Consider the following 56,007-nt stretch of genomic DNA (forward strand, 5'->3'; position numbering starts at 1 on the left):
GCTGGGGGATTTTCGAGTACTTTTCAGCTTGACTCAATATTCTTGACTTGGGCACGGTGAACTTCAAGAGCTCAGCCTTGGCGGCCTCCGCAGACGCTACTCTGGTCTGCAACTCCTTGATCTCCAGCAAAGCCTGTTCCCGCTGCCTCTTGTCCTTCTCGATACGAATACCAGTCGCCATCGTGTTCAGTTCGGCGGCTGTCTTGCCGTTCAAACTTGCATTGATGTCCTTCTGCATTGCATCAGCCGACTTGTTCCTGAGATCCACGTTGCTCAATGCAATAAGCATCAGGTCGGCAGCGAACTGCTTTTTTTCCTCGGGAGAAAGCTTTTCGGCTACTTTTTTCGTGGACTCCTGCAAGGTTGCCTCTGTGGTGGCATCGAGTTTGGGGTCCCCACAGCCGGCCAACAATGCAGCAACAAGTCCAACAAGCAACATCCGTTTCATCTGATTCCATCCATAAAAAAACGGACTCTAGCAAAAGGCCATCACCTCGTCGCCTTCAACAGATGCTCTCATGATGGTCAGGGAGGCCCAGCGGCAGAAAGAGCTGAAAAAGCTCACAGGACGGGGCTTTCTCCAGCCCAAAGAAAAAGCCCCGTAGACGCTAATCTACGGGGCTTTCGAAGAGTGGAGGCCGAGGTCGGAATCGAACCGGCGTAGATGGATTTGCAATCCACTGCATAACCATTTTGCTACTCGGCCTCAGGTCGAATCGAGCGCTCTTGCAAGCCAGGCTTGCCGCAACTCCTTGATTCTTCAGCGTTCGCGACGTTGCCGTCCGAGCTGATGGCGCGCATTATGTCCTAGTTGAATGACACTGGCAACCCCCTGAATTCTAATAATTTTTAGGTCAGCCCAGGTCTTTCTGCGCAACCTCCAGGTGCACCAGGCGCGCCGCCAATGCCTTGGCCTGGCTCGCCACATCGGTGACCGCCGTGCTCTCCCACCACTGGCCCCGCAGCGGCGGCCCCATGGCAAACAAACGCGTGGACGTATCGCCCCCGGCATCCACCACCGCGCCGCCCGGATCAGCCGCGATGCCCAAGGCCAACGGCCCCGGGCGGATCAATCCGCGTGCCAGCAGTTGCTGGGGCAACGGGCGATCCACCCGGCGCCAGTCATATTCAATGCCCGTGGAGTTGATCAAGGCCGCGCCGCTGATCGTCAGCGTCTGCGACTCGCCCCGGGGCCGGATGGCGATACTCACCTGGCCGTCCCGGGGCTCGCCCAGGCCCTTGAGGGAAGCGGCCTCGATGGTCAGTCGCCCTTCCCTGTGCAGGCGCTCCACCAGTTCGGCGCTCAGGGGCGGCGAACGGTGGTGATGGCTCTCCCACCACGGACGGACGTGACGGACGAACTGTCGGCGCTGGACATCGCTGGCCTGGCTCCACAACCGACCGATGTGCGCCCGCACGGTGTCCAGCGGCGCCTGCCAGTCGATCCCGGCCTCCACCGCCAAGGTGCATTGGCGACGCACCTCGCGCAGCAATTGCCGGGGGCTGCGGATACCGTGATCCGCGGCGAGGAAATCCACCCAGGCCGGTGGCTGGCGACGGACATGGGGCAGCAGCCCGTGCCGGGAAATGACCCGGATCGGTCCGCGATGCCCGGCCTGCTCCAGGGACACCACGGCATCGACCATGGTCAGGCCGGAACCGATGATCAGCACCGTGCCTTGCGGATCAATCCGCGACATGGTCGCCACATCCCAGGGGTCCACCGCCGCCGCGTTCAAGCCACTGGATTGCTTCTGGCGGGTGCGCGCCGCCGGGAACATGCCGGTGGCCAGCACGGCACGGGTGCCTTGCAGTTGCTGGCCGTCGGCGAGGGTCAGGCGTACGCCGTCGCTGTCGCTTTGCAGATCAACCACCTCGCCGTGCACATGCTCGGCCGTCGAACCCCGGGTCGCGCCCTGCTCCCGGGCTTCGGCCAGACGCTGCTGCACGTACACGCCAAAAAGCCCGCGAGGCGGAAACAGCTCGCTGACCGGCACATGCTGCCGGTCCGACTCGGGCCAGCCTCCGGCGGCGATATGGGCCTGCAACCACTGGGTCAGGTCATCGGGATTGTCCGGGTCGACGCTCATCCGCGCCGCATTGCCGTTCAGCGTATGGCCCAGTTCCGTGGCGCTGTAGGCCTCACCCCGCCCCAACTCGGCACGCGGCTCGACGATCAGGATCCGCCGCCGGCCCGGCAGGCGCAGCAACTGCACCGCCAGCATCGCACCGCTCAGGCCACCACCGACAATCAACACATCGGCCGCCGGGATGGCGTGTGTCGCCTGTCCGCTCAGGGTTTCACTCATCATTCGCTCTCTTGTTCAGTGCTTGCCCAGGTAGAAATCGTGCAGGTCGCCCCGGGCCAGCAATTCATCCGCCGTACCGCTGAGCACCACCCGGCCGGTGTCGAGCACATGGGCCTGGGTCGCATACTTCAACGCTACGTTAATGTTTTGTTCGGCAATCAGGAAGCTGACCTGCTGTTCGCGATTGAGCTGGGCGACGATTTCGTAGATTTCCTGGACGATAATAGGCGCCAGGCCCATGGAAGGTTCGTCGAGCAAGACCAAAGCAGGCCGGGTCATCAGCGCCCGGCCGATGGCGACCATCTGCTGCTCGCCGCCGGAGGTCAGCCCGGCCTGGGTCTTGCGCTTGGTTTTCAGGCGCGGGAACCAGGCATACACCCGCTCCAGGTCCTCCTGCATCTGCCGCCGCCCGATGCCGCGGACAAAACCGCCGCTGCGCAGGTTGTCCTCCACCGTCAGTTGGCCGAACACATGGCGACCTTCCAGTACATGCACCAGGCCGTCACGCACGCGCTGGCTGGGGTCGACCGCCAGGCTGTCCCGCCCCTGGAAGTGGATGCCGCCGCGCGTGACCTGCGCCCGCTCGGCCCGCACCAGCCCGGAGATGGCCTTGAGTGTCGTGCTTTTGCCGGCGCCGTTGGCCCCGAGCAAGGCGACGATGCCGCCCTTGGGCACGCTCAGGGAGACGCCGGACACCGCGAGGATCGTCCGGTCGTAGATCACCTCGATGTCCGTCACCTGCAACAGCGGCGCAGCGCCCGCCTCGACCGCCGGCTGGCCCATGGCTTATTCGCCTGCCGCGCAGGTGCGCGGGGTCAGGTGTTTTTCTGCCGCGAAGGCCGCCGATTTCTCGTCGATCAACGGCCGCAACAGCGCCCGGTCCGCCGCGATCCAGTCGCTGACCAGGCTCCAGTGCGCGCCGTCCCACTGCTGGACCCGCGCCGAGCCGCCGCCTTCATGGTCGCTGCAGGACAGTTTCAGGTTCTGCATGAGGCCGTAGAAGCCCATGGCCTTGAGTCGCGCATCGTCGATATCCAGGTGCTCCAGGCCCCAGCGCCCTTCCTCGCCATGCAGCGGCCGCTTGCCGAACTTGCCCTGGCCGGTACGAATCGCCTCCACGGCAATCGCCGCGTTCACCAGCCCGGAGTTGTAGTAGACGCTGCCGAAGTTGTTCAGGTCCTTGAGGTCGCTCTTGCCCTTGTCGAGGATGTACTGCTTGAGGCGCTTGTGGATCTCGAAATCAGCGCCCGCCGGATACGGTGTCAACGCCAGGTAGCCCTTGGCCGCGGCGCCCGCCGGCAGGACGTCTTCGCTGGAGCTGGCCCAGATATCGCCGACGATATGGTCCACCGGGAAGCCGAAGCGCGCAGCGGTCTTGACCGCGACCGGCGTCGACACGCCCCAGGTGCGCAGGAACACCCAGTCCGGGTTGAGCTGGCGAATCTGCCGCCATTGTGCCGACTGTTCGTTGCCCGGGTCGGCTACCGGAATCTGGATATTCTCGAAGCCGTATTTTTCCGCCAGCAGTTTCAGCGGGCCGAGGGTTTCGCGGCCATAGGCCGAGTCGTGGTAGACGGTGGCGATCTTCTTGCCCTTGAGCTTGTCGAAGCCGCCTTCGCGCTGGGCGATGTAGTTCACCAGGGTCGAGGCTTCGCTGTAGAAGGTCAGCATCACCGGGAAGTTGTAGGGGAACACCTTGCCGTCGGTGGCCTCGGTGCGTCCGTAGCCCAGGGTGATCAGCGGGATCTTGTCGACTTCCGCGCGTTCGCTCAGGGCATAGGCCGCCGGCGCGCCGTTAGGCTGGTAGACCGCCACCGGCGCGCCATCGAGGCCGTTCTTGAAGCGCTCGTAGCACTCGATGCCCTTCTCCGCCGTCCATTCGGTCTCGCACTCCTGCCACACCAGCTTGACGCCGTTGATGCCGCCTTCCACTTCGTTGATGTAGTTGAGGTAGTCGATCATCCCGGCCCACACCTGCACGCCGCTGGAGGCGTAGGCGCCAACCCGGTAGGTGGCCAGGGGAAAGAACTGCTGGTCGGGCGAGGCCTGGACCATCGGCGCGGTACTGCCGAGCACCGTCAGGGCCAGGGCCGCGACGGTCAGTGAACGTTTGAAAAGTGCACGCATGGTGGAATCGTTCTCCAGGGATGGGAAGTCGGGAAGTCAGAAGCGCAACGGCCAGTGCCGCAGGCGGTCGCGGGTATTGCCCAGCAGGCGGATCAGTCCCTCCGGTTCCTTGATCAGGAACAGGATGATCAGCACGCCGAAGATGATTTTCTGCAGGTTCTGCAACTGCCCGGCATCCACCGCACCGCCCAGCAGGGCCTGGCCGAGGTGGCTGAGCAGGATCGGCAACAGGCAGATAAAGGCCGCGCCGACGAAGTTGCCGGCGATGCTGCCCATGCCGCCGATAATGATGATGAAGAGGATCTGGAACGAGCGGTTGATATCGAAGCTGCCGGCGCTCGCCGTGCCCAGGTAGGCGAATGCCCACAGCGCCCCGGCGATGCCCAGGTAGAACGAACTGATGGCAAAGGCCAGGTGCTTGTAGCGGGCCACCGGAATACCGATCACCGCGGCGGCGGTGTCCATGTCGCGGATCGCCATCCAGTTGCGCCCGGTCTGGCTGTTCACCAGGTTGCGCGCGACCCAGGTCAGCAGCAGCACCGTGACCAGGGTCAGCAGGTAGCGCCCCAGCGGCGTGTTCAAGTCATGCCCGAACAGCGACAGGCTCGGCGCGGAAATGGTCCCGGACGATCCGTAGTTGTAGAACCAGGGAAACTTGACGAACAGCCACTCCAGGAAGAACTGCGCGGCCAGGGTGGTGACCATCAGGTAGAAGCCCTTGATCCGCGAACTGGGCAGGCCGAACAGCAGGCCCACCAGGCCGCTGATGATACCGCCGCCAAGCAGAGCCAGCGGCAGGCCCAGTTCCGGCAGGCGTAGCAGGAAGCCGTAGGTGGCAAAGGCCCCTACCGCCATGAAGCCGGCCGCGCCGACCGAGGTCTGCCCGGTGTAGCCGGTCAGCAGGTTGAGCCCGAGGCCGGCCAGGGACAGCACCAGGAACGGGATCAGGATTGCGCTGAGCCAATAATCGTTGCCCACCAGCGGCACCACGCCGAAGGCCAGCACCAGCATGCCGAGCAGCGACCACGGCAGGCGCCGTTCGATCAGCACCCAGGGCGCCGTTTCATTCATCACGGGAACAGACATGCTTCAGACTCGCTCGATGGCCCGCTCGCCGAACAGGCCGGCCGGGCGGATATACAGGAAGGCCAACGCCAGGACATAGGCGAACCAGGGAGTGATGCCGCCGCCGATCAGCGGGCCGATATAGACCTCGGCGAGGTTCTCGGCGGCGCCGACGATCAACCCGCCGACAATCGCCCCGCCAATCGAGGTGAAGCCGCCTATGATCAGCACCGGCAAGGCCTTGAGCACCACCAGCGACAGGGAAAACTGCACCCCTTGCCGTGCGCCCCAGAGCAGCCCCGCCACCAGGCCGACGCAGCCGGCCACGGCCCAGACGATCTGCCAGATGCGATTGAGGTTGATGCCGATGGACAACGCCGCGGTGGTGTCATCGGCCACCGCCCGCAGCGACACGCCGATGCGGGTCTTGTTGAACAGCAGCGCCAGGACCACCACCAGCACCACGGCGGTGGCGGCGGCAATCAGGTCGAACTGGCTGAGCATCACCCCGTGGATAAACAGCGGCACGTCGTCGATGCCCAGGTCCAGCGCGCGGACCTGCGAGCCCATCAGCCCCTGGGCCAGGCCTTCGATAATGAACGACAGGCCGAGGGTCGCCATGAACAGGGTGATCTGCGAACGGTTGACCAGCGGCCGCAGCACCAGGCGCTCGATCAGCAGCGCGCCGATCACCATCACCCCCACCGCCAGCAGCAATGCCAGGGCAAAGGGCACGCCCTGATCGTGCAGGCTGACAAAGGTCAGCGCGGCGAACAGCAGCATCGAGCCCTGGGCGAAATTGAACACGCCGCTGGCCTTGTAGATCAGCACGAAGCCGATGGCGACCAGCGAATAGAGGGTGCCTGCGAGCAGCCCGCCGATCAGGGTTTCGAGGAAAAAGCCCATCAGTGCACCGCTCCCAGGTAGGCCGCGATCACCTCGGGATTACCCTGCACTTCAGCCGGCGTCCCGTCGCCGACCTTGCGCCCGTAATCGAGCACCACCACATGATCGGACAAGCCCATCACCACCCCCATGTCATGTTCGATCAGCACCACGGTGGTGCCGAGGTCGCGATTGACGTCGGCGATAAACCGCGCCATTTCCTGTTTTTCTTCGGCGTTCATGCCGGCCATGGGCTCGTCCAGCAGCAACAGCGTGGGCCCGGCGATCAGCGCCCGGCCCAGTTCCACGCGTTTTTGCAGGCCGTAGGACAAGGTGCCCACCGGCACATCGCGCAGGGCCTGCAATTCAAGCAGTTGGAGAATGTGCTGGGCCTTGCGGCGAAAGGCCTCGGCCTCGCGGCGGGCGCGGGGCAGTCCCAGGGCCTGTTCGAGAAAATGGCTGCGCATATGCCGCGACAGCCCGGTCAGCAGGTTGTCGATCACGCTCATCTTCTTGAACAGCGCGTTGTTCTGGAAGGTCCGACCAATGCCCTGGCGGGCCGCGTCCAGGGGATCGATACGGCGCAAACGGCGCTGCTCGAAGACGATCTCGCCGCTGTCGAAGCGATAGACCCCGTTCAACAGGTTGAGCAACGAACTCTTGCCCGCCCCGTTGGGCCCGATCAGGGCGCAGATCTCGCCGCGACGCACGTCGAACGACAGTTCATTGATGGCCTTGACCCCCTTGAACGACAGCGACACACCACGCACCTGCAGAATCGGCTCGACCACACTCATGCGCTTTTCCGTCCGGGGGCATCCACCCGCCATTGATTGAAGGTCGCCGGCACCTGTGACGGGCTCGACGGTTGCCAGATGTATTGCAAACGCTGGAAGCCCAGCAGGCGCCGCACCCGTTGCTTGAACAGGCGGGCCACGAGCCGCTCGGGATGGGCCAGCGCCCATTCGCACAGGCGTCGACGCCAGCTGTCCCGGGGAGCCAGGCGTTGTTCGATCTCGTCCGCCAGGGCCTGCAGGCGCTCGGCCGACAGCAACAGGCCGGAGGGAGCCACTTCGCGCCGATCACGGCTGGCGCTGTCGCGGCTTTCCGGAAAAGCCAGGCTGTGACCGGTGTTCAGCCATTGCTCCAGCAGCACGCTCAGGCCGCTCTGCCAGCGGGTGTCCTCCTCGCTCCACAGCTGCGGTTGGGTGCCTGCTGTGCGCCACAGCACCAGTGGGCGGGGCTTCTGGCTGTCGCCCGACAGCGTGGCGAAGGCCAGTACGGTTTGCCGTGGCGAACCCGGCAGGCGCCCCGGCAACTGATTGCCGATCAGCACCCCTGGAGCAGCGCCGGAATCGCCGACAGCCAGCCAGTCGAGCAGTTGCTGGCGGCTGTCGACAAATCCGTGGCTCGGTTGCAGACGCCAGAACGCCTGGCCGAGGGCTTCGGCGCCCAGCTCCGGAGCGAGGACCAGCACCTGACCGCCGATGGAATAGGCCGCCAGCGCCAGCAACAACAGGTTGGGCTCCAGCGCACCGCTGACCGCCAGGCGCGAATCGGCCGTGAAATCCTGCTGGCGCAGACCATCGGCCAGGCGCTCGACCTCGCGCAAGGCATCGATCCAGCGCCAGCTGTGCCATTGCCCGTGGCGCTTGTGGCGCAAGGCGCCCTGCAACGGACTGACCTGGGCCCAGTGGCGCAATTGCTCAAGGGCACCGGGAAAGATCGGGACCGTTTCGCCGTGGGGCGGATGGATAAGCGGCGGACGCTTCAGTTCGTGCACGCTCATGGGCTCACCTCGTTCAGTCGTTTGGCGTGCGGTGGTCCGCTGGCGGATATGGATACATCTGTAAAGTTGTCAGTGCGCTCGCCATCAGGCCGAACGCAAGCCTTTCTCCCGCAGCGCCGCCAGATCCCGGTACCCCGCTCCCGGATGGATATCCGCCAGCTTCGGCCCGGCGCCGAACAGCTTCTCGCGCAAGGTGCCCGGGGCGTACTCGGTCTTGTACACACCGCGCTTCTGCAACTCCGGCACCAGCAGCTCGACCGCGTCGACAAAGGTCTCGTGGGTCAGTGCATAAGCCAGGTTGAAGCCGTCGACATCGGTGTCCTCGACCCACTCCTGCAACAGGTCGGCGACAGTTTCCGGGCTGCCGACAAACAGCGGGCCGAAACCGCCGATGCCGACCCAGTCGGCCAGTTCGTTGGGGGTCCAGATCCGATTCGGGTCCGCCGTGGAAAAGGTCTCCACCGCCGACTGGATGGCGTTGGTGTGCACATGCCGCAGCGGTTCGTCCGGCTTGAACTGGCTGAAGTCGATCCCGGTCCAGCCGGAGATCAGCGCCATGGCGCCCTCGTAACTGACGTAGGATTTGTATTCCTCGAACTTGGCCTTGGCCTTGGCGTCGGTTTCGCCGAGGATCACGGTCTGCAGGTTGAAAATCAGGATGCTGTGGGGATCCCGCCCCGCCTCGGCCGCGCGCCGACGGATATCGGCCACGACCTTCTTCAGCAGCACCTTGGACGGCGCGGCGACGAATACGCATTCGGCATGCTCGGCGGCGAACTGCTTGCCCCGGCTCGACGCACCGGCCTGGTAGAGCACCGGTGTACGCTGCGGCGACGGCTCGCACAGGTGAATGCCGGGCACCTGGAAGTGTTTGCCCAAGTGCTGGATCTCGTGGATCTTGCTCGGATCGCTGAACAGCTTGCGCTCGCGATCGCGCAGGATCGCGCCGTCTTCCCAACTGCCTTCCCAGAGCTTGTAGCAGACCTCCAGGTACTCTTCGGCATAGTCATAACGCGCGTCATGTTCGGTCTGGGCGCGCTGGCCGAGGTTCTTCGCCCCGCTCTCCAGGTAGGAGGTGACGATATTCCAGCCGGCACGGCCCTTGGTCAGGTGGTCGAGGGTCGACAGGCGACGGGCGAACGGATACGGGTGCTCGAACGACAACGAAGCGGTCAGGCCGAACCCCAGGTGCTCGGTCACCAGCGCCATCGGCGGGATCAGTTGCAGCGGGTCGTTGACCGGCACCTGTGCGGCCTGGCGGATCGCCGCGTCACCGTTGCCGTTGTAGACGTCGTAGATACCCAGCACATCGGCGATGAACAGGCCGTCGAACTTGCCGCGCTCGAGGATTTTCGCCAGGTCGGTCCAGTACTCCAGGTCCTTGTACTGCCAGGAACGATCCCGTGGATGGGCCCACAACCCCGGGGACTGGTGTCCCACGCAGTTCATGTCGAAGGCATTGAGACGGATTTCACGGGACATCGACAGCACTCCTGGAACGGTCAGGCACCACGCCGTTGAGGCGGAAGTTGCCAATCAGCGTGTATTTCAGATGCAGGGGGTCTTGCAGCGGATCATGGCCGGACGTCAGTTGCGCCCGCTGCCCGGTCAGCGCCCATTCGACATTGCCGACCTGTTGCAGGGCATCGGCACTGGCAATCGCCGCTTCGGTGGCGGCAATGATCTTCTCGGCGTCGTCCTGCGGGCCGACGGCAAAGCGCTCGGCGCGCTCGATCAGCGCGGCGGCCACCTCGATGCGAATCTGCAGGTCGCCGAACTGGCCGATCACCTGCGGGTCTTGTGCCTGCCGCGGCTGGGCACGCACGGCGGCGAGGGTACGCTCGAGCCCGGCGCGGGCCGCCAGCAGGTCATCGCCGGCACGGGTCAGCGAGGCATCATGGGCAATCGAATGATTCAATGCGTTCATCACGAACTCCTAGTTCCAGGCATGCCGGGCCGGCTTGACGCCGTTGAGCAGGTAGTTGCCGATCAGGTGGTACTTCCAGCGCGCCGGATCATGCAGGGTGTGGGTCCGGGCGTTGCGCCAGTGGCGATCGAGGTTGTGCTTGCCGAGCACCGAGCGGGTCCCGGCCAGTTCGAACAGCTTGCTGCTGGCGAGCAACGCGGTTTCGGCCGACAGCACCTTGGCCTGGGCCACCACCACGGAAGCCTGCGCCACACTGTCCGCACTCGGCTGTGCGAGCGCGTGGTCCACCGCCCGCCCGGCCTTTTCCAGGATCGCTTCGGTGCCGTGCACCCGCCATTCCAGGTCGCCGATGGCCGCGAGGCTGAACGGATCCTGCCAGCCATGCTCCTGCTGGCTGTCGATCCAGGGTCGGGCCTGGCGGGCGTGACGCTTGGTTTCTTCGAGGGCACCGAGGGCGATGCCGGTGTCGACGGCAGCCTGGATGATCTGCGAGATCGGGCCGTTGGCGGTCGGCTGGTCAAAGGCCTGATGGGCCGGGATGACGCTGCTGCGCGGCACCCTGACGTTGACGAACAAGGCATTGCCGCTGGCGGTGGTGCGTTGGCCAAAACCGTCCCAGTTGTCGACGATGGTCAGGCCCGGGGCATTGCGTTCGACAAAGGCGATCTGTGCGTTGCCCGCTTCGTCCAGGCCGACCACCGGGACGATATGGGCGAACAAGGCGCCGGTGCAGTAGAACTTCTCGCCGTCGATATAGGCCGTGTCGCCCTCGAAGCGGATACGGGTATCGAAGGTCCCGGCATTCTTGCTCTTGGCTTCGGAGAAGGCATTGCCGAAGCGGTAGCCCTCCAGCACCTTGGCGAAGTAGTGACGCTTCTGCTCCTCGCTGGCGGTCTGCAACAGGATATCGAGTACGCCGAGGTGGTTCTGCGGGATCTGGCCGAGGGACGAGTCGGCTGCCGAAATGATCTTGATCACTTCGGCCACCGTTACATAGGACACCCCGGCACCACCGTAGGCCTTGGGCACGGTGATGGCCCACAGGCCGCTGGCGGCGAATTCATCGAGTTCGGCAGCGGGCAGGCGTCGTTCACGGTCGCGTACGCCCGCCTCGACGGCGAAACGCGCGGCGAGGGTCCTGGCGGCGGCAATCGCCTCTTCATCCGAACGGATGACATGGGCGGTGTAGGTGGGTTTGGCGGCAGTTGTCATAGACCGACTCCAGAGTCCTGGTGAGTGCGAAAAACGCATGCACAGGACATAGCAGGAGCCATGCCATAACAAATAATCAATAAAAATCAGCTAGTTACAATTAAAACCTAGAAATCACTACAAGCAAAAAACAGCAAACTGTCCATCAACTGTTGCTGGGCCAACAGCACCCGCGGTCTAGATCACCACATTGCGCACAAACCGCGCTGCCACCTCGCCATCGTTGCGATAGCCATGGGGTTGGTTGCTGGCGAACATGAAGAACTCGCCGGCATGGATCTGCTGCTCCTGTTCGCCGAGCAACAGTGTCAGGCATCCCTCGAAAACGTACAGTTGCTCGCTCCAGCCATCGCCGTCGGGCTCGGAGTGGTAGCGTTCGCCCGGTTCCAGGCGCCATTCCCAGAGTTCCACCTCGCGGCTGGCCACCGCCTTCGCCAGCAGTACCGCCTTGCTCCCGGGAATCAGTCCGGCCCACGCCAGCTCGTTGATACGGCTCGGGTCACGGGCCTCCGGGGCCTGGATCAGGTCGCTGAAGGCCACGTCGAGGGCTTCGGCCACCCGGTCGAGGGTGGTCAGGCTGACGTTCTTTTCCCCGGCCTCGATGGCCACCAGCATCCGCCGGCTGACCCCGGATTTCTCCGACAGCGCGGTCTGGCTCAACTGGGCCTCATGCCGCAGGCGTCGCACATTCTGACTGACGTGCTGCAGGACCGAGGCGCGTTGCGAAGTTTCTTTGTGCACTATATTGCTCACTTAGTGGGTTTGCGCAGTATACTGCCCAGCTCCGGCGCATTGTGCGTCTCACCCAGGTAGCGCGCAAGGCCATGACTCCGGTGAAATCCAACAGCTTGTTACCTTCGACCCTGCGGTTCAGCAAAGCCGAGTGCGTGCTGATCCTGATCACCATGATCTGGGGCGGCACTTTCCTGCTGGTGCAGAACGCCATGACCGTCAGCGGGCCGATGTTTTTCGTCGGCCTGCGATTTGCCGCGGCGGCCTGCATCGTCGCCCTGTTTTCGGCGCGCAGCCTGCGGGGCATGACCGCTTTCGAGATGAAGGCCGGGATCTTTATCGGCACCGCGATCATGCTCGGCTATGGCTTGCAAACCGTGGGCCTGCAGAGCATTCCCAGCAGCCAGTCGGCGTTTATCACCGCGCTCTATGTGCCTTTCGTGCCGCTGCTGCAATGGCTGGTGCTGGGCAAGCGACCGGGGCTGATGCCGAGCATCGGCATCATGCTGGCCTTTACCGGGCTGATGTTGCTGTCCGGGCCGAACGGCGCCCAGCTGAAGTTCAGCCCAGGGGAAATCGCCACCATCATCAGCGCCATCGCCATTGCCGCCGAGATCATCCTGATCAGCAACTATGCGGGCAAGGTCGATGTGCGTCGCGTCACCGTGGTGCAACTGGGCACCGCCTCGGTGCTGGCGTTCCTGATGATCGTCCCGACCCAGGAGCAGCTGCCGCAGTTTTCCTGGCTGCTGCTGGTCAGCGCGGTCGGCCTGGGCGCGGCCAGCGCGGCGATCCAGGTGGCGATGAACTGGGCACAGAAGAGTGTTTCGCCGACCCGCGCGACCTTGATCTATGCCGGCGAGCCGGTCTGGGCCGGGATCGCCGGGCGCCTGGCGGGTGAGCGCCTGCCGGGGCTGGCGCTGGTCGGGGCGGCCCTGATCGTCGCGGCGGTGATTGTCAGCGAGCTGAAGACCAAGGGCAAAGCGGCCGAGCCAGCCGAGGACGAGGTCGAGAGCGAGGCGCTGGACTCGAACAACCCCTAGCCTTTGATCGTTCCCACGTCGAGGCGTTGGCGTGGGAATGCCTCACTGGACGCTCCGCGTCCGCCCTTGAGGTGACGCAGAGCGTCACAGGCTGCATTCCCCCGCAGAGCGTGGGAACGATCAGTTGCATGTAAGTGATTTCAACCATGCATATCAGGCATTTACCGCCTACCTTGTAGGATTCTGCGACAGCTTGTGGGTTGGTGATCCGGAGCCAGCCACGTATGATCCTTCGCAAACTCCTGCAGATTAGAAGCCTATGTCCCTGATAGTTCTACTGCTTCTGCCTTTTGTCGGCAGCTGTCTGGCGGCCTTGCTGCCGCATAACGCACGCAACAGTGAATCGATCCTGGCCGGTGTGGTTGCCCTGGTCGGCACGATTCAGATGGCCTTGTACTACCCGCAGATCGCCCATGGCGGCGTGATCCACGAGACCGTCACCTGGCTGCCCAGCCTGGGCCTGAACCTGGTCCTGCGCCTGGACGGTTTCGCCTGGCTGTTCTCCATGCTGGTGCTGGGCATCGGCACGCTGGTGTCGCTGTACGCCCGCTACTACATGTCGCCGGAAGACCCGGTGCCGCGCTTCTTCGCGTTTTTCCTGGCGTTCATGGGCGCGATGCTCGGCCTGGTGCTCTCGGGCAACCTGATCCAGATCGTGTTTTTCTGGGAACTGACCAGCCTGTTCTCGTTCCTGCTGATCGGCTACTGGCACCACCGCTCCGACGCCCGCCGCGGCGCCTACATGGCGCTGACGGTCACCGGTGCTGGCGGCTTGTGCCTGCTGGCGGGGGTACTGATCCTCGGCCATGTGGTCGGCAGCTATGATCTGGACGCCGTGCTGGCAGCGGGCGACCTGATCCGTGCCCACGCCCTGTACCCGGTCCTGCTGCCCCTGATCCTGATCGGCGCCCTGAGCAAGAGCGCGCAGTTCCCCTTCCACTTCTGGCTGCCCCATGCCATGGCGGCGCCCACCCCGGTTTCGGCGTACCTGCACTCGGCGACCATGGTCAAGGCCGGGGTGTTTCTCCTGGCCCGGCTGTGGCCGTCGCTGTCCGGCAGCGAAGAGTGGTTCTGGATCGTCGGCGGCGCCGGTGCTGCGACCCTGTTGCTCGGCGCCTACTGCGCCATGTTCCAGAACGACCTCAAGGGCCTGCTGGCCTATTCGACCATCAGCCACCTGGGCCTGATCACCCTGCTGCTGGGCCTGAACAGCCCCCTGGCCGCCGTCGCCGCGGTGTTCCATATCCTCAACCACGCGACCTTCAAGGCCTCGCTGTTCATGGCCGCCGGCATCATCGACCATGAAAGCGGCACCCGCGATATCCGCAAGCTCAGCGGCCTGATCAGGCTGATCCCGTTCACCGCTACCCTGGCGATGGTCGCCAGCGCCTCGATGGCCGGTGTGCCGCTGCTCAACGGTTTCCTGTCCAAGGAAATGTTCTTCGCCGAAACCGTGTTCATCAATTCCACCGCCTGGGTCGAGATGGCCCTGCCGATCATCGCCACCATCGCCGGGACCTTCAGCGTCGCCTACTCCCTGCGCTTCACCGTCGATGTGTTCTTCGGGCCGCCGGCCACCGACCTGCCCCACACACCCCACGAACCGCCGCGCTGGATGCGCGCGCCGGTGGAGCTGCTGGTGTTCACCTGCCTGCTGGTGGGGATCTTCCCTGCCCAGGTGGTCGGCTCGATCCTAGCCAGCGCCGCCCTGCCGGTGGTGGGCGGAACCCTGCCGGAGTACAGCCTGGCGATCTGGCACGGCCTGAACGCGCCGATGATCATGAGCCTGATCGCCATGTCCGGCGGCGTGCTGCTCTACCTGCTGCTGCGCAACCAGCTCAAGCGCGGCCGCTTCAGTCGCCCGCCGCTGATCGGCCGCTTCAACGGCAAGCGCCTGTTCGAACGCAGCCTGGTGATCATGATGCGTTGTGCCCGGCGCCTGGAGCGCCGCATCAGCACCCAGCGCCTGCAACCGCAGCTGTTCCTGCTGGTGCTGGCGGCCGTGGTGGCCGGGATGATTCCGATGCTGCACAGCAGCCTGAGCTGGGGCGACCGGCCGAAGATCCCCGGCTCCATCGTCTTCGTCACTCTCTGGCTGCTGGCGATCGCCTGCGCCCTGGGCGCCGCCTGGCAAGCCAAGTACCACCGGCTGGCGGCCCTGACCATGGTCAGCGTCTGCGGCCTGATGACCTGCATCACCTTCGTCTGGTTCTCCGCGCCGGACCTGGCCCTGACGCAACTGGTGGTCGAAGTGGTGACCACCGTGCTGATCCTGCTCGGCCTGCGCTGGCTGCCCCGGCGGATCGAAGAGGTCTCGCCGCTGCCCAACAGCCTGCGCAAGGCACGCATCCGCCGCCTGCGCGACCTGTTGCTGTCGGTCCTGGTCGGTGGCGGCATGGCATTGCTGTCCTACGCCATGCTGACGCGCCAGACGCCCAACGACATTTCCTCGTTCTACCTCAGCCGCGCCCTGCCCGAGGGTGGCGGCAGCAACGTGGTGAACGTGATGCTGGTGGACTTCCGCGGCTTCGACACCCTCGGCGAAATCACCGTGCTGGTAGCCACGGCGCTGGCGATCTTCGCCCTGCTGCGTCGCTTCCGCCCACCCAAGGAAAGCCTGCAGTTGCCCAACCAGCAGCGCCAACTGGCCAGCGACGTGGTCACCGACCTGGTCAACCCGCGCAGCGCCAGCGACACCGCGCTGGGCTTCATGATGGTTCCGGCGGTCCTGGTGCGGCTGTTGCTGCCGATCGCCTTCATGGTCTCGATGTACCTGTTCATGCGCGGCCATAACCAGCCCGGCGGCGGCTTTGTCGCCGGCCTGGTGATGTCGGTGGCGTTCATCCTGCAATACATGGTCGCCGGCACCCAGTGGGTCGAGGCCCAGATGAGCCTGCGACCGCTGCGCTGGATGGGCACCGGCCTGCTGTTCGCCACGGTCACGGGACTTGGGGCCATGGCTTTCGGTTATCCGTTCCTGACCACCCACACCGCGCACCTGCACCTGCCGCTGCTGGGCGATATCCATGTCGCCAGCGCGCTGTTCTTCGATATCGGCGTGTACGCGGTGGTGGTCGGTTCGACCCTGCTGATCCTCACGGCCCTGGCGCACCAGTCGGTCCGCGCCCATCGGCCAAGCCAGCTGGCCCTGCCGCACGCCAGGCCACAGCCGCAACCCACGCCAGGAGCCGCCTGATGGAAGAAGTCATTGCAATTGCCATCGGCGTGCTCGCCGCCTCCGGTGTCTGGCTGATCCTGCGGCCACGGACCTTCCAGGTGGTGATGGGCCTGTGCCTGCTGTCCTATGGGGTCAACCTGTTCATCTTCAGCATGGGCAGCCTGTTTATCGGCAAGGAGCCGATCATCAAGGACGGCGTGCCCCAGGACCTGCTCAACTACACCGACCCGCTGCCCCAGGCCCTGGTGCTGACGGCGATTGTCATCAGCTTCGCCATGACCGCGCTGTTCCTCGTGGTGCTGCTGGCCTCGCGCGGTTTGACCGGTACCGACCATGTCGACGGCCGGGAGCCCAAGGAATGAACCTGATGCCGCACCTGATCGTCGCCCCCATCCTGCTGCCGCTGCTGACGGCGGCCGTGATGTTGATGCTCGGCGAGAAACACCGCCCGCTCAAGGCCCGCATCAACCTGGTGTCGAGCCTGCTCGGCCTGGGTATTTCCGTGCTGTTGCTGATCGGCGCGCAACAAACCTCGGAGCCGGCCTCCATCGGCGTGTACCTGCCGGGCAACTGGCAGGCACCGTTCGGCATCGTGCTGGTGGCCGACCGCCTGTCAGCATTGATGCTGGTGCTCACCGGGATCATCGGCGTCAGCGCCCTGCTGTTCGCCATGGCCCGCTGGGACCGCGCCGGCGCCAGCTTCCACGCGCTGTTCCAGATCCAGCTGATGGGCCTCTACGGCGCCTTCCTGACCGCCGACCTGTTCAACCTGTTCGTGTTCTTCGAAGTGCTGCTGGCGGCTTCCTATGGCTTGATCCTGCACGGTTCCGGCCGGGCACGGGTGTCTTCGGGCCTGCACTACATCGCGATCAACCTGCTGGCCTCGTCGCTGTTCCTGATCGGCGCGGCGATGGTCTATGGCGTCACCGGCACCCTGAACATGGCCGACCTGGCCCTGAAGATCCCGCTGGTGCCGGAAGCCGATCGCGGCCTGCTGCATGCCGGCGCGGCGATTCTTGCCGTGGCGTTCCTGGCCAAGGCCGGAATGTGGCCGCTGAACTTCTGGCTGGTGCCGGCCTATTCCTCGGCCAGCGCGCCAGTGGCGGCGATGTTCGCGATCATGACCAAGGTTGGCGTCTATACCCTGCTGCGCCTGTGGACCCTGCTGTTCTCCGGCCAGGCCGGGGCTTCGGCGTATTTCGGCGGCGACTGGCTGATCTACGGAGGCATGGCGACCATCGCCTGCGCCGCCGTGGCGATCCTCGCCGCCCAGCGCCTGGAACGCATGGCCAGCCTGAGCATCCTGGTATCGGCGGGAATCCTGCTGTCGGCGGTCGGTTTCGCCCAGCCGAGCCTGACCGCGGGCGCGCTGTTCTACCTGGTCAGCTCGACCCTGGCGCTGAGCGCGCTGTTCCTCCTGGCCGAACTGATCGAGCGCTCGCGTTCGGCCAACGAGCTACCGCTGGACGAGGATATCGACCCGCTGCCGCGGCCACTGGAGTCCCTGCATCCACGCCCCGGCACCAACCTCGACGACGAACAGAATGTGGTGGTCGGCCAGGTGATTCCGTGGACCATGGCCTTTCTCGGCTTGAGTTTCATCGCCTGCGCGCTGCTGATCATCGGCATGCCGCCGCTGTCCGGCTTCATCGCCAAGCTGAGCCTGCTCAGCGCCCTGCTCAACCCGCTGGGCCTGGGTCATGAGGCGCCGATCTCGCCGGCGGCCTGGGGCCTGCTGGCGCTGCTGGTGTTGTCCGGCCTGGCCTCGCTGGTGGCCTTCTCGCGCATGGGCGTGCAACGTTTCTGGACCCCGGCGGATCGTCCGTCGCCGACGCTGCGACGCTTCGAGTGCCTGCCCATCGTCGCCCTGCTCGGCCTGTGCATCCTGCTGACGGTCAAGGCTGAACCCCTGTTGCGCTACACCCAGGCCGCCGCCGACAGCCTGAACAACCCCGAGCAGTATGTCATGGCGGTACTGGCGACCCGTGCGGTGCCCAGTCCGCAAAGCCAGGTCGCGGCGCTGGAGGTGCAGCCATGAAACGCCTGTTCCCCGCGCCCTGGCTGTCCCTGGCGCTGTGGCTGCTGTGGCTGGTGCTGAACCTGTCGGTCAGCCCCGGCAACCTGCTGCTCGGCGCCGCCCTGGGCTTCTGTGCGCCACTGATGATGGCGCCGCTGCGACCGCTGCCGATCCGTATTCGCCGGCCCTGGGTGATCCTGCGCCTGTTCCTGCGGGTGGGAGTCGATGTGATCGCCTCCAACCTGGCCGTCGGCTGGGGCGTGCTGAATGCCGGACGGCGTCCGCCACGCTCGGCCTTCATCAAGGTGCCGCTGGACCTGCGCGATGCCAACGGCCTGGCCGCGCTGTCGATGATCTGCACGGTGATTCCCGGCACGGTGTGGTCCGAACTGGCGCTGGACCGCAGCGTCCTGCTGCTGCATGTGTTCGACCTGGACGAAGAGACGGCGTTTATCCGGCACTTCAAGGCCACCTACGAACGCCCCCTGATGGAGATCTTCGAATGAGTGACTTGCTCGCCAACGCGATCCTGTTCAGCCTGTTCATCTTCAGCGTGGCCCTGGTCCTGACCGTGGTCCGGCTGTTCAAGGGGCCCTCGGCGCAAGACCGGGTCCTGGCCCTCGACTACCTGTACCTCATCGCCATGCTGATGATGCTGGTGCTGGGCATCCGCTATGCCAGTGACACCTACTTCGAGGCGGCGCTGCTGATTGCCCTGTTCGGCTTTGTCGGCTCCTTTGCCCTGGCCAAATTCCTCCTGCGCGGCGAGGTGATCGAATGAACGAATTGTCCCTGTGGATCGAGATTCCGGTGGCCGTGCTGCTGGTGCTCAGCAGCCTGTTCGCCCTGTGCGGGGCCATCGGCCTGCTGCGCATGAAGGACTTCTTCCAGCGCATGCATCCGCCGGCCCTGGCCTCGACCATCGGCGCCTGGTGCGTGGCCCTGGCCTCGATCCTGTACTTTTCGGCGCTCAAGTCGGAACCGGTGATCCACGCCTGGTTGATCCCGATCCTGCTGTCGATCACGGTGCCGGTGACCACCTTGCTGCTGGCCCGTACCGGACTGTTCCGCAAGCGCATGGCCGGCGACGATGTGCCAGCGGAAGTCAGCAGCGGCCGTACCGAAGGCGGCAGCTGATTTGTCGACTCCCCCCCTCTTCCCTGCGGCACCTGGGTTATCGATGCAACACCTGCCCCTGTGGGAGCGGGCTTGTCTCCCACAATAAGGTCGATGCAAAGAACCATCGACCTTCGAACTTTACTCCGCAGAGCCGTAGATATTTACCGCGCAGTTCTCGCAATGCTCTACCGCACGGGCGCCGGCGGGATCGGAAGTGGCGGGAACACGCCCGCCTTCCAGCAGACGCCGCCGATGGGACTCGGCATAGGCCGCGCCCCGCGCCAGCAGCAGCGGATCGTTGGACGGCTCGATGCCGGGCGGCAGCATCAGCGGGTTGAAATCGACGTCACGACAGGCACCGTCGACCTGGGACTCGACCTTGTCGATCACCAACACGCCCGCCTCGATATGCGTGCGCCGGGCCGGCCACTCGCGGGTGGCATCGTCGGTCGGATCACCCTGCTCGGCCAGGGTGATGATCAGGTGCCAGCGCACCGGCCCCTGGGCCAGCCGGGTAGACAGGCCGTAGGAAAGAAAGTCGGGGTCGCCGCCGCCGGCCTGCTCGGCACTGACGGGTTCGTAGGTCGACTCCGGGACCATGGCCCAGCGCACCGCGCGAACCTGCTGGTGGCGGTCGATGAAATGAAAGGCATTGACGCTATAGAAGGTGCTGTTATCAAACCCCGAGGACGGCGGGTGGTTCACCAGCCAGCGGGCAAAGGCCCGGTCTTCCGGATGCGCCTGTCGGAAAGCCTCGACCTTTTGCGGATCGGCATGGCCCGTGGACTTGTCCGGCATGAAGGCCTGCATCTGTTCGAACAGGGCCCGGGGCGTGCGTACCGGAAACACTGGCGTCGAGTTCATCGCCAGGCGCCAGAGTTCCCCGCTCTCGGTCTGCAGGCTCAGGGACAGGCTACGTACATCGCCCCGCGCATCGTTCAGCGTCGGGTTACCCCCAGCGATCGACAGACGGCCGATCACCGGCACCACGCCCGGCCTGAAGGCGCTGGCCAGCGATAACTCGCTGACATTGCCATTGCCCTGGAAGTAACCACTGATGCAGGTGCCCTTGGCGTGGTTGCGGCGAAATCCCGGATGCGGGCCGGCGGACGCCTCGAACTCGTCAACCATCTGCGCGGCCGTCGGCGGCGCCGAGGAGGATGACGCGGTAGAGGCGAAGTCACGGGCTTGAAAGAGCAAGGTACCGACGCAAACGATTGCGACGACAAGGGGAGCGATACGCCAGCGATGGTGGTAATTCATTGAGCCTACCCGGAATGACGAGGCATCGGTTTCGCAATGCCTGCCCGCTCCCGCCTGATTATTGCTGGAGAGCGGCGATCCACAGCGGCGCGGGGGATCCGGCGAACAACTGACCGGTGCTACGGTTGGCGACCAGCCGCGCAACGGCATTCAAGTCCACGCCCTTGGGCTCGCCGATCAGCGCGTAGCCCAACTCGGACTGTCGCCAGGTCACAACGTTCATCCCCGACACCTGCTGTTGCGCAGTCGATTGATCGGGCATCAGTTCCTTCATCACGCACAGGGCGACGGGTGCCCCGTTTGCGGGCAGGTAGACCAACTGGATCAGCGCTTTGTCATTGAAACGCAGGCGCTGCACTCTTTTGAACGTCAGGCCGACGGATGTCAAGTCGGGAATACGCAACGACAGGTCATCTTCCGAACGTATATCGGCGAGGGTCTTTTTCACCACTTCCGAATCCGGCGTGATGTAACTCACCGTATCGCGGGTATACAACTGCTGATAATTGGCCGCCTGCCGAACCCAGGGAGATGCCTGTACAACTGTTGGGCCACGCAACTCGGTTTCGCCATGTAACAAGACGGTGACAATTCCACTCTCTGCAACCAGGCCATAACACACTGCGCCCGCGGCAAATGTTGTTATCATCCAGGCAAACTTGGGTCGGCCCTGACCGAACACACGGGTAAAAAAACTGTCTGCTCCAGGCACCGGTTGAGCCTTGAATGCCTGGGACGGATTCGCCGCACCAGCAGGGTCACGCTGTCCGGTCAACGCTTCGATCTTGTGCACGAGACTCTCGGGCACCGGCGGCAGGCTTTGACGAGCAAAGGCCTGATCGTAGGGGAGGCAGGAAGCCATCAAGTGCGAGACGCGCTCGGCCAGGTCCGGCGATGCGTCCATGAGACGCTCCAGTTCCTGGCACTGCTGCGGTGACAACTCACCGTCAACGTAGGCCATCAGCAGGGCATCATCCACCACCATGGAATCGAGTCTCCTTTAAAGATTCATTGTGCACTTTGGGGAACAGGCCTTGTGGGCCAGAGGGGCGACTTGAGCGGGTAGAAAAGCTGCCACTATATTGACATTATCGCATTCATTAAAACAGCCATAACATACTGATGCTGAAGCAATACCGAAATCAATTCAGATACATTATAAGTCTTTTTTTCAGTGCAGTATCACCGTAGGTTTTTATCGATTCGAGTGGCACAATACTTGTCTGCGCCATTGTATCCATTCTGTTACAACGGAATATGAAGTACGTAATACATCCCAGGGATTGGCACCGGTCACGGGATGACCTCGCAACTCGACGCTGTATTTCAGGCTGGCATGTTAATAAAAAGAGGGAATATGTCGATCACCGGTGCAGATTTACCCGCACTGCTTCCTGGGCTGCTACCGCGCCTGTGGGCATTTGCGCTGCGGATTTCGGGCGACAGGCACGACGCCGAGGACCTCGTGCAACTGGCCTGCGTGCGCGCCCTGGAGCGAGCCCATCAGTTGCAGCCGGATACTTCGGTGTTGAGCTGGATGTTTTCCATTGTCCATTCCACCTGGATCAACGAGCTGCGTTCACGCAATGTGCGCAGCCGCTCGCGCCAGGACTGGAACGACGAACTTCTCGAGACCGTCAGCGACCCGAACGCGCAGACGCCGGAAACCGACCTGCTGCACCATCAGATCCTCACGGCGGTCGAGCAGTTGCCCGACACCCAGCGTGAAGTGATGCTGCTGGTGGGCGTGGAACGCTTCAGCTACAAGGAAGCCGCGGAGATTCTCGACCTGCCCATCGGCACGGTGATGAGTCGCCTGTCACGTGCCCGCCAGGCCATAGGCGCCCTCTTCGGCGCAGAAAAATCCGCCGCGGCCAAACGCAGCGCTCCCCCACTGCGCACACGCCCCGTGCCGCAACCGCAGTTCAGTCACCCCGGCAGCACCTCGATCTCCTGACACGGACAGAAACGCGACCGCTCCCGGATGGATCCGAAGGTATTCAGGCCCCGCCCCAGGACCCGCACAGTCGATTATGTTGCTGCTCCGCGAGCAACTTCGCTTCAGGCAGTGGCTGGACGCACCAGCGGCCGCCGCACGACATACAGCAGCAGGCTGACCGCCACCACTTCGCAACAGGCCGCCACCCAGCCCAGGTCAGCCGAGGTCCCGGTCACCAGGGTAAAGGAACCCAGCGCGGCCCCCAGGGAGATCCCCAGGTTGAGAAACGAAGCATTCAGCGACAGCGCCACCGGCGCCACCCGCGGACCAGCCGCCTCCACCAGGCGCGAAAGCTGCGACGGGAAGAACGCCCAGCCGGCCAGCCCCCAGCACATGAGCACCAGCAACACCGGCACCAGGGCCTCGCCCGGTGGCAGCCAATGGGCGATCAGCGACAGGCTCGCGAAGCTGGCGACCAGGACCAGCAAGGCCGCCACACCAACCTTGCGATGCCCCAGCCGATCGGTCAGGTAGCCGCCACCGAACATGCCGATGGCCGCCGAGATCCCCCAGACAAACAGCACCTCGCTGATGCTCGAACCGGAAATCCCGGTGGTCCTGGTCAGGTAGGACGCCAGGTAGGTGTAGTTGCAGAACGCGCCGGTGGTCCACAAGGTGGTGACCAGGATGATGCGCAACACTGCCGGATCCTTCGCCACGGCGATGCGTTCCGCGAGGCTGGCGGTGGGCATGCCCCGCCCGACATGCTGGTGCAGCCCCAGCAGCAAGCCGCCGAGTGCGATCACCGCCAGGACCGCGACACCGGCAAAGGTCATGCGCCAGCCCAGCTGGTTGCCGATCAGGGCGCCCAGCGGCACGCCGATCACCAGGGCCAGGGTGGTCCCGCCGTTGACCACCGCGAGCGCCGAACCGCGTTTTTCCGGCGGCACCAGCGCGGCCGCCAGGGCATTGGCATTCGGCGCATACAACCCGGCGGCGAAGGCCAGCAGCAGCCGTGCCCCCAACAGCGTCCAGTAACCCTGGGCCTCGAAGGCCAGGAGATTGGCAAAGACAAACGCCAGCATCGAGCAGATCAGCACTTTTCGCTTGTCAAAGTGACCGGTCAGCGTAGTCAGTATCGGCGAACTGATGGCATAGGCCAGGGCAAAGAAGGTCACCAGTTGCCCGGCCTGCTCGATACTCACCGAAACATCACTGGCGATGCCTGGCAGCAACCCGGCGATCATGAAGCCTTCGGTGCCGATGGCAAAGGTGCCAAGCGCCAACCAGAACAGGGAGGAATAGCCGGGTGTTCCAACAGACGCAGAAGTCATGGCGGGGTTCCGAACGAGAGCAGGAGGAAATCTCGGAATCAATATGACCATTTGGTTTAAAGCAGTCAATTAGCTTTAAGAGAATCAGAAAAACGATTCGGCCATCAGGTTGAATTTCGCACGGGCCATCGAGGCGTTCGAACGGGCGGCGGACAAGAGCCAGGCGATGAAAGTGCTGCTGGATTTCGGCGCCCCGGACTGAATCCGCGCCCTGCAAAAAATATATACATATGACTTAATGGTATTTATAACTTTCTATTCGCAACGATAAAGTTATAACCACATTCCAGACACGCCATGGCAGGCAGGCTCCCCGTCGGGATCGCGCCTGTCGTGCGCGCTTGCGTCACCCCCGATGCAGCCGCCGACCTCATACCCTCTTTGATACCAGGCTTACTTGATGAACGTCCTCAAATCGCTGTCGCTTCCGGCCGTGCTGTGCTCTGCCGCCTTGTTGAACGTCGCCCTGTCCTCCAGCGCCATGGCCGCCGGCCTGCTGGAAAAAGGCCGTACCGAGGGCCTCAGCGCCGGGATCGCCAATGAACAGCCGTACGCCTACATCGGCACCGACGGCAAGGTCACCGGTGCCTATGTCGATGTGCTCAAGGCGATTCTCGAACCCCTGGGCATCCACAAGCTGGAGACCCCGATCACCGACTTCGGCTCGCTGGTGCCCGGTGTCACCGCCAAGCGTTTCGACCTGATCGGCGAAGGCCTGTTCATCAATACCAACCGCTGCAAGGTCATCGGTTTCTCCAACCCGATCACCCGCTCCGGTGGCGCCTTTATCGTCAAGGCCGGCAACCCGCTGAACCTGCACAGCCTCAAGGACGTGGCCAGCAATGGCAAGGCACGCCTGGCCACCCAGGCCGGCACCAACCAGGTCCAGGAAGCCAAGGACAGCGGCATCGCCACGGCCAACGTGGTGCTGTTCGACAAGGACACCGAGGCCCTGTCGGCCCTGGAAGCCGGACGCATCGACGTGGTGTATTTCCCCGATGCCGAGATCATCGGCCTGCTGAAGAAAGCCGCCAACCCGGCCATCGAACGCGCCCTGCCCTTCGCCCAGATCCCGGATGCCCAGGGCAAGCCGAGCTGGAACTACCAGGCCTATGGCCTGCCGAAAAACGATCCGGCCTTCACCCAGGCGTTCAATGACCAACTGGCCAAACTGCGGGCTTCCGGCGAGCTGCTGAAGATCCTGCAGAAATACGACTACACCGAAAACGAACTGCCCGACGCGGACGTCACCGCCGCGCAACGTTGCAGCCAGTAAGCCCTGCCCACGCTTTCGCTGAAACGGCCTCAAACCCACACGAGTACAGGCCATGCCAATCGATACCCCGGCCGTGGATACGGCCCTGTTCATCGCGCGCCAGCTGGCCCATGGCGCGTGGGTGACCCTGCAGATCACCTTCCTCGCCGAAGTGCTGGTGCTGGTGCTGTCCCTGGTGATCGCGCTGATGCGCCTGTCACCCTGGCGCGCCCTGCGCTGGTTCGCCACCGCCTATGTCGAATTGCTGCGCGGCATCTCGGCACTGGTGCTGCTGTTCTACCTGTTCTTTATCCTGCCGCTGTTCGGCATCAGCCTGTCGCCGATGACCACCGGGGTGATCGGCCTCGGCCTGACCTTCTCGGCCTACGGTTCGGAGATCGTCCGGGCGGCGCTGGTCAATGTCAGCGCCGGGCAACGCGATGCCTTGCGGGCACTGGATTTCGGCCCGCTCGCCGCCTTGCGCCGGATCATCCTGCCCCAGGCCCTGCCGTTCATGTTGCCGCCACTGGGCAACCAGTTGGTGGAGCTGATGAAGACCACTTCGCTGGTGTCGCTGATCACCCTCAGCGACCTGACCTTTGCCGGCAACCAGTTGGTCACCACCCTGGGCCAGCAGACGCTGATCTGGAGCATCGTGCTGGTCTGCTATTTCGTCATGGCCTGGCCACTGACCTGGCTGGTGCGGCGCTACGAACAACACAGCTCGGCCTGGCGCCGGCTCTCGAAATAGCTAACGCGGGAACAACATGGAATTCGATATCGAGTTTGCCTGGTCGATCCTGCCCGACCTCCTGCGCGGCCTGCTGGTCACCGTGCAGGTGGTGGTGCTGGGTTTTCTCCTGGCGGTGCTGCTCGGACTGATCCTGGCGATTGCCCAGCGCTCGCCCTTCGCCGCGCCGAGGCGTTTCTGCCAGGGCTACCTGAGCTTCTTTCGCAACACGCCGCTGATGGTCCAGCTCTATGTGCTGTTTTTCGCCCTGCCTTCGGCGGGCATTACCCTGCCGGCGATTTCCACCGGGGTGATCGGCCTCGGGCTCTACTACAGCGCCTACATCGCCGAGGCCTATCGCGGCGCCATCGACGGCGTGCCGGCGGGCCAGTGGGAAGCCGCCCGTGCGCTGGACTTCGACACGACCACCACCTGGCGCCGGATCATCCTGCCCCAGGCCCTGAAACCGATGTTACCGGTGCTGGGCAACTACCTGATCGGCATGTTCAAGGAAACCCCGCTGCTGGCGGTGATCACCATTCCGGAACTGTTCCAGGCCGCCAAGCAAGTGGCCGGGATGACCTATCGCTACACCGAACCCTACACGCTGATGGCTGTGCTGTTCCTGATCATCAGCGTTCCGACTTCCCTGCTGTTCAAGTACCTGGAAAGGCGCAGCCATGTCTGATATCGCACCCCTCCCGAGCACCGCGCTGGCGCAGATCCGTCTCACCCAGGTAGTCAAGCATTTTGGTGCGACGCGGGTGATCGACCACCTTGACCTGAGCATTCCCCAAGGCCAGAAAGTCGCGCTGATCGGCCCCAGCGGCTCGGGCAAATCCACTGTCCTGCGCCTGATCAAGGGCCTGGAGCCCTACCAGCAGGGACGTGTCGAAGTCGACGGCGTGGCCGTCACCGCCAAGGCCTCGGGCTGGCGCTGGCCCGGCACGAAAAAGCCGGTGGTGGAACATCGGGTCGGCATGGTGTTCCAGCAGTTCAATCTGTTCCCGCACCTGACCGTGCGGGAGAACATCACCGAAGCACCGCTGCAGGTGCTCAAGGTCAGCCGCGAGGAAGCCCTGGAGCGCGCCCATGCCTACCTGGCGATGGTTGGCCTGGGTCACAAGGCCGATGCCTATCCCGCCCAGTTGTCCGGCGGCCAGCAGCAGCGGGTAGCCATCGCCCGGGCCCTGGCGATGCGGCCGAAGGTGATGCTGTTCGACGAAGTGACCTCGGCCCTTGATCCGGAACTGGTGGGCGAAGTGCTGGCGGTGATCCGCTCGATCGCCCACGAGCACCAGATGACCATGTTGCTGGTGACCCACGAAATGAAGTTCGCCCAGGACATCGCCGACCGCGTGCTGTTCATGGAAGCCGGACGGATCGTCGCCGACGGCACGCCACGGCAGATCCTGGTCGAACCGGATAACGAGCGTACGCGGCGCTTTCTCAATCGGGTGGAGCAGCGTTGATGGGCAAGTCCCTGCACACCCTCAACGCTCGCTGAAAAACGCCCGGCCATCGCGCTTGAGCAGGTCGAGCATGGTCTGCGCGGCCGGCGACAGATAGCCGCCGGCCCGCACGGAAACCACCAGAGTGCGCTTCATGGTGGTTTCCTTGAGGCGTACTTCACGCAGGTGCATCGCACCCCGCACGTCCTCCAGGGTCTCGCGTGCGAGGAAGCTCAGCAGCCGGGTCTGGCCGATCAGGCGCGGCAGCAGGGAAATCGTGTTGGTCTCGATCTGCACCGAAGGCAGCGGCAGGTCGTGAGCAAGGAACACATTGTCGATCCAGCGCCGCGATGACACGCCGGCCGCCGGCAGCACCCAGCGATAGCGCCCCAGCTCGCTCAGACGAATCGGCCCGTCGAAGATCGGATGATTGCGACTGGCGACCACTACCGCCTCGTCGTCGAACAACGGGTGGGACAACAACTGCGAGTCGTCGAACAGCGGACAGATCACCATGTCCAGACGCCCGGAACGCAGGGATTCGCGCAGCATGTCGTCCTGGCCGATCGCCAGGTTCAGGGTGATCTCCGGGGCCCGTTCGAGCAAGGCCGCAGTCAGTTGCGGCAGCAGGTATTCGGCCATGCTCGCCGCACAGCCCAGGCGGATATTGCCCAGCACGCCACTGGCGAAGTCGCGTACCTCCCGATGGGTCTCGGCAATGCTCTGCTGCAACTGCCGGCCGCGCTGCTGCAACAGCATGCCGACCGGTGTCAGCTTGATCCGCCGCCCCTCGCGCTCGAACAGTTTGGTGCCGAACGACTCCTCAAGGCGCTGGATGCTCTTGGTCAGTGCCGGCTGGCTGCGATTGAGCTTTTCGGCTGCCCGCCCCAGGTGCCCCAGGTCGGCAATCGTTTCGAAATAGGTGAGATCCCGCAGATCCATAATTGATCAACCAAAGTTATCGTTTCATCACAATTAGAGTCTGGACTTGATCGATTGCGTTATCAATAATTTATCTGCCGCGCCGATCCCAACGCCCTGCAACAGGCGCGTCCAGCGCTCTGGAGTGTGTTTCTTGCCTGCATCATCCTCGTCATCACGGTTCTCCCTGACCACCTGGCCCCGCCCATTGCAATGGCTGGCCCTGATCATCCTCGCCGGCACCGCCGGACAACTGCTCAAGCACGCCAGCCTGCCGGCCGGGCAATTTATCGGGCCAATGCTGGTGGCCATCGGCTTTGGCGTCAGTGGTGCCAACATCCGCATTCACCGGCAGGCGTTTCGCTTAGGCCAGGGCTGCATCGGCCTGCTCGCCGCCCACTCAATGACGCTGGCGGTACTGACGTCGATGGCCGAATCCTGGCACCTGATGCTGTTCGCCACGGTGCTGACGGTGTGCCTGAGCTCGCTGGTGGGCCTGGCGATGGTGCGTTTCGGCGGGATCCAGGCCAGTACTGCCGCCTGGGGCACCTCACCGGGCGCGGCATCGGCCATGGTCCTGATGGCCGATGATTTCGGTGCCGATGGCAGGGTCGTGGCAACCATGCAATATGTCCGCGTGGTTTGCGTGGTGGTGATCGGGGCGCTGGTCAGCCATGTGCTGGAGGCCCCTGCCAATGGCACCGGACTGCATGCCACAGAGGCCGTCCTGCACGGTTTCAGTCTGGTCGACCTGGGGCTGACCCTGGCGACCGCGGTGCTCGGCGTAGTCCTCGGTGCGCGCATCCCCGCCGGCGCCCTGCTGGTGCCGCTGCTGATCGGCGGGGCCCTGCAGCTTTCCGGACTGCTGCACATCACCCTGCCCGCCGGACTGCTGGCGGTCGCGTACGGGGCCATCGGCTGTTTCGTCGGCCTGCGGTTCGACCGACCCACCGTGCTGTATGTGTGGAAACGCCTGCCGACGATGATCCTCGGCGCCATCAGCCTGATCGCCCTCTGCGCCGCCTCGGCCTGGGTCCTGGCGAAGTGGCTCGGCCTGGATTTCCTCTCGGTCTACCTGGCCACCAGCCCCGGCGGGCTGGATACCATGGCGATCATCGCGGTCGACACCCATTCCGATATCGGCCTGGTCCTGGCAATGCAGACCCTGCGCCTGCTGGCGGTGATCTTCACCGGTGCCTTCTTCGCCCGACTGGTGATCCGTTTCGCCGGGCAAGACGCTCAGACCAAGCCGCGACTGCCGGCATAGGCCACCACCACCTCATTCAGGGCAGCGGCGATCAGGCCGCTGTCGGCGGTGCGCAAGGCTTCGTCAAGACTGTCCATGTAACCCAGCAACTGCGCCTGGATCTGCTGGGCAAACTCCGGACGAACTTCCTGATCTTCATAGAACAGCACATAGGCCCGGCAGAACTCGCCGATGACAAAACAGATGGCCGCCTGCTCGGGCAGCGTGCGGATGATCTGTTCGCATTGCACCCGTACGCGCTTGAAGGAATCGGTGCCCGGCAAGGCATTGCGGAACTCCTGGACAACAGCTGAAAAATTCATGGTTCGTTCCTTATGGTCATTGAATACAAGGCAGGCTTCAGCGATCGAATGCCAGGCGCTGTCCGTGAATGCCAGGAACAATGGCGCTACCGTCCCAGACCCGCTGGCCGTTGACGAAGGTGCCGACAATCCGCGACGAAAAGGTCGTGCCCTCGAACGGGCTCCAGCCGCATTTGGACAAGACCTGGGAGCGCTCGACCCGATGCGGCGAATGCGGATCCACCAGGACCAGGTCCGCCGCGTAGCCCTCGCGCAGAAAGCCGCGTCCGACCACGTCGAACAACCGGGCTGGCGCATGGCTGGTGACCTCGACCACCCGTTCCAGGCTCAACTCCCCGGCGAACACCCGCTCCAGCGCTGCCTGAAGTGCAAACTGCACCAGCGGCAGACCCGAGGGTGCCTTGGTGTAGAGCGCCTGCTTTTCTTCCAGCAGGTGCGGTGCATGGTCGGTGGCCAGCACATCGATACGCCCATCGGCCAGCGCCCGGACAATGGCCTGTCGGTCCGTCTCGCTCTTCACCGCCGGGTTGCACTTGAGCAGGAACCCCAGCCGCTCGTAGTCCAGGTCATTGAAATGGAGGAAATGCACGCAGGTTTCGGCGGTGATGCGCTTGCTCGCCAATGGCCCCGGTTCGAACAGCTCCAGCTCTTCGGCAGTGGAGATATGCAGCACATGCAAGCGGCTGCCATGCTTGCGAGCCAGGTCGATGGCCAGCCGGGTGGACTGGATGCACGCCTCGCGAGAACGGATCAGCGGATGCTCGCGGGCCGGGATGGCCTCGCCATATTCGAGCGTGGCTCGGGCCAGGTTGGCGTCGATCATCGGTGTGTCTTCGCAATGGGTGATGATCATCACCGGTGTGTCGCGGAAAATCCCGTCCAGCACCTGCGGATCGTCCACCAGCATATTGCCGGTCGAGGCCCCCATGAACACCTTCACCCCCGGCGTGCTGCGCGGGTCGATGCGGCGAATGGCCTCCAGGTTGTCGTTGCTGGCCCCCAGATAAAAGGCGTAGTTGACCACCGAGGACCCGGCGGCGATCGCGTACTTCGCTTCCAGGGACGCCTGGTCCAGCGCCGGCGGCCGGGTGTTGGGCATTTCCATGAAGCTGGTGATGCCGCCCGCGGCGCAGGCTCGCGACTCGCTGGCGATATCCGCCTTGTGGGTCAGTCCCGGCTCGCGAAAATGCACCTGGTCGTCAATCATCCCGGGCAGCAACCACAGGCCGCCTGCCTCGATCACCGGGGTATCGGCAGGCACCTCGATGACCGGAGCGATCCGTGCGATGCGGCCGTCGCGGACCCACAGGTCGCTGATAAAACGCTGCCCTTCATTGATCAAGGTGGCGTTGCGGATCAACCACGAATTGCCTTGCTGTGTCATGGATTCAACTCCTGGCTGGCGAGATAAAGTACTTCGGTCGCCCTGACGAAATCGTCGACGTCCATCGCTTCATGGGGGTTATGGGAGCCATGCTGGTTCCGGATAAACAACATCGCGCTGGGAATCCCTGCGTTGGCGAACACCGCCGCGTCGTGTCCCGCGCCACTGGGTGTCTGCATACCGGCCCAGCCCTGCTCGCGGGTCAGGCGGCTGAACAGTTCGACCCAAGGTTGATGCATGGCGGCCGGCGCGGTGTCGACACGCTCGTCGAACTCGAAGATCACCCGGCGCCGCGCTTCGATCAACCGCACCTCATGCAGGATCAATGCATGGAAACGCTCCAGCGTCGGCTGTTGCAGGCTGCGGATCTCCAGACTGAAACTGACTTCGCCGGGGATTCGCGACACCGCATGATGAGCGCTGTTGGTGCCCAAGGTGCCGACCGTCACCACCAGGTCCTGTCCGGCGGCCAGCCATTGCTCCCAGCATTCATCGATCCGTGCCACCAGCTCGCTGACGGCGAACACCGAATCGTGACGATCCTCGCGGGACACCGCCCCGGAATGGCCGTCTTCGCCCAGGCAACGGACCCGGTTGTGGCGCAGGTTGCCGCGAATGCCGGGGACAATGCCAATAGCCTGGCCGGCTTTCTCCAGGGACTCGGCCTGTTCGATATGCACTTCCAGGTAGCCGGCGAACTGCTCGCGCTCGATCAACCATTGCTGGCGGCGGATCGCGTCGAGGTCAGCGCCGACCGACTGCAGGGCATCGCCCAGGCTTTTTTGGCTGAAGCGGTTAACCCGCTGCAAGTCTTCCCCGGTGAGTCCGCCCATCACCGCCCGCGAACCGATATAGGACTTGCCATACCAGGCACTCTCCTCGCCCCGCAAGCCGAGGACGCGAAAAGGCCATGCGGTGCGCACCTGCTCCTGGTCCAGCCGACACAGGCACAACAGACCAGCCACTACCCCGGCCAGACCATCGTAGTTACCACCTTGGGGGACCGAGTCCAGGTGCGACCCATACCAGATGGCCGGCAAGCCGGAATCGTCACGACGCTGAAAGATCACATTGCCGGCGCGGTCGCGATTGACCTCAAGCCCGCGCGCCAGGGCGTAGTCGCACAGGTAGGCAATCGCCGCGCTTTCGCCGGGGCCGTAGCTTTCCCGGGTAATACCCTCCTTGGGATCGCGTGACAACTCGGCGATATCGGCGAATATCCTGCTGGCCTGGGCCTGCCACAGTGAGTTCATGGCAGTGCTCCAAACGGCTCGGCCGGCGCATCGTCGAGACTGCCGATCAAGCTGCTCAGGCGACTGACCCCCTTGCGCCGGCAATACACGTCCAGTTCGTCGACCATCAGGTTCATGGTCCGGGGATGGATGAAAGTCGCGGTGCCGACCTGCACTGCAGTGGCGCCGGCAAGGATGAACTCCAGGGCATCGTCGGCGGTGGAAATACCGCCGCAACCGATCACCGGGATGCGCAGGGCCTGCGCACACTGATAGGTCAGGCGGACCATCAGCGGCTTGATCATGGCGCCGGAAATCCCGCCCATGAAATTGCCCAGGCGGGCACGACCTTTCTCGATATCGATGGACAGGCCCAGCAGGGTATTGCCAACCACCACTGCGTCGGCACCCTCCTCTTCGGCCGCCAGGGCGATCTCGACGATCTCGCCGCTGTTGGGGGTCAACTTGACCCACAGTGGCAATGCCGTTGCCTTGCGCATCAACCGGACCACCTGCCGCGTGCTGTCGGCCTGCATGCCAAATGACTGGCCGTGGGCCTCCAGGTTCGGACAGGAAATATTCGCTTCGATCCCGGCGATGCCCGGCACATCGCCCAGGCGCGCGGCGAGGTCGGCGAAGCCTTGGGCGGTGGGCGCGGAAATGCTGACAATCAACGGTGTGTCGTAGTCGCGATAGAACGGCACCACCTTGTCGATAAAACTGTCAGCGCCTTTGCTGGGAATACCGATGGCATTCATCATCCCGTCGGCCAGTTCGCAGACCCGCGGCATCGGGTTTCCACTGCGTTTTTCAGTGGTGATGGTCTTCGTCACCAGCGCCCCCAGGGCGTTGAAATCCAGCAGGTGGCTGAGTTCCTCGGCGAAGGTGCCCGAGGCCGGCATTACCGGATTGCGCAGGTGCAAACCGCCGATCTTCACGCTCAAATCAATCATTCCACCACCTCCGCCAGGTCGAACACCGGCCCTTCCAGGCAAACGCGCTTACCGATCTTCAACCCTGCGACTTCAAATACATCGACGCAGCACTGGCACATGCCCAGGCCGCAGACCATCTGCTGCTCCAGGGCCACCTGGCCGCTCAGGTGCAACTCGCCGCACAGGCGCTTGAGCAGACGCGTCAGGCGTCTGGAGCCACAGGTGAACAGGGCATTGCTGCCCTCGCGAGCGATGACGCGGCGCAGCAACGCTTCGATGTGCTCCAGCCCGCTACTGCCATCCTCATCGAGGACGCTGATGACCTCGGCTCCCAGCGAAGCGAAACGCTCGCGGGACAGCAGGCTTTTTTCGCTGCGGGCACTGAGCACCGCCGTCAGGCTGATGCCCAGGGCATGGGCTGCTTCCGCCAGCGGTGCGAGCGTCGCCAGGCCCACGCCACGGGCGACGATGATCATGTGACGCCAGTCGGGGTCGAGGTCGAAGCCTTTGCCCAGGGGCCCGAGGATCTCCAGGGTCTGTTGCGGCCGCAGCGTATCCAGGCCATAGGTGCCCTTGCCGGTCACCTTGTAGAGAAACTCCACCTCGCCACTCAGCGGATCGGCCTTGTAGGTGCTCATGGGACGACGGAAGAACGGCTTGTACTCGCCGTCGCTCGGACACAGCAGATTGAAGAACTGTCCGGGCCGGGATTCACTGGCGGCACCGCCGGCCTGGAGCACCAGGCGCTTGTACTCGTCATTGACCCATTCGTTGGACAGCACCACCGCCAGCGTGTCGTTGGGCGGTGTGACGGCGATAGCCTGGCAGCAGCTGGAGACCACAGTCATTGGAAGGACCTCTTCTTGTCTAATTTTTGATACACAACAATCAAAAGAATGCGATACCTCCTCTGATCAAGGCGGTATCCGCTGTTTTCCACTGTTCTTCTGAGCTGACTTTACGCCAGCTCGTCATACATGTCTAATTTTTGATACGGTGCTTTCGCAAATATCCGGGCGTCCTTACCCTTACCGGCTATTGCTCCTGCGGCGAGAGCGGCGCGGCCGGCGCCTGCCCCTCATCCCCCTGACTGCGTGGCAACAGGAACAGGGTCGCCGCCATCGCCAGCAGATAGATCGAGGCCAACAGCATGATCGCCGCCGAGAACGAATACGCCAGGGCAATCGCGCCGACCACCAGCGGCCCGAAACCACCGACACCGCGTCCGACATTGAACAGCACGTTCTGCGCGGTGGCACGCACCTGGGCCGGGTACAGGTCGGAGATCAGGGCGCCGTAGCCGCCAATCATGCCGTTGACGAAGATGCCCATCACCACCCCGGCGAACAGCATCGTCAGCGGATCGGTGAGGTTGGCGTACAGCAGCACCATCAAGGCGGCGCTGCCCTGGTAGAGCAGAAAGATCTTCCAACGCCCGAAACGGTCGGCCAACTGGCCGAACAACCAGATACCGAAGGCCATGCCCACTACCGTCGCGGCGGTCCAGGTCCCCGAGGCCGTCAGGGAAAAACCGAACTGCCGGGACAGATAACTGGGCATCCAGATCATGATGCCGTAGTAGCCGAAGTTCTGTACCGAGGTCAGCACGATGACCCCGAGGCTGGCCTTGGTGGTCTGAACGTCCTTGAACAGTTCGGCAAAGCGACGGGTAAAGGAAATCGGATTGCTTGCCGCCTTGAGAAACGCCTGCGGCTCGCCCATGGTATGGCGGATGCAGAACGACAACAGCGCCGGCACCAGCCCCACCAGGAACATGCCACGCCAGCCAATGTGCGGCAGCAGCAACGGCGTCAGCAACGCCGCGGCCAGGACCCCGGCCTGCCACCCCATGCCGACATAGGACGAAGCCCGGTTGCGCTGGCTGGTCGGCCAGGTCTCGGCGATCAGCGCCATGCCGATACCGAACTCGCCGCCCAGGCCGAAACCGGCCAGCGTGCGATACGCCAGCAGATCCCAGTAACCCTGGGCCAATGCGCACAGTCCGGTAAACACGGAGAACACCAGGATGCAGGCACTGAGCATCTTGACCCGTCCATAACGGTCACTCAATTGACCGAAGACCAGACCACCGATCACCGCGCCAAGCAGGGTCCAGGTCACCAGCGAACCGGCTTCGGAACTGCTCAGGCCCAGGGCCAGGGTGATGGTCGGCAACATGAAACCGAGGATCAGCAGGTCGAAACCATCCATCGCGTATCCCGTTACACTGGCAACCAGGGCCTTGCGTGGTGATGCAGCCGCGTTTGCGGCAGTCGAATCGTTTTGCGCCGTCACGATCATAACCTCTTGTTTTTCTGGATGTTGTTGGCAGTACGCCGATAGAGGCGAGCTTGCCGTTACCCCGACTCATCCTTACTGGCATCACGCACGCTTCATGAAGCAAGCGCCGTGCCGCAGTCTACGAACAAATGAGACGAGCTGTCTAATTTTTGATACTAATTCATCAAAAAAAATCACAAGTGCCACTCGATATTGACCGAGAGCGCATCGGTATCCACACCAGGCCGGTCATGATTACCGAATTTGTTTCGCCAGTATTCGTAGCCCGGACCGATCCACAGCACATTGCTGGCGCCCCAGCCAAGTCGGCCGACATCCAGCATCAGCGAGGCGCGCATCAGTTGCTCGGGCGCCGTGGACTGCTGCTGGTAATCGTCTCCCTTGCTGCCGTTGAGCAGGTAATAACCCTGGAACTTGAGCGGTAACCCGGCCACGGCAAAGGGCACGCCCCAGTTCACATTGAACTGGTAATACGGGGCGAACAGGATCTCGTTGTGATTCCCCGGCCTGTCGCACGCATCCAGGCCGCAATGATTCCATTCCCTGGCGTAGTAGAGGCTGGCGTCGACAAACCCGGCCGGCAGGGCGAACTTGACGGTCGGACCGAACACCAGCATGCGCTTGTTGGGGCCGAAGGCGTTGTCCTTGTCGTTGTAGTCAAAGCCGGCCGTCAGGGCCAGGTCCCGCACCGGACCGAACGCCAGTGGCGTGCCGAAGACCTTTCCATACTGCATCTGGTTACGGTAAGTCACGTAGACCTCGGTGGCACCGCTGCCGCCACCCTTTGCCGGATCGCTGCGATCGGACTTGAACACATCCAGGTTGACGAAATTCTGCCCCAGCGAATAACCGCTCACATGGGACACCTGCAGAATCTGCTTGGCGACATCTCCGCCATTGCCCGGCTCTGTGTAATGGGCGCTGTAGCGATAGCCGACCAAGGTATCGCCCCAGGCCAGCGGAGCCAGCAGGCAAATCGAGGGGACAAGGGACAAAATCGAGACGAACGAAGGCACTGCGAATACATGACGCATGGGGTGAGCTCCGATTTCTTATAGTTATGGGCACAGCGCGACGAGCCAATCAGATAGACATGGCCAAGCCTTTTTTGTATTTTTTAGACGAGTAAATTTATCTCGTCTAAATATTGATACAGACAAGCCCGATACAGGTCAAGAAATTTCCTTGTGCGTGCCGCGACCTTTTCCTTGACGGTCGCCACCGCAACAGATGGAGCTATTGGCTGCCACCCACGGACGCGTTCAGACTTTCGGAGCCACAGTGAGCCAAATCGACTACCAAGCCATCGGCGAGCGCCTCAGGGCCTACCGGATCGGACGCCAGATGAATGCCGACCAGGTGGCGGAAAAACTGGATATTTCCAGGGCGGCGGTGTATCGCCTGGAACTGGGCAAGATCGTCAAGCTCGAAACCCTGGAGCGGTTGGCCGAACTGCTGAACGTCTCGTTCAACAGCCTGCTGGGTTCGGATACCGAGTACTTCGACAACGCCCTGGGCTACTTCGAACGGATGCGCCAGCTCGAAGCTCGCTCCACCCGCATCCAGTCCTACTTCGACCCCTTCTCCTATCTGCTGACCACACCCGAGTACTCCGAGCTGTTCAGGACCATGCTCGATGAAGCGCGCCCCAACGACTTCGATGCCCGCCAGGACGCCATGCAGACGCAGATCCTCGATATTCTCAACGAGCGCAAGGCAACCTTCTCCAAACAGAATTTCGAGGTCCACTCGATCATCAGCCTGCGTCAGATAGAACGCTACCTGCACATCGGCCTGGTGGGCCGGCTGGACCTGCCCACCAGTGTGAGAATGGAAAGAGCCCTACTGGCCCGTCGTGAGATAGAGCACCTGATCGAGAAGATCGGCAGCGACGGCGGCCGCGTGAATATCTACCTGATCGATGAAACCCTGCCCAGTGCGACCTTCCAGATTTTCCAGCAGGCACACACCAGCTATGTCGCCGTCAGCCCCTATCGGCTGGGCGAACTGCCCAATATTCATACCGGAATCGCCAGCGTCACCTCTTCCCCAGAAGCTGTGGCGATGTACAAGAACATGACTCAGGGCCTGCTCAAGCGCGCCCACAGCGGTGACGCCGCGAAAAACCAGTTGAGCCGGCTGCTGGCCAAGCTCTGAGTCTCAATCAAAATACAAACGACATCGATTAACGGTTTATTTGACGTTTTTTTCTCATCTCGCGCTCTACATTCCCGCCCGGACAAACATGCGAATGATTCCTATTGTTTAACTGGACCGGCGAATCGGGCGCAAACGCACCTGCCAACGCCTGCCACACATTCAACAAGACCGCAGGAGCTTCCTCCCAATGATTTCCCGTCTCCCCTCGTTTCTCAAGACTGCCCTGGTGGCCACCGCGTTGCTGAACGCCGGTCACGTCTACGCGGCGCCCAGTGCCGATGGCATCGTGGTCTACAACGCCCAGCACGAAAGCCTGACCAAGGCCTGGATCGATGGCTTCACCAAGGAAACCGGGATCAAGGTGACCCTGCGCAACGGCGATGACACCGAGATGGGCAACCAGCTGGTGCAGGAAGGCGACAAGTCTCCGGCGGACGTGTTCCTCACCGAGAACTCCCCGGCCATGGTCCTGGTGGACAACGCCAAGCTGTTCGCCCCGGTCGCGCCGGCCACCCTGGAACAGATCGGTGCGGCCTACCGTCCGGCCCACGGCAACTGGGTCGGCATCGCCGCCCGCTCCACCGTGTTCGTCTACAACAAGAGCAAACTGACCGAAGCGCAATTGCCCAAGTCCCTGCTCGACCTCGCCTCGCCCGAGTGGAAAGGCCGTTGGGCCGCGTCACCGGCCGGTGCCGACTTCCAGGCCATCGTCGCCGCCGTGCTGGAACTCAAGGGTGAAGCCGCGACCCTGGACTGGCTCAAGGCAATGAAGACCAATGCCTCGATCTATCGCGGCAACAGCGCCGTGCTCAAGGCGGTCAATGCCGGGCAGGTCGAAAGCGGCGTGATCTATCACTACTACAGCTTCGGCGACCAGGCCAAGACCGGCGAGAACAGCAAGAACACCTCCCTGCACTACTTCAAGCACCAGGACCCGGGCGCCTTTGTCAGCACCTCGGGCGGCGGCGTGCTCAAGTCCAGCAAGCACCCGGAAGAAGCCCAGGCATTCCTCAAGTGGGTCACCGGCAAAGGTGGCCAGGCAGTCCTCAAGAACGGCAACTCGTTCGAATACGCGGTGGGCGTCGACGCCGAGTCCAACGCGAAACTGGTGCCGCTCAAGGATCTCGATGCGCCGAAGGTCGATGCCTCGAAGCTCGACAGCAAGAAGGCCGTGGAACTGATGACCCAGGCCGGAATCCTGTAATTGATCCAGGAGTCCATTCCCCCTCTGGACCCCGCCGCAGTCGCTCACGCGCCTGCGGCGCTTTCGCGTCTGCGCTCCAGAAAACGCTTCGGGCACCAGGGCAATCCCTGGATCATCGGGCTGTCGCTGCTGGTGTCTTTGCTGGCGTTACTGCCCATCGCCTTCGTGATCCTCTCCACCTGGCAAACCGGCTGGGCCACACTCGAAGCACTGGTCTGGCGCCCGCGAGTGGCCGAGTTACTGGTCAACACCCTGTTGCTGATGGTCATCACCATCCCCCTGTGCGTGGCGCTGGGACTGGCCCTGGCCTGGTTGACCGAACGCACCGACCTGCCCGGCCGCCGCGCCTGGTCGTTGCTGGCAACCGCACCGCTGGCCGTGCCGGCGTTCGTCCACAGCTACGCCTGGGTCAGCCTGGTGCCACCGATCCATGGCTTGTTCGCCGGTGTGCTGGTCTCGGTGATCGCCTATTTCCCGTTTCTCTACTTGCCTATTGCCGCCACCCTGCGCCGTCTCGACCCGGCCATCGAGGATGTCGGCGAGTCCCTGGGACTCAAGCCCCGGGCGGTGTTTTTCCGCATCGTCCTGCCGCAACTGCGCCTGGCGATCTGCGGCGGCGCGCTGCTGGTGGGCCTGCACCTGCTGGCCGAATACGGCCTCTATGCGATGATCCGCTTCGACACGTTCACCACGGCGATCTTCGACCAGTTCAAGTCGACCTTCAGCGGCCCGGCAGCCCATACCCTGGCCGGTATCCTGGCGCTGTGCTGCCTGTTGCTGCTGACCGTCGAATCCGCCGCCCGGGGCAAGGCGCGTTATGCCCGGGTCGGCTCCGGCAGCGCGCGACAGCAACGCACGGTACGGCTCGACCGCACCACCACCGTACTGGCCATGAGCATTCCACTGATCAGCAGCGTGCTCGCCCTCGGCGTGCCCTTGATCACCCTTGGCAACTGGCTGATCGCCGGGGGGCGTGAGGTCTGGCAACTGGACGAATTGCTGCCGGCCCTGGAACAGACACTGCTGCTCGGTGCCGCCGGGGCGCTGCTGACCACCTGTGCGGCGGTGCCCGTGGCCTGGTTGTCGATCCGCTCGCCGGGGCGCCTGCACCGCCTGCTGGAAAGCTGCAACTACATCACCAGCTCCCTGCCCGGCATCGTGGTCGCGCTGGCCCTGGTCACGGTGACCATCAGCTTTGCCCGGCCGATCTACCAGACCTCGCTCACCGTGCTGCTGGCCTACCTGCTGATGTTCATGCCCCGCGCTCTGGTCAGCTTGCGCGCCGGTATCGCCCAGGCGCCGGTGGAACTGGAAAACATCGCCCGCAGCCTGGGGCGTTCGCCGGCCCGGGCCCTGTGGTCGATCACCCTGCGCCTGGCCGCGCCCGGCGCCGCCGCCGGAGCGGCACTGGTGTTCCTGGCGATCACCAACGAACTGACCGCCACCCTGCTGCTCGCGCCCAACGGTACGCGCACCCTGGCTACCGGCTTCTGGGCACTGACCAGCGAGATCGACTACGCCGGGGCCGCGCCCTACGCCTTGATCATGATCCTGCTGTCACTGCCGCTGACCGGGCTTCTCTACTACCAATCCAAACGCACGGCGGGCCGATGAACGCTCTGGAACTCCATTCCCTCTACAAATCCTTCGGGACGCAGTCGGCCCTGGAAGACATCAACCTGTCGATCGCCACCGGCAGCCGCACGGCCATTGTCGGGCCTTCCGGCTCGGGCAAGACCACCCTGCTGCGGATGATCGCCGGTTTCGAATTTCCCGATGCCGGCAGCATCCTCCTCGACGGCCAGCCGCTGGTGGACGCCAGGACCCAGGTTCCGGCCCACCAGCGCCTGATCGGCTATGTCCCGCAGGACGGCGCGCTGTTCCCGCACATGACGGTGGCCGACAATATCGGCTTCGGTCTTTCCGGCAAGCCGGCCACGAAACAGCCGCGTGTCGCCGAACTGATGGAACAGGTGTCCCTGGACGCGCAGATGGCCGGACGCTGGCCCCACGAGCTGTCCGGCGGCCAGCAGCAACGGGTCGCCCTGGCCCGGGCACTGGCGCAACGACCACGGCTGATGCTGCTGGACGAGCCCTTCTCCGCCCTCGATACCGGGCTGCGCGCGGCGATGCGCAAGATGGTCGCGCGACTGCTGTCGGACGCCGGTGTGACCACCATCCTGGTCACCCACGACCAGGCCGAAGCGCTGTCCTTTGCCGACCAGTTGGCGGTGATGCGCAAGGGTCGGCTGGTGCAGGCCGGGCCACCGATGGATCTCTACCTGCGCCCCGACGATGCGGACACCGCGCTGTTCCTCGGCGATGCGGTGATCCTGCCCGCGCGGGTCGATAACGGCTGGGCAGACTGCGACCTGGGACGGATTGCGGTGAATGACGAAGGCAGCCACGGCGAGGCACGGATCATGTTGCGCCCCGAGCAGTTGCAACTGAGCACGCCGGGAGCGGGCCAGGTCGATGGCAATGCCTGTGCCGCCGTGGTGACCGACTGCGATTTCGGCGGCAACACCTGCACCTTGACGGTGGAACTGCGGAGTCCGGACAAGCGCGAGCTGCTGGTGCGCAGCACGGGCATACAGGCCCCGAGGGTCGGCAGCCAGGTGCTGGTGTCGACCCTCGGGCATGCCCATGTGCTAGGGGCCGGTTAACAGATCAGCACCCCGCTCGCCGCCCGGGCCGGCCGGGCCCAGGGCGCAATCAGGCGCTCGGGAGTGCCGCAGGCTCTGCGTTTGAGCACGAAGTTGCGGCACTTCTCGGCGAAGTGGTGACGGTCCTGCACCATGTCCTGCTGCATCTGTGCCAGCTCCAGGTCACGGCAGTACTCCATCGATTCCAGATCCGGTGCAAGCTTGTCTTCCCGCGCCAGTTGCGGCTTGTCGACCAGGCCCTGGGCCTCGGCCATCAACCACTCGCCGAAGGCCCGCGGACAACGCGGTCCGACGCCCTGGACCAGGCCCATCGCCAGCGCCTGGGCGGTGCCGAGCGGCAGGCATTCCTGGGTCAGTTGCAGGGCGCGCTCGCTGCCCACCGCGCGCGGCAGGCTGTAGGTCCAGTATTCGGAGCCGTAGAGGCCCATGGTCTTGTAGTGCGGATTGAGCACGATGCCGTCGCGGGCCAGCACCACATCCGCCGCCAGCGCCAGCATCACCCCGCCGGCCCCGGCACTGCCGGTCAGGCCACTGATCACCAGTTGCCGGGCCCCCAGCAGTTCACGGCAGACATCGTTGATCGCGCGGATATTGGCCCAGGCCTCGAGCCCCGGCACCACGGCCGCCTGGATCACGTTCAGGTGCACGCCATTGGAGAAACTGCCGTGGCCGCCGCGAAACACCAGGACCCGGGTGTCCTGCGCCTTGGCCCAGCGCAACGCGCTGACCAGCCGGCGACATTGCTCGGTGCTCATGGCGCCGTTGTAGAACTCGAAGGTCAGCTCGCCGACCGCGCCGACCCGGCGATAACGAATCGGCTGGTAGGCCTCGACGCACTGCGGATCGCTGGCGATCGACCAGTCCAGGGTCGGCACCTGGTCCAGGCGTCCGGCCAGCACATGCCGGGCCGGGCGCTTGAAAGTCTCCTCGCCGGCAGCCGGTTTGCGCCGCAACGCGCCGATCCACAGGCTGCGATCACCGGTGGCGACCAGCACGGCATCATCATGCACCGCCAGCAATTGGCCCGGCGTGCCGCAGCGGCGGTCCAGGTGAGCGTCATACAGGTAGTACTGTTCGCCCTGAAGGCTGGCAAGCACGCCCGGCTGACCATCGGCGGCGTCGATGCGGCGCTTGATGAAGGTGGCGCTGTCATGCCAGTTGAAGCTGCGATCGCTCTGTTTCATGTGCGGCTGCAGGCGCCCGAATACCCGCGGCGAGCCGTAGTCCAGCGGGGTCGGCACAAAGTCCGTTGCCTGCTTCGCCACCACCTCGTGTATGCATGCCAGGGCGGCATCGGCCACGGGGCCGTTGTACAACTGCGACTTGCGCACTTCCTCGGGCATGTCGAACTCGCGAGTCGCCCAGATCGCGCCGCTGTCCATCTCCTCGGCGGCCTGCAAGGCGGTTACGCCCCAGCGCGGCAACTGCCGGGTGATGGCCCAGTCCAGGGCACTGGCCCCCCGATCGCCGACGATTCCCGGGTGGATGATCACCACCGGACGCGTGGCGTCGCGCCACAGGCGTTCGGGGACGCGATCCTTGAGAAACGGACAGATCACCAGGTCCGCCCCGGTGTGTTCGATCTGCCGGCACACCTCATCCCCATGGGTGAACAACACCACGCTGGGTTCATGACCGGCCTCACGCAGCGACAGCCAGGCACGCTGGGTAAGACCATTGAACGCCGACGCCAACAGAATGATTTTCAATGAACGCATGACTACCTCCTCCTTGAGCGTGTACCGGGCCCCTTGCTCCCACGAGCAATCCCTGGCCCGGCTGGAGTGGCTACAGTAGCGCTGTCACGGGAGTCGGCCTTGATCGAAGTCAAGGCCAGGGGTTCAGCGATGGCGGGCGCGGGCCTCGCTGGCGGTATGGCCGAAGAAGTCGCGGAAACAGCGGCTGAAGTGCGCCGAGCTGACAAAGCCGCACGCAGTGGCGATGGTGATCACCGATTCGTTGGTCTGCAGCAACAGTTGCCGTCCCCGGGTCAGGCGCAGTTCCAGGTAATAGCGCTTGGGCGAGCTCTGCATGAACTGCTGGAACAGCCGGTCCACCTGGCGCCGCGACAGATTGACGTAGGCGGCCAGCTGGTCGAGTTCCAGCGGATCCTCGATATTGTTTTCCATCAGGTCCAGCAGTCCTTGCAGGGCCACCGGCAGGCGCGGATCGCGGGACACCCGGGCCAGCGGCATGTTGTCGGTCTGCTCGCTGCGGTCGCAACTGAGGATGGCCTCGATACCGCGCACCAGCTCATCGCCCTGCTGCGCGCGAATCACATTGAGGATCAGGCCCAGGGCACTGTTGGCCCCCGCGCAACTGATCAACCCGGCGTCGACGACATAGGGCTGCGGCAACAGTCGCACGGTGGGGCAGATTTCCATCAGCCCGGCGCGGTTCTCCGGGTGCACGGTGCAGGCCCGGTCGTCCAGCAGGCCGGCATGGGCCAGCTGGAAGCAACCGTTCCACAGACTGCCCAGTTGCATGGAACGCTGGGCACACTGGCGCAGCTTCTCCACCAGCCTGCCAGCCGGCTGCAACGGGCTGCGCAAGCCGCCGCAGACGATCAGCAGGTCCGCGCCATCGGGACGCAGGTCGGCAATACAGCCATCGGCGGCAATGGTGATGCCCAGGTCGCAGGTGATCTGCGGGTGATCGATACCGAAGGTCTTCACCTCATACAATGCGGCCCGCCCCAGCAGATTGGCGGTGACCAGGCCATCCAACGCACCGGTGAAGGCCATCATCGAGAAGTTGTCCAGCAGCACAAAGGCAATCCGCCGACCGAGAACCGGCGCGACCTTTTCCTGGCCCGCCTCGTTCAGATAGGCGAGATTCAGCGTCTTGAGGCTGCGACTGAATTGGCGATGCCCCGTCGGGGGTGATTCGGACATGAATGAAGGCGCTCAGGGAAGACCGGGAAAACTGGCATCGGCCAGAATATCGCGTTCGCACCGTGGGATGAAAGCCGTCCGGAAAACGCTCATCCCGTCCACCTGCAGTTTTTTTTGACAGCCGCCGTCGCGAAGAAAACAATGGCCGTCGGCACGCACCCCCTCGTGCCCACCGGAGACTGTATGAGCAAGATGATGTCAGTGTTGTCGGGCCTGGTGCTTGGCCTGATGCTGACCGGTTTCACCAGGCCGTCTGTCGATGCCCCGCTCAAGCTGGACGACTACACCCTGGGCAAGATCAAGCTGATCGAATCGCGGCTGGGCCGGGACACCCACACCGATCCCGGCGAGAGAATCAACGAGATCTCCGCCAGCTTCCTCGGCACCCCCTATGTGCCGCACATGCTGGTCGGCTCGGCGACCTCGGCGGAACAGCTGGTGATCGACTTCCGCGGGCTGGACTGCTTCACCTACCTCGATTACGTCGAAGCGCTGCGCAAGTCCGACAGCGTGCCGCGCTTCATCGAAAACGTGGTCCGCACCCGCTATGAACAGGGCGATATCAGCTACCTCAAGCGCAAGCACTTCTTTACCGACTGGGCCCACGCCACGCCTCTCAATGCCCGCGACGTGACCAGCGAAACCAGCCCGGCCGCCACCACCGTCACCAAGGTCCTCAAGACTCCGCTGGACAATGGCCAGTCCGGCCAGTCGGCGGCGCAGGTGACGCGGGCGATCAGCTACATCCCCAGCGAATTCGTCGACGACGCGGTGATCAGCCGCTTGAAGACCGGTGACTACATCGGCATCTACACCCCGGCCGATGGCCTGGACGTGACCCATACCGGGATCTTCATCATGACCGACAAGGGCCCGGTACTGCGCAACGCCTCCGCCCGGTCGAGCAGCTACAAGGTGGTGGATTCGCCGTTCCTCGCCTATGTGAAGAATACCCCGGGGATCGTGGTGCTGCGGGCGTTTTAGACACAGCGCCCCCGGCCTTTTTCTGCCTGCCCCGCGACCCGGCTGCGCCTGTCCCCTGCGCCGCGATCGACGCCAGCCCTGCCCTCGGGCACACCCCGCCCCCGCCCCACTGCTCCTTCCGACCGGTCGGTGATCTGGATTGAACTCCTGAATCGGCGACCTTTCACAATGCTTGGAAGGGGCAGGCTTTATCCGCCAGCCCGGTATCGAATCGGCACCCTCGCGTGCCGGGTTCCGGAGACGCGCCATGGGCAGATCCTTGCAGACCTATCAGGACAAACGTGATTTCGCTGCCACACCGGAGCCCAGTGGCGATGCCCGTGAACAGGCGCGTCAGGCGGCCCATGCCCTGAGCTTCTGCATCCAGAAACACGATGCCAGTCATCTGCATTACGACTTTCGCCTGGAACTCGATGGCGTGCTGAAAAGCTGGGCGATTCCCAAGGGGCCGTGCCTGGACCCGACGGTGCGCCGGCTGGCCGTGCACGTCGAGGACCATCCACTGGACTACGCCGACTTCGAGGGCAGCATCCCGCCAGGACACTACGGTGCCGGCGAGGTGATTGTCTGGGACCGTGGCCTGTGGCTTCCCGAGGGCGACCCGCACCAGGGCTATGCCCAGGGCAGACTGAATTTCACCCTGCAAGGCGAGAAGCTCGGCGGTCGCTGGACCCTGTTCCGCACACGACTGCCGGGCAGGAAGGAACAGTGGCTGCTGGTGAAATCCCAGGACTCGACCGCCCGTTCCCAGGACCAATACGACGTGCTGAAGGCGCGGCCGGACAGCGTCCTCAGCCAACGCACGCTGGTCGAACGCCCCCATGGCAAGCCGCACCAGAACCCGAACGCGGCAACGGACAAACCCTCGGCACTGAAATAGTCGCCACCTCCAGGAGCATGACCATGACGGTTTTCAAGGATGAGCTGGCGGCGTCCGGCGAATGGCTCGAAGCCTTCGGTGAGCGCAAGCAGCCCCTGCAACTCGACACCCACCTGCAAGAGATCATGCAACGTTGCCTGGCTTCAGGCGAGGCCGACCTGCCCTTGCCGGGCAGCGGGCATACCCTGCAACGCTGGCGTTCATTGGCGCGAGTCGCCGGTATCGACCTGGCCCTGGCCAAGCTTTACGAAGGCCATACGGATGCCACGGCGATCCTCGCCGAACTGGGTGCGCAGGCTCTGGACCGCGGCGGTATCTGGGGCGTCTGGGCCGCCGAACCGCCCACGGCACGAGCACGCATCGTCTCGCGCGATGACACCGGGGTACGGCTCGCCGGCAGCAAGGCCTGGTGCTCCGGCGCCCTGCAGATCGACCATGCACTGATCACCGCCTGGGATGAAGATGACCAGCCTCAACTGGTGGCCCTGTCCCTGGAGCAACCGCAGTTGCGCTTCCAGCGCGAGGACTGGCAGGCCTGTGGCATGGGCCTCACGGCCAGCATCACGGTGGAGCTGGAACAGAGCCTCGGCCGCTGCGTCGGCCCCCGCAACGGCTACCTCGAGCGGCCGGGTTTCTGGCAAGGCGGTGCCGGGATCGCCGCCTGCTGGTATGGCGCCGCCCGGACCCTGGCCGACTACCTGCGGGCCCACTGCGCCGGACCGCGCGAAGATCCTCACGCGCTGGCTCATCTCGGCGCCGTGGAGGCGGCCCTGCAAGGCGCCGCGGCGACCCTGCGCGAATGCGCCAGCTGGATCGACGGGCATCCGCATGCGGATGCCGAGTTTCGCGTACGGCAGACCAGGGCCACCGTGGAGGCCGCCGTGGAGCAAGTGCAGTGGCATGTCGGCCGGGCGTTGGGAGCCACGCCTTTCTGCCGCAGCCCACGCTTTGCCCGACTGAGTGCCGATCTGCCGGTGTTCATTCGCCAGAGTCACGCGGAGCGCGACCTGGCGCAACTCGGCCGCCTGGCGGCGCAAGGCGCGCCACGGGACTGGCAGCTATGAACCGGCCGGCACCGCTCGTGCCCAATCCCATCCAGGCCCCCGGCACGTCGCTGCAGCAATGGCAGGGATCGCGGCGCTTGCGCTCGGTCCCGACGATCACCCGGGAAGCATTGCTGGAACCGGGTCGGCGCCTGGTGATTGTCGCCCCGCATCCGGATGACGAAGTGCTGATGTGCGGCGGGCTGCTGGCCAGCCTCGCCAGCAGCCCAGCCGACCTGTTGCTGATCTCGGTCACCGATGGCGAAGGCAGCCATCCACACTCGACGCTCTGGCCTGCCGCTCGCCTGCGGGCGGTGCGTCCTCGCGAAAGTACCGAGGCCCTGGCGCGGCTCGGTATCGATTGTCGGCACCTGCCGTGGCTACGACTGGGCCTGGCCGACGCGCAGGTCGCGGCCAGCGAAACCAGCCTGGTGCGCCAACTGCGAGACATCCTGCGGCCCGGCGACCAACTGCTGACGACCTGGCGCCACGATGCCCACTGCGACCATGAAGCCGTCGGCCGGGCGTGCGCGGCAGCGGCGCAGGATTGCCACGCGACGCTATTGGAAGTCCCGGTCTGGGCGTGGCACTGGGCAAGCCCGGAGGATCCACGGCTGCCCTGGGCACGGGCCCGCAAACTCCCCCTGGCCCCCCACGCCATCGCCGCCAAGAGGCGGGCCATCGAGGCGCATGCCAGCCAACTCGCCGCCGACCCCAGTACCGGCGCCACGGCCATCCTGCCACCGGCAGTGCTGGAACGCCTGCTGCAACCCTTCGAGTTGTTTTTCCGATGAGCCTGCCCGCCGATTACTTCGAACAGCTCTTCAGCGCCAGCCAGGACCCCTGGGCCTTTCGTACGCGCTGGTACGAGACCCGCAAGCGCCAGTTGACCCTGGCGACGTTGCATCACCAACGCTACGCCCGGGTCTTCGAACCGGCCTGCGCCAACGGCGAACTGAGCGTCGCCCTGGCGCCGCGCAGTGACCACCTGCTGTGCATGGACGCCAGCCCCACGGCCACCGAACTGGCGCGGCAGCGCCTGCAAGGCCAGGCCAACGTCGAAGTCCGCCACGGCTACCTGCCCCGCGACTGGCCCGAAGGCCGCTTCGACCTGATCGTCCTCAGTGAAATCGGCTACTACCTTGATCCGGCTGACTGGCAGCACGTCATTGCCAAGGCCTGCGACAGCCTCCGCGTCGGCGGTTCGATAGTCGCCTGTCACTGGTTGAACCCCATCGCCGGCTGCCCCCAGGACGGACGACAGGTACATCGCCTGCTGGAATCGCATCCGGCCCTGCATCGCTCGGTACGCCATGAAGAAGCGGACTTCCTGCTCGAACACTGGTGTACCGAACCCTATGTCATCGACCTCGAAGAGGAAACCTTATGATCGGTGTTGTCATCCCCGTGCACAACGAACAAGCCCTGCTGCAGGCCTGCCTGGAGTCATTGGCCGCGGCCGCGCGGGAGGCACGGGATGCCGGTGAAAAAGTCGAGATCCTGGTAGTCCTGGATACCTGTAGCGACGACTCCGGACTGATCGCCCAGGCCTGCGGGGTACGCACCCTCGAGGTCAGGCAGGGCAATGTCGGCTTCGCCCGGCGCGCGGGCGCGGCCTACATGCTGGAGCGCGGCGCCCGCTGGCTGGCCTGCACCGATGCCGACAGCACCGTGCCGCAGAACTGGCTGCTGCGCCAATTGGCGTTCGACGCCGACGCGGTCTGCGGTACGGTCAGGGTCGACGACTGGGCGGCAGAACACAGCCCCGCGGTGCGCCAGCGCTACCAGCACCTGTATCACGCCGAAGAAGGCCACCGGCATATCCACGGGGCCAATCTGGGCATCCGCGCCGACGCCTATCGACGTGCCGGCGGCTTCAAACCCCTGCCCGCCCATGAAGACGTGCACCTGGTGCAAGACCTGCAACGCAGCGGCGCCCATATCGTCTGGACCGCCCTCAACAGCGTGAAGACCAGCAGCCGCCTGGACAGCCGCGCCCGCGGCGGCTTCGGCGATTACCTGAAGTCACTGGGCGAAGACAGCTCGCTACCGTCGCACTCATGACACCGACACTCACCTGCCCACCCGACTTCATCGGAAGTCTCCCACCTGACGCCGGTGCCCCTTGCCGGCAAGGCGCACGGCCTGGTTGAGCCCGGCACACACCACCAGCAACGCCCCGGTGACGAAAAACACCGCGTGCAAACCGATATGCGCGCCCACCTGCCCTCCCAGCAAAGGCCCGACCACCTGCCCGGTGAACTGCGCCGATTGCAGGTAACCGAGCATTTTCCCGGACTCGCGCTCGTCGACGGACTGGCGCACCAGCTTGGCGATCGACGGCAGCAGCCCGGCGAGGGTCATCCCCATCAGTCCGCGCAACAGCGCCAGTTGCCACCACTGGCTGACAAAGGCCTGCGGCACCATCACCAGGCCCGTCGCCAACAGGCAGCCGATGATCACGGGCCAGGCCCCTACCCGGTCCGCCAGGGCGCCCAACCGTGCGGCGGTGAGTACGCTGCCCAGGGCCGAGGACGCCATCACCACGCCCGCCACCCGGGTCAGTTGCTCGGCCGGCACATCCAGTTGCGCGATAAACACGGTGATGATCGGCTCGATGGACATGTTCGCCAGCAGCACCATCATGGCCGTCAGCAGCAACGCCACGATGACTGAACGCCGGGTCGTCGATACACCGTCGCCGCTCGCCTGGAGCTTGCGGCCATCGACGCCGCGCTGGAAGTCCTCGCGCACCAGCAGGATCACCAGCAACGCCGTCACGGCGATCAATCCGCCACCGACAAAGAAGGTCCCGCGAATGCCGACCCAGATCGGCAGGAAACCGCCCACCAGCGGCCCGACCAGATTGCCCGCCAGCGCCCCGGTAGAGAGGATGCCCAGGGCCCAGCCGGCGCGCTCGCGAGGTGCCTGGGTGCCGACCATCACGATCGATGCCGAGGCAAAGCCACCGATCAATCCGGCAATCAGGCGCAGCACCACCAGCTCGACGACGCTGTGGGCGACACCGATCAGCGACATCACGATCGCCATGCCGATCGCCGCCCGTACCAGCATCGCCTTGCGTCCGTAACGATCAGCCAGCCGCCCCCAGAGCGGCGCGGTCACCGCCGTGCCGAGAAAGGTCGCGCTGAAGGCGATCCCCGACCATTGCACCACCGCGGCGGGCGACTCTGCCCCGAGCTGCTGCACATACAACGGCAGGAACGGCAGCAGCATGCTCAGGCTGACCAGCGTGGTGAAGGAGCCGAATACACAGATCGCCAGGTTACGCCGCCAGTACGGGGCATTTCGTTGTGCGTAGGAGGATGACGGGGAAGGGTTCTCGGTGGTGGGTCGAACGCTGTTTTCAGATCGGTTCATGGCAAGGATTCGCAGGTCCGGAGTCGGGCCAAGGGCAGCGACTCGAGGCGAGTCCCACACCTCCAGCGGGTGCCGGACAGCGCCGGCAAACCACTGTATTGGCTGTTCCGATGCGGATAAACGGCCATGGTGGATTTTGAGTCATTCCTCGATGTAATCAATGGTTACTCATTTATCAGCCGGAAAAAGACCCGTCCGATTGCCGCCACACGGCGCCTGACACCCCGGTCATCGCGCCTGCAAATATCGAGAAATACCTGAGATGACGCAGCCCGTCCTGAGCCCTCTAGCCTCAAGGAGGCCGGCAAAGAACATCAACCCAAAGCTGCCGTACATCGGTTACTTTTTAAAAACCCAAACGGATAGGTTAATCTCGAATCATGGTCACAACAGCTCGATTTGAAGACATACGGATAGTGATCTACTCCAACGACCACCGACCTTGCCATGTGCATGTCATGACCCGGGAAGATGAGGCGGTGTTCTACCTCAGATGCCCGGAAGGTCCGCCGGAACTGAGAGAAAATCACGGGTTTTCGTACAAGCGACTGAAGCTGTTGAGTGCCCGGTTGGCCGCCGATCTGGCCTATCAATGCAAGCAGTGGAGGGAGATCCATGGTGACTTTGACTGAACTCGAGTTTCAACAAGCGAACCGATCCGCAAAAGCGTTCCAGGCAAAAGCTCCACGCGCGGAAAAAGCCGGCTACGACACCGAAACCGGTTGCGTCGTCATCGGCCTCGATTCCGGGGTCAGCCTGTCGTTCCCGCCGCGACTGGTCGAGGGCCTGGCCGATGCCAAGGCTGCGGACCTGGTTCAGATAGAAATCAGCCCGACGGGCCAGGGATTGCACTTTCCGGCCCTGGACATCGATATCCACCTGCCCTCGCTGATTCAGGGCGTGCTCGGCAGTGCGTCGTGGATGGCCAGCCAACTGGGTAGCAAAGGCGGCTCGAAATCGACGCAAGCCAAGGCCCGCGCCGCCCGGGAAAACGGCAAGCTGGGCGGACGCCCACGGAAAACCTCGCTCCTGTGATGCAGATGGGGCGCCTTGCGCAGGCGCCCCCGCCATCGCGTCACTGCCCGGCCCATTTGCGACATCGGCGCGTGCGTCTGCATCGAAGACAGGAAAACAAAACGTTTTTTGTATACCATATCCCTTTCTTCCCTTTCGAATGACCGCGCCGTGACCCTACCCAAGCTCAACCTCCCGGACCTGGGCAATGCTCCTTCGACCTCGGAGATCATTACCCGGCACCTGCGCGATGCCATCGTCGCCGGCAATTTCGCCGAGGACGAACCGATTCGCCAGGACGAAATCGCCCGCCAGTTCAACGTCAGCAAGATTCCCGTGCGCGAGGCGCTCAAGCGCCTGGAAGCCGAGGGCCTGGTGATGTTCCAGCGCAACCGCGGGGCGATGGTCACGCGCCTCTCCGAACCCGAACTGGCGCAGATGTTCGAAGTGCGCATGCTGCTCGAAGACAAGGTGCTGCGCCTGGCCATCCCGAACATGACCGAAGAGACCTTCACCCGCGCCGAACGCATCTGCCAGGAATTCGTCGGCGAGAATGACATCGGGCGCTGGGCCGAACTCAACTGGGAACTCCACGCCTGCCTCTACGAACCGGCGCGACGACCATTCCTGGTCAGCCTGATCCGTTCGGTCAACGACAAGCTGGAACGCTACCTGCGCCTGCAGATGAGCCTCTCCGCCGGCAAGGAACGCGCCGACCATGAGCACCGCGATATCATCGAAGCCTGTCGCGCCCGTGATGTGGAACAGGCGGTGAAACTGCTCGACGAGCACATCGCCGGGGTTTGCGCGACGTTGCTGGAGCACCTGCCGCGCGCCCACTGATCCCGCCACCACTGTGCTGATTTCGTCATGAGGGTCCGGTAAAAGCATCAAGCCGGACACCCCTCCCACAGGCCACTCTGCAAACTCCTTCATTCGACAGTGGCCTGCCATGCAACGAATCAGCGTGATCGACTCTCATACCGGCGGCGAACCCACCCGCCTGGTGACCGCCGGTTTTCCCGACCTGGGCCGTGGCAGCATGGCCGAACGCCGCCAGCGCCTGGCCGAAGAATACGATGCCTGGCGCGCCGCCTGTGTCCTCGAGCCACGCGGCAGCGATGTGCTGGTCGGCGCGCTGTTGTGCGAGCCGGTGAACCCGGCGGCCACCGCCGGGGTGATCTTCTTCAACAACACCGGCTACCTCGGCATGTGCGGCCACGGCACCATCGGCCTGGTCGCCTCGCTGGCGCATCTGGGTCGGATCGAGCCGGGCATCCACGCCATCGAAACCCCGGTGGGCACGGTGCACGCCACCCTTCACGAAGACCGTTCGGTCAGTGTGCGCAACGTCCCGTCCTACCGTTATCTGCGAGCGCTGGCCCTGCAGGTGCCGGGCCTCGGCGAGGTGGTCGGCGATGTCGCCTGGGGCGGCAACTGGTTCTTCCTGATCGCCGACCATGGCCTGGACGTCACCAGCGACAACCTGGAGGCGTTGACCGCCTACACCTTCGCCGTGCAGCAGGCCCTGGAACAACAAGGCATCCGTGGCGAAGACGGCGGCCTGATCGACCATGTCGAACTGTTCGCCGACGACGCCCGGGCCGACAGCCGCAACTTCGTGCTCTGCCCTGGCAAGGCCTACGACCGCTCGCCCTGCGGCACCGGCACCAGCGCCAAGCTGGCGTGCCTGGCGGCCGATGGCAAGCTGCAGCCGGGACAGGTCTGGCGCCAGGCCAGTGTGATCGGCAGCGAATTCGAAGGTTCCTATGAGGCCGACGGCGAACGCATCGTGCCGACCATTCGCGGGCGCGCCCATATCAGTGCCGAAACGACCCTGATCCTCGAACAGGACGATCCGTTCGCCTGGGGCATCCGCCTGTGAACGAAGGCACGGCAGCCGACATTATCGTGATCGGTGCCGGGATCGTCGGTGCCGCCTGTGCCCAGGCCCTGGCGAAGCGGGGCCTGAGCGTGCTGGTGCTGGATGCCGGCCTGCCCAATGCCACGGCGGCGGGCATGGGCCACCTGCTGGTACTCGACGACAACCCGGCGGAGTTGGCCCTGTGCCAATACTCCGTGCAACGCTGGCGCGAGATCGCTACCGAGCTTCCCGAAGGCTGCGCCTACCGCAACAACGGTACGCTGTGGATCGCCGCCAACGCCGAGGAAATGGCCGTGGCCCAGGCCAAGCACGCCAACCTCCAGGCCCATGGCATCGCCTGTGAACTGCTCGGCAACCAGGCCCTGCGCGAACGCGAACCGCAACTGCGCGAAGGCCTCGAAGGCGGCCTGCTGATCCATGGCGACGGCATTCTCTATGCCCCGGCCACGGCTCGCTGGATGCTCGAAACCGCCGGTATCCGTCAGCGCCGGGCACGGGTCAGCGAAGTCGACGGCAACCGCGTACGGCTCGACAACGGTCATTGGCTCAGCGCCGGGGCGGTGGTCCTGGCCAATGGCGTGCAGGCCAACGAACTGTGCCCGGAACTGCCCATCGAGCCGAAGAAAGGCCACCTGCTGATCACCGACCGTTATCCCGGCAGCGTCACCCATACCCTGGTGGAACTGGGTTATGTCACCAGCGCCCACAACGCCAAGGGCCCCTCCGTCGCCTGCAATATCCAGCCGCGGCCCACCGGCCAGTTGTTTATCGGCGCTTCACGTCAGTTCGGCACCCGCGACCTGCAGGTCGAAGGCTGGATGCTGGCGAAGATGCTCAAGCGTGCCGTCGAATACCTGCCCGGGTTGGCCCGGCTGAATGCGATCCGCGCCTGGACCGGCCTGCGTGCCGCCAGCCCGGACGGCCTGCCGCTGGTGGGCCAGCACCCGCAGCGCGAAGGTTTGTGGCTGGCTGTCGGTCATGAAGGCCTGGGCGTGACCACCGCCCCCGGCACCGCCGACCTGCTGGTCGCCCAGTTGCTCAACGAAACGCCGCCCCTGGCTGCCGCCGCCTATCTGCCACAACGCTTTCTCGGAGCGCCAATCCATGCCTGAACTGACACTGGACGGTCGCGCCCTGCGCGTCGCCGAAGGCACCACCGTAGCAGCGGCCCTGGCCCTGGGCGGTGACGGTTGCAGCCGTACCTCGGTCAGCGGCCGGCGTCGTGCGCCGCTGTGCGGCATGGGCATCTGCCAGGAATGCCGGGTCAGTATCGATGGCGATCGACGCCTGGCCTGCCAGACCCTCTGCCAGGACGGCATGCACGTGGAGACCCGACCATGATGGCGTTTGCCGACCTGCTGATCATCGGCGCCGGGCCCTCGGGCATCGCCGCCGCCCTGGCCGCCGCCGCCAGCGGCGCGCGCATCGCCATCATCGACGACAACCCGCTGGCCGGCGGACAGATCTGGCGCGACGGCCCGCAGGCCAAGTTGCCGCCCCAGGCCCGAGCACTGCGCCAGCGCCTGCAGGCCTGTGACAATGTGCGGCATTACCCCGGCACCCGGGTGATCGCCAGCACCGGCCCGAAACACCTGCTGCTGGAAGACTCGCAACGGGGCTGGCAGATCGGCTACGACAAGCTGATCCTCTGCACCGGCGCCCGCGAACTGCTGCTGCCCTTCCCCGGCTGGACGCTGCCCGGGGTTACCGGTGCCGGCGGCCTGCAAGCGCTGATCAAGGGCGGACTGCCGGTTGACGGTGAGCGCCTGGTGATCGCCGGCAGCGGACCGTTGCTGCTGGCCAGCGCCGCCACCGCCCGCCAGGCCGGGGCACAGATCCTGCGAGTCGCCGAGCAGGCCTCACTCACCTGCGTCGGTACTTTTGCCGCGCAGTTGCCACGCTGGCCCCACAAGGGGTTGCAAGCCTTCGGCCTGTTCGACCGGCATTACCGCACCGACAGCCATGTGCTTGCCGCCCTGGGCAGCGAGCGCCTGGAAGGTGTGCGCCTGCAACAACGGGGCAAGATCGTCGAACTGGCCTGTGAGCGCCTGGCCTGCGGCTTCGGCCTGATCCCCAACACCCAGCTCGGCGAGGCCCTGGGCTATGCCCTCGACGGCCACGCCCTGGCCGTCGACACCTGGCAGGCCAGCAGCCTCGTCGATCATTACGCAGCCGGTGA

General features: G+C 64.3%; 54 protein-coding genes, 1 tRNA gene and 2 pseudogenes (2 of these 57 running past the window's edge). 30 read left to right on the top strand and 27 right to left on the bottom strand.

Features of this window, described 5'->3' with window-relative positions; genetic code table 11:
• The 13 genes from HX881_RS19460 to HX881_RS19520 all read right to left on the bottom strand — a co-directional run.
• Nucleotides 1–448 carry the 5' portion of a DUF6694 family lipoprotein gene (locus tag HX881_RS19460; RefSeq protein ID WP_177086048.1) on the bottom strand. It extends 344 nt beyond the left edge of the window, so 448 of the gene's 792 nt are visible here — the first part of the coding sequence; it begins with the start codon at nucleotides 446–448; its stop codon lies beyond the left edge, outside the window.
• 184 nt (nucleotides 449–632) lie between these two features.
• Nucleotides 633–706 (bottom strand) — tRNA-Cys (locus HX881_RS19465).
• Between the two features lie 148 nt (nucleotides 707–854).
• Nucleotides 855–2,309: an FAD/NAD(P)-binding protein gene (locus tag HX881_RS19470; RefSeq protein ID WP_177086050.1), complete on the bottom strand. Its 1,455-nt coding sequence runs from the start codon at nucleotides 2,307–2,309 to the stop codon at nucleotides 855–857.
• Between the two features lie 15 nt (nucleotides 2,310–2,324).
• Nucleotides 2,325–3,092, bottom strand: a complete 768-nt coding sequence (locus HX881_RS19475; protein ID WP_177086052.1) for an ABC transporter ATP-binding protein — start codon at nucleotides 3,090–3,092, stop codon at nucleotides 2,325–2,327.
• A 3-nt stretch (nucleotides 3,093–3,095) separates the two neighbouring features.
• Nucleotides 3,096–4,436: an ABC transporter substrate-binding protein gene (locus HX881_RS19480; RefSeq protein WP_017129118.1), complete on the bottom strand. Its 1,341-nt coding sequence runs from the start codon at nucleotides 4,434–4,436 to the stop codon at nucleotides 3,096–3,098.
• Nucleotides 4,437–4,472: 36 nt separating this feature from the next.
• Nucleotides 4,473–5,522, bottom strand: coding sequence for a branched-chain amino acid ABC transporter permease (locus tag HX881_RS19485; RefSeq protein WP_177086054.1), 1,050 nt, complete (start codon nucleotides 5,520–5,522; stop codon nucleotides 4,473–4,475).
• Nucleotides 5,523–5,525: 3 nt separating this feature from the next.
• A complete protein-coding gene (locus HX881_RS19490) occupies nucleotides 5,526–6,407 on the bottom strand; it encodes a branched-chain amino acid ABC transporter permease (RefSeq protein WP_177086056.1) in 882 nt (293 codons plus the stop codon).
• Complete coding sequence (locus tag HX881_RS19495) at nucleotides 6,407–7,183, bottom strand: ABC transporter ATP-binding protein (RefSeq protein ID WP_017129114.1); 777 nt, start codon at nucleotides 7,181–7,183, stop codon at nucleotides 6,407–6,409. The genes HX881_RS19490 and HX881_RS19495 overlap by 1 nt, the downstream gene beginning before the upstream one ends.
• A complete protein-coding gene (locus HX881_RS19500) occupies nucleotides 7,180–8,175 on the bottom strand; it encodes an acyl-CoA synthetase (protein ID WP_177086058.1) in 996 nt (331 codons plus the stop codon). Before HX881_RS19500 ends, HX881_RS19495 begins: the two co-directional genes overlap by 4 nt.
• An 84-nt stretch (nucleotides 8,176–8,259) precedes the next feature.
• Nucleotides 8,260–9,657: an LLM class flavin-dependent oxidoreductase gene (locus HX881_RS19505; protein WP_177086060.1), complete on the bottom strand. Its 1,398-nt coding sequence runs from the start codon at nucleotides 9,655–9,657 to the stop codon at nucleotides 8,260–8,262.
• Nucleotides 9,647–10,102: an acyl-CoA dehydrogenase family protein gene (locus HX881_RS19510; RefSeq protein ID WP_177086062.1), complete on the bottom strand. Its 456-nt coding sequence runs from the start codon at nucleotides 10,100–10,102 to the stop codon at nucleotides 9,647–9,649. The genes HX881_RS19505 and HX881_RS19510 overlap by 11 nt, the downstream gene beginning before the upstream one ends.
• A gap of 9 nt (nucleotides 10,103–10,111) precedes the next feature.
• Nucleotides 10,112–11,314, bottom strand: coding sequence for an SfnB family sulfur acquisition oxidoreductase (locus tag HX881_RS19515; RefSeq protein ID WP_177086064.1), 1,203 nt, complete (start codon nucleotides 11,312–11,314; stop codon nucleotides 10,112–10,114).
• 177 nt (nucleotides 11,315–11,491) lie between these two features.
• A complete protein-coding gene (locus HX881_RS19520; protein WP_177086066.1) occupies nucleotides 11,492–12,055 on the bottom strand; it encodes a helix-turn-helix domain-containing protein in 564 nt (187 codons plus the stop codon).
• Between HX881_RS19520 and HX881_RS19525 the strand changes: the two are divergent.
• From HX881_RS19525 to HX881_RS19555, 7 genes and pseudogenes are all read left to right on the top strand, one after another.
• Nucleotides 12,050–13,089: pseudogene (locus HX881_RS19525) on the top strand (DMT family transporter). The gene HX881_RS19520 and the pseudogene HX881_RS19525 sit on opposite strands and share 6 nt — an antisense overlap.
• 259 nt (nucleotides 13,090–13,348) lie before the next feature.
• A complete protein-coding gene (locus HX881_RS19530; protein WP_177086068.1) occupies nucleotides 13,349–16,285 on the top strand; it encodes a monovalent cation/H+ antiporter subunit A in 2,937 nt (978 codons plus the stop codon).
• Nucleotides 16,285–16,629 carry a Na+/H+ antiporter subunit C gene (locus HX881_RS19535; RefSeq protein WP_003192163.1) on the top strand — a complete coding sequence of 115 codons (345 nt, stop codon included), beginning with the start codon at nucleotides 16,285–16,287 and terminating at the stop codon, nucleotides 16,627–16,629. Before HX881_RS19530 ends, HX881_RS19535 begins: the two co-directional genes overlap by 1 nt.
• Nucleotides 16,626–18,305: a monovalent cation/H+ antiporter subunit D gene (locus tag HX881_RS19540; protein WP_177086070.1), complete on the top strand. Its 1,680-nt coding sequence runs from the start codon at nucleotides 16,626–16,628 to the stop codon at nucleotides 18,303–18,305. The genes HX881_RS19535 and HX881_RS19540 overlap by 4 nt, the downstream gene beginning before the upstream one ends.
• Nucleotides 18,302–18,790 (top strand): Na+/H+ antiporter subunit E, encoded by a 489-nt coding sequence (locus HX881_RS19545; RefSeq protein WP_177086072.1) that lies wholly within the window; start codon nucleotides 18,302–18,304, stop codon nucleotides 18,788–18,790. The genes HX881_RS19540 and HX881_RS19545 overlap by 4 nt, the downstream gene beginning before the upstream one ends.
• Nucleotides 18,787–19,065: a K+/H+ antiporter subunit F gene (locus tag HX881_RS19550; RefSeq protein ID WP_017129105.1), complete on the top strand. Its 279-nt coding sequence runs from the start codon at nucleotides 18,787–18,789 to the stop codon at nucleotides 19,063–19,065. Before HX881_RS19545 ends, HX881_RS19550 begins: the two co-directional genes overlap by 4 nt.
• Nucleotides 19,062–19,421: a Na+/H+ antiporter subunit G gene (locus HX881_RS19555; protein ID WP_177086074.1), complete on the top strand. Its 360-nt coding sequence runs from the start codon at nucleotides 19,062–19,064 to the stop codon at nucleotides 19,419–19,421. Before HX881_RS19550 ends, HX881_RS19555 begins: the two co-directional genes overlap by 4 nt.
• A 120-nt stretch (nucleotides 19,422–19,541) precedes the next feature.
• On the opposite strand, the gene HX881_RS19560 is transcribed toward HX881_RS19555, so the two are convergent.
• Nucleotides 19,542–20,666, bottom strand: coding sequence for a catalase family peroxidase (locus HX881_RS19560; RefSeq protein ID WP_177086076.1), 1,125 nt, complete (start codon nucleotides 20,664–20,666; stop codon nucleotides 19,542–19,544).
• Nucleotides 20,667–20,724: 58 nt separating this feature from the next.
• Nucleotides 20,725–21,651 (bottom strand): anti-sigma factor family protein, encoded by a 927-nt coding sequence (locus HX881_RS19565; RefSeq protein WP_177086078.1) that lies wholly within the window; start codon nucleotides 21,649–21,651, stop codon nucleotides 20,725–20,727.
• Nucleotides 21,652–22,023: 372 nt separating this feature from the next.
• Here HX881_RS19565 and HX881_RS19570 point away from each other — a divergent pair, with 372 nt between their 5' ends.
• Nucleotides 22,024–22,623, top strand: coding sequence for an RNA polymerase sigma factor (locus tag HX881_RS19570; RefSeq protein ID WP_017129101.1), 600 nt, complete (start codon nucleotides 22,024–22,026; stop codon nucleotides 22,621–22,623).
• 104 nt (nucleotides 22,624–22,727) lie between these two features.
• Here the strand turns inward: HX881_RS19570 and HX881_RS19575 are convergent, their stop codons facing one another.
• On the bottom strand, nucleotides 22,728–23,939 hold the full coding sequence (locus HX881_RS19575) for an MFS transporter (RefSeq protein WP_177086079.1): 1,212 nt from the start codon (nucleotides 23,937–23,939) through the stop codon (nucleotides 22,728–22,730).
• Between the two features lie 400 nt (nucleotides 23,940–24,339).
• Between HX881_RS19575 and ehuB the strand changes: the two genes are divergently transcribed.
• From ehuB to HX881_RS19595, 4 genes are read left to right on the top strand one after another with little or no spacing between them, the layout of a single operon-like run.
• Nucleotides 24,340–25,215, top strand: a complete 876-nt coding sequence (gene ehuB / locus HX881_RS19580; protein WP_177086081.1) for an ectoine/hydroxyectoine ABC transporter substrate-binding protein EhuB — start codon at nucleotides 24,340–24,342, stop codon at nucleotides 25,213–25,215.
• A 52-nt stretch (nucleotides 25,216–25,267) separates the two neighbouring features.
• Nucleotides 25,268–25,945 (top strand): ectoine/hydroxyectoine ABC transporter permease subunit EhuC, encoded by a 678-nt coding sequence (gene ehuC / locus HX881_RS19585; protein ID WP_103033124.1) that lies wholly within the window; start codon nucleotides 25,268–25,270, stop codon nucleotides 25,943–25,945.
• 16 nt (nucleotides 25,946–25,961) lie between these two features.
• Nucleotides 25,962–26,612 (top strand): ectoine/hydroxyectoine ABC transporter permease subunit EhuD, encoded by a 651-nt coding sequence (gene ehuD, locus HX881_RS19590; RefSeq protein ID WP_017129095.1) that lies wholly within the window; start codon nucleotides 25,962–25,964, stop codon nucleotides 26,610–26,612.
• The gene (locus HX881_RS19595; RefSeq protein ID WP_177086083.1) at nucleotides 26,605–27,396 is read left to right on the top strand and encodes an amino acid ABC transporter ATP-binding protein; all 792 of its coding nucleotides are present in this window, start codon (nucleotides 26,605–26,607) and stop codon (nucleotides 27,394–27,396) included. Before ehuD ends, HX881_RS19595 begins: the two co-directional genes overlap by 8 nt.
• A 21-nt stretch (nucleotides 27,397–27,417) precedes the next feature.
• Here the strand turns inward: HX881_RS19595 and HX881_RS19600 are convergent, their stop codons facing one another.
• A complete protein-coding gene (locus tag HX881_RS19600; protein ID WP_177086085.1) occupies nucleotides 27,418–28,317 on the bottom strand; it encodes a LysR family transcriptional regulator in 900 nt (299 codons plus the stop codon).
• 133 nt (nucleotides 28,318–28,450) lie between these two features.
• On the opposite strand from HX881_RS19600, the gene HX881_RS19605 reads away from it, so the two are divergent.
• Nucleotides 28,451–29,563, top strand: a complete 1,113-nt coding sequence (locus HX881_RS19605; RefSeq protein WP_177086087.1) for an AbrB family transcriptional regulator — start codon at nucleotides 28,451–28,453, stop codon at nucleotides 29,561–29,563.
• Here HX881_RS19605 and HX881_RS19610 read toward each other — a convergent pair.
• The 7 genes from HX881_RS19610 to HX881_RS19640 all read right to left on the bottom strand — a co-directional run bounded on the left by HX881_RS19610 (nucleotide 29,536) and on the right by HX881_RS19640 (nucleotide 36,751).
• Nucleotides 29,536–29,865: a hypothetical protein gene (locus tag HX881_RS19610; protein WP_017129089.1), complete on the bottom strand. Its 330-nt coding sequence runs from the start codon at nucleotides 29,863–29,865 to the stop codon at nucleotides 29,536–29,538. The genes HX881_RS19605 and HX881_RS19610 overlap by 28 nt on opposite strands.
• Nucleotides 29,866–29,902: 37 nt before the next feature.
• The gene (locus HX881_RS19615) at nucleotides 29,903–31,249 is read right to left on the bottom strand and encodes a dihydroorotase (protein WP_177086088.1); all 1,347 of its coding nucleotides are present in this window, start codon (nucleotides 31,247–31,249) and stop codon (nucleotides 29,903–29,905) included.
• Complete coding sequence (locus HX881_RS19620; RefSeq protein ID WP_017129087.1) at nucleotides 31,246–32,502, bottom strand: Zn-dependent hydrolase; 1,257 nt, start codon at nucleotides 32,500–32,502, stop codon at nucleotides 31,246–31,248. Before HX881_RS19620 ends, HX881_RS19615 begins: the two co-directional genes overlap by 4 nt.
• Complete coding sequence (locus HX881_RS19625; protein ID WP_103033122.1) at nucleotides 32,499–33,434, bottom strand: dihydroorotate dehydrogenase; 936 nt, start codon at nucleotides 33,432–33,434, stop codon at nucleotides 32,499–32,501. The genes HX881_RS19620 and HX881_RS19625 overlap by 4 nt, the downstream gene beginning before the upstream one ends.
• Nucleotides 33,431–34,264 (bottom strand): dihydroorotate dehydrogenase electron transfer subunit, encoded by an 834-nt coding sequence (locus tag HX881_RS19630; protein ID WP_017129086.1) that lies wholly within the window; start codon nucleotides 34,262–34,264, stop codon nucleotides 33,431–33,433. Before HX881_RS19630 ends, HX881_RS19625 begins: the two co-directional genes overlap by 4 nt.
• Before the next feature lie 187 nt (nucleotides 34,265–34,451).
• A complete protein-coding gene (locus tag HX881_RS19635; RefSeq protein WP_042936822.1) occupies nucleotides 34,452–35,717 on the bottom strand; it encodes an MFS transporter in 1,266 nt (421 codons plus the stop codon).
• A gap of 173 nt (nucleotides 35,718–35,890) precedes the next feature.
• The gene (locus HX881_RS19640; RefSeq protein WP_177086091.1) at nucleotides 35,891–36,751 is read right to left on the bottom strand and encodes a hypothetical protein; all 861 of its coding nucleotides are present in this window, start codon (nucleotides 36,749–36,751) and stop codon (nucleotides 35,891–35,893) included.
• A gap of 247 nt (nucleotides 36,752–36,998) precedes the next feature.
• Here HX881_RS19640 and HX881_RS19645 point away from each other — a divergent pair, with 247 nt between their 5' ends.
• The 4 genes from HX881_RS19645 (at nucleotide 36,999) to HX881_RS19660 (ending at nucleotide 41,747) form a co-directional block, all read left to right on the top strand.
• Nucleotides 36,999–37,874, top strand: coding sequence for a helix-turn-helix domain-containing protein (locus HX881_RS19645; RefSeq protein ID WP_017129083.1), 876 nt, complete (start codon nucleotides 36,999–37,001; stop codon nucleotides 37,872–37,874).
• A 190-nt stretch (nucleotides 37,875–38,064) separates the two neighbouring features.
• Nucleotides 38,065–39,081, top strand: a complete 1,017-nt coding sequence (locus HX881_RS19650; protein ID WP_177086093.1) for an iron ABC transporter substrate-binding protein — start codon at nucleotides 38,065–38,067, stop codon at nucleotides 39,079–39,081.
• Nucleotides 39,082–39,150: 69 nt separating this feature from the next.
• Complete coding sequence (locus HX881_RS19655) at nucleotides 39,151–40,695, top strand: ABC transporter permease (protein WP_042936926.1); 1,545 nt, start codon at nucleotides 39,151–39,153, stop codon at nucleotides 40,693–40,695.
• Nucleotides 40,692–41,747: an ABC transporter ATP-binding protein gene (locus HX881_RS19660; RefSeq protein ID WP_017129080.1), complete on the top strand. Its 1,056-nt coding sequence runs from the start codon at nucleotides 40,692–40,694 to the stop codon at nucleotides 41,745–41,747. Before HX881_RS19655 ends, HX881_RS19660 begins: the two co-directional genes overlap by 4 nt.
• Here HX881_RS19660 and HX881_RS19665 read toward each other — a convergent pair.
• Together HX881_RS19665 and HX881_RS19670 are read right to left on the bottom strand one after the other, a co-directional pair.
• Nucleotides 41,744–43,465 carry a hydrogenase maturation protein gene (locus tag HX881_RS19665; RefSeq protein ID WP_177086095.1) on the bottom strand — a complete coding sequence of 574 codons (1,722 nt, stop codon included), beginning with the start codon at nucleotides 43,463–43,465 and terminating at the stop codon, nucleotides 41,744–41,746. The two genes, HX881_RS19660 and HX881_RS19665, sit on opposite strands and share 4 nt — an antisense overlap.
• 123 nt (nucleotides 43,466–43,588) lie before the next feature.
• Nucleotides 43,589–44,641, bottom strand: a complete 1,053-nt coding sequence (locus tag HX881_RS19670) for a GlxA family transcriptional regulator (protein WP_017129078.1) — start codon at nucleotides 44,639–44,641, stop codon at nucleotides 43,589–43,591.
• A 183-nt stretch (nucleotides 44,642–44,824) separates the two neighbouring features.
• Between HX881_RS19670 and HX881_RS19675 the strand changes: the two genes are divergently transcribed.
• From HX881_RS19675 to HX881_RS19700, 6 genes and pseudogenes are all read left to right on the top strand, one after another.
• On the top strand, nucleotides 44,825–45,625 hold the full coding sequence (locus HX881_RS19675; RefSeq protein ID WP_177086097.1) for a DUF1460 domain-containing protein: 801 nt from the start codon (nucleotides 44,825–44,827) through the stop codon (nucleotides 45,623–45,625).
• A 247-nt stretch (nucleotides 45,626–45,872) separates the two neighbouring features.
• A pseudogene (locus tag HX881_RS19680) lies at nucleotides 45,873–46,442 on the top strand (DNA polymerase ligase N-terminal domain-containing protein); the annotation flags it as partial.
• Between the two features lie 86 nt (nucleotides 46,443–46,528).
• Complete coding sequence (locus tag HX881_RS19685; RefSeq protein ID WP_017129075.1) at nucleotides 46,529–47,569, top strand: acyl-CoA dehydrogenase family protein; 1,041 nt, start codon at nucleotides 46,529–46,531, stop codon at nucleotides 47,567–47,569.
• 17 nt (nucleotides 47,570–47,586) lie between these two features.
• Nucleotides 47,587–48,342, top strand: coding sequence for a PIG-L deacetylase family protein (locus HX881_RS19690; protein WP_377651098.1), 756 nt, complete (start codon nucleotides 47,587–47,589; stop codon nucleotides 48,340–48,342).
• A complete protein-coding gene (locus HX881_RS19695) occupies nucleotides 48,339–48,938 on the top strand; it encodes a class I SAM-dependent methyltransferase (RefSeq protein WP_017129073.1) in 600 nt (199 codons plus the stop codon). The genes HX881_RS19690 and HX881_RS19695 overlap by 4 nt, the downstream gene beginning before the upstream one ends.
• The gene (locus HX881_RS19700; RefSeq protein ID WP_017129072.1) at nucleotides 48,935–49,612 is read left to right on the top strand and encodes a glycosyltransferase family 2 protein; all 678 of its coding nucleotides are present in this window, start codon (nucleotides 48,935–48,937) and stop codon (nucleotides 49,610–49,612) included. The genes HX881_RS19695 and HX881_RS19700 overlap by 4 nt, the downstream gene beginning before the upstream one ends.
• A 27-nt stretch (nucleotides 49,613–49,639) precedes the next feature.
• Here the strand turns inward: HX881_RS19700 and HX881_RS19705 are convergent, their stop codons facing one another.
• The gene (locus tag HX881_RS19705) at nucleotides 49,640–50,929 is read right to left on the bottom strand and encodes an MFS transporter (RefSeq protein ID WP_042936816.1); all 1,290 of its coding nucleotides are present in this window, start codon (nucleotides 50,927–50,929) and stop codon (nucleotides 49,640–49,642) included.
• 380 nt (nucleotides 50,930–51,309) lie between these two features.
• Here HX881_RS19705 and HX881_RS19710 point away from each other — a divergent pair, with 380 nt between their 5' ends.
• The 7 genes from HX881_RS19710 to HX881_RS19740 all read left to right on the top strand — a co-directional run.
• Nucleotides 51,310–51,561, top strand: a complete 252-nt coding sequence (locus HX881_RS19710) for a DUF4160 domain-containing protein (protein WP_042936813.1) — start codon at nucleotides 51,310–51,312, stop codon at nucleotides 51,559–51,561.
• Complete coding sequence (locus HX881_RS19715; RefSeq protein ID WP_218171733.1) at nucleotides 51,545–51,964, top strand: DUF2442 domain-containing protein; 420 nt, start codon at nucleotides 51,545–51,547, stop codon at nucleotides 51,962–51,964. Before HX881_RS19710 ends, HX881_RS19715 begins: the two co-directional genes overlap by 17 nt.
• Before the next feature lie 150 nt (nucleotides 51,965–52,114).
• Nucleotides 52,115–52,786 carry a GntR family transcriptional regulator gene (locus tag HX881_RS19720; RefSeq protein ID WP_017129068.1) on the top strand — a complete coding sequence of 224 codons (672 nt, stop codon included), beginning with the start codon at nucleotides 52,115–52,117 and terminating at the stop codon, nucleotides 52,784–52,786.
• Nucleotides 52,787–52,895: 109 nt separating this feature from the next.
• The gene (locus tag HX881_RS19725; protein WP_042936810.1) at nucleotides 52,896–53,828 is read left to right on the top strand and encodes a 4-hydroxyproline epimerase; all 933 of its coding nucleotides are present in this window, start codon (nucleotides 52,896–52,898) and stop codon (nucleotides 53,826–53,828) included.
• Entirely contained in the window at nucleotides 53,825–54,940 is a 1,116-nt protein-coding gene (locus HX881_RS19730) for an FAD-dependent oxidoreductase (protein WP_177086101.1), read from the top strand. The genes HX881_RS19725 and HX881_RS19730 overlap by 4 nt, the downstream gene beginning before the upstream one ends.
• Nucleotides 54,933–55,169 carry a (2Fe-2S)-binding protein gene (locus HX881_RS19735; RefSeq protein WP_177086102.1) on the top strand — a complete coding sequence of 79 codons (237 nt, stop codon included), beginning with the start codon at nucleotides 54,933–54,935 and terminating at the stop codon, nucleotides 55,167–55,169. The genes HX881_RS19730 and HX881_RS19735 overlap by 8 nt, the downstream gene beginning before the upstream one ends.
• A protein-coding gene (locus HX881_RS19740) for an NAD(P)/FAD-dependent oxidoreductase (protein ID WP_177086104.1) crosses the window boundary here: on the top strand, nucleotides 55,166–56,007 show its 5' portion. The gene runs 415 nt beyond the window's last position; 842 of the gene's 1,257 nt are visible here — the first part of the coding sequence; it begins with the start codon at nucleotides 55,166–55,168; its stop codon lies beyond the right edge, outside the window. Before HX881_RS19735 ends, HX881_RS19740 begins: the two co-directional genes overlap by 4 nt.

The organism is Pseudomonas gingeri (assembly GCF_013386115.1).
Classification (GTDB): Bacteria; Pseudomonadota; Gammaproteobacteria; order Pseudomonadales; family Pseudomonadaceae; genus Aquipseudomonas; species Aquipseudomonas gingeri.

Excerpts from the sequence above, each read along its gene's own strand:
- HX881_RS19470 (WP_177086050.1), bottom strand. The coding sequence starts at position 2,309 with ATGAGTGAAACCCTGAGCGGACAGGCGACACACGCCATCCCGGCGGCC.
- HX881_RS19475 (WP_177086052.1), bottom strand. The coding sequence starts at position 3,092 with ATGGGCCAGCCGGCGGTCGAGGCGGGCGCTGCGCCGCTGTTGCAGGTG.
- HX881_RS19480 (WP_017129118.1), bottom strand. The coding sequence starts at position 4,436 with ATGCGTGCACTTTTCAAACGTTCACTGACCGTCGCGGCCCTGGCCCTG.
- HX881_RS19485 (WP_177086054.1), bottom strand. The coding sequence starts at position 5,522 with ATGTCTGTTCCCGTGATGAATGAAACGGCGCCCTGGGTGCTGATCGAA.
- HX881_RS19490 (WP_177086056.1), bottom strand. The coding sequence starts at position 6,407 with ATGGGCTTTTTCCTCGAAACCCTGATCGGCGGGCTGCTCGCAGGCACC.
- HX881_RS19495 (WP_017129114.1), bottom strand. The coding sequence starts at position 7,183 with ATGAGTGTGGTCGAGCCGATTCTGCAGGTGCGTGGTGTGTCGCTGTCG.
- HX881_RS19500 (WP_177086058.1), bottom strand. The coding sequence starts at position 8,175 with ATGAGCGTGCACGAACTGAAGCGTCCGCCGCTTATCCATCCGCCCCAC.
- HX881_RS19505 (WP_177086060.1), bottom strand. The coding sequence starts at position 9,657 with ATGTCCCGTGAAATCCGTCTCAATGCCTTCGACATGAACTGCGTGGGA.
- HX881_RS19510 (WP_177086062.1), bottom strand. The coding sequence starts at position 10,102 with ATGAACGCATTGAATCATTCGATTGCCCATGATGCCTCGCTGACCCGT.
- HX881_RS19515 (WP_177086064.1), bottom strand. The coding sequence starts at position 11,314 with ATGACAACTGCCGCCAAACCCACCTACACCGCCCATGTCATCCGTTCG.
- HX881_RS19530 (WP_177086068.1), top strand. The coding sequence starts at position 13,349 with ATGTCCCTGATAGTTCTACTGCTTCTGCCTTTTGTCGGCAGCTGTCTG.
- HX881_RS19535 (WP_003192163.1), top strand. The coding sequence starts at position 16,285 with ATGGAAGAAGTCATTGCAATTGCCATCGGCGTGCTCGCCGCCTCCGGT.
- HX881_RS19540 (WP_177086070.1), top strand. The coding sequence starts at position 16,626 with ATGAACCTGATGCCGCACCTGATCGTCGCCCCCATCCTGCTGCCGCTG.
- HX881_RS19545 (WP_177086072.1), top strand. The coding sequence starts at position 18,302 with ATGAAACGCCTGTTCCCCGCGCCCTGGCTGTCCCTGGCGCTGTGGCTG.
- HX881_RS19550 (WP_017129105.1), top strand. The coding sequence starts at position 18,787 with ATGAGTGACTTGCTCGCCAACGCGATCCTGTTCAGCCTGTTCATCTTC.
- HX881_RS19555 (WP_177086074.1), top strand. The coding sequence starts at position 19,062 with ATGAACGAATTGTCCCTGTGGATCGAGATTCCGGTGGCCGTGCTGCTG.
- HX881_RS19560 (WP_177086076.1), bottom strand. The coding sequence starts at position 20,666 with ATGAATTACCACCATCGCTGGCGTATCGCTCCCCTTGTCGTCGCAATC.
- HX881_RS19565 (WP_177086078.1), bottom strand. The coding sequence starts at position 21,651 with ATGGTGGTGGATGATGCCCTGCTGATGGCCTACGTTGACGGTGAGTTG.
- HX881_RS19570 (WP_017129101.1), top strand. The coding sequence starts at position 22,024 with ATGTCGATCACCGGTGCAGATTTACCCGCACTGCTTCCTGGGCTGCTA.
- HX881_RS19575 (WP_177086079.1), bottom strand. The coding sequence starts at position 23,939 with ATGACTTCTGCGTCTGTTGGAACACCCGGCTATTCCTCCCTGTTCTGG.
- ehuB (WP_177086081.1), top strand. The coding sequence starts at position 24,340 with ATGAACGTCCTCAAATCGCTGTCGCTTCCGGCCGTGCTGTGCTCTGCC.
- ehuC (WP_103033124.1), top strand. The coding sequence starts at position 25,268 with ATGCCAATCGATACCCCGGCCGTGGATACGGCCCTGTTCATCGCGCGC.
- ehuD (WP_017129095.1), top strand. The coding sequence starts at position 25,962 with ATGGAATTCGATATCGAGTTTGCCTGGTCGATCCTGCCCGACCTCCTG.
- HX881_RS19595 (WP_177086083.1), top strand. The coding sequence starts at position 26,605 with ATGTCTGATATCGCACCCCTCCCGAGCACCGCGCTGGCGCAGATCCGT.
- HX881_RS19600 (WP_177086085.1), bottom strand. The coding sequence starts at position 28,317 with ATGGATCTGCGGGATCTCACCTATTTCGAAACGATTGCCGACCTGGGG.
- HX881_RS19610 (WP_017129089.1), bottom strand. The coding sequence starts at position 29,865 with ATGAATTTTTCAGCTGTTGTCCAGGAGTTCCGCAATGCCTTGCCGGGC.
- HX881_RS19615 (WP_177086088.1), bottom strand. The coding sequence starts at position 31,249 with ATGACACAGCAAGGCAATTCGTGGTTGATCCGCAACGCCACCTTGATC.
- HX881_RS19620 (WP_017129087.1), bottom strand. The coding sequence starts at position 32,502 with ATGAACTCACTGTGGCAGGCCCAGGCCAGCAGGATATTCGCCGATATC.
- HX881_RS19625 (WP_103033122.1), bottom strand. The coding sequence starts at position 33,434 with ATGATTGATTTGAGCGTGAAGATCGGCGGTTTGCACCTGCGCAATCCG.
- HX881_RS19630 (WP_017129086.1), bottom strand. The coding sequence starts at position 34,264 with ATGACTGTGGTCTCCAGCTGCTGCCAGGCTATCGCCGTCACACCGCCC.
- HX881_RS19635 (WP_042936822.1), bottom strand. The coding sequence starts at position 35,717 with ATGATCGTGACGGCGCAAAACGATTCGACTGCCGCAAACGCGGCTGCA.
- HX881_RS19640 (WP_177086091.1), bottom strand. The coding sequence starts at position 36,751 with ATGCGTCATGTATTCGCAGTGCCTTCGTTCGTCTCGATTTTGTCCCTT.
- HX881_RS19650 (WP_177086093.1), top strand. The coding sequence starts at position 38,065 with ATGATTTCCCGTCTCCCCTCGTTTCTCAAGACTGCCCTGGTGGCCACC.
- HX881_RS19660 (WP_017129080.1), top strand. The coding sequence starts at position 40,692 with ATGAACGCTCTGGAACTCCATTCCCTCTACAAATCCTTCGGGACGCAG.
- HX881_RS19665 (WP_177086095.1), bottom strand. The coding sequence starts at position 43,465 with ATGCGTTCATTGAAAATCATTCTGTTGGCGTCGGCGTTCAATGGTCTT.
- HX881_RS19670 (WP_017129078.1), bottom strand. The coding sequence starts at position 44,641 with ATGTCCGAATCACCCCCGACGGGGCATCGCCAATTCAGTCGCAGCCTC.
- HX881_RS19675 (WP_177086097.1), top strand. The coding sequence starts at position 44,825 with ATGAGCAAGATGATGTCAGTGTTGTCGGGCCTGGTGCTTGGCCTGATG.
- HX881_RS19685 (WP_017129075.1), top strand. The coding sequence starts at position 46,529 with ATGACGGTTTTCAAGGATGAGCTGGCGGCGTCCGGCGAATGGCTCGAA.
- HX881_RS19695 (WP_017129073.1), top strand. The coding sequence starts at position 48,339 with ATGAGCCTGCCCGCCGATTACTTCGAACAGCTCTTCAGCGCCAGCCAG.
- HX881_RS19700 (WP_017129072.1), top strand. The coding sequence starts at position 48,935 with ATGATCGGTGTTGTCATCCCCGTGCACAACGAACAAGCCCTGCTGCAG.
- HX881_RS19705 (WP_042936816.1), bottom strand. The coding sequence starts at position 50,929 with ATGAACCGATCTGAAAACAGCGTTCGACCCACCACCGAGAACCCTTCC.
- HX881_RS19710 (WP_042936813.1), top strand. The coding sequence starts at position 51,310 with ATGGTCACAACAGCTCGATTTGAAGACATACGGATAGTGATCTACTCC.
- HX881_RS19715 (WP_218171733.1), top strand. The coding sequence starts at position 51,545 with ATGGTGACTTTGACTGAACTCGAGTTTCAACAAGCGAACCGATCCGCA.
- HX881_RS19725 (WP_042936810.1), top strand. The coding sequence starts at position 52,896 with ATGCAACGAATCAGCGTGATCGACTCTCATACCGGCGGCGAACCCACC.
- HX881_RS19735 (WP_177086102.1), top strand. The coding sequence starts at position 54,933 with ATGCCTGAACTGACACTGGACGGTCGCGCCCTGCGCGTCGCCGAAGGC.